This is a genomic window from Streptomyces wedmorensis (assembly GCF_000716445.1).
GTDB lineage: Bacteria > Actinomycetota > Actinomycetes > Streptomycetales > Streptomycetaceae > Streptomyces > Streptomyces wedmorensis.
Window position 1 is genome coordinate 1 of record NZ_JNWK01000068.1, and the last position, 41,037, is coordinate 41,037.

The window sequence follows — 41,037 nt, forward strand, 5'->3', positions numbered from 1 at the left end:
GCTGCGCGGCGACGGAGCCCCGCAGTGGAAGTCCGGCGCCGGCAACGTCTACGCCGACGAGGGCAACCACTGGGACGTGACCTTCTACAACTGCGGCGGTTGCTGACCTCCTCCCCGTCCGCCTGGTACACGTGTGCCAGGCCGGCAGCCTGCCCAGCCGACACGGCATTCCTGCTCGCCGTCGGACACACCTTTCGACGGCGGGCGGGCGCCGGCACCGGGGCGTCGGCGTGTCGCCGCATTCCCGCACCGAACACCCCGCGCCCCGGACCATCACGACCACTCACTCCAGCAGGAGGACCGTTGACCAGAGGACCCTCGCGCCGCGCCGCGCTCCTCGCGGCAGTCGGCAGTGCGCTCGCACTGCCCGCCATCGGCGCCGGAACCGCCCGTGCTTCCGGCCCCTCGCCGAAGAGCGACAAGAACCCCTTCGTGACCCACCCGCGCCAAAGCGGCGCGATCTACAGCTCCGCAGCCGCCCGCAACGCCCACGCCGAGCCCTTGAACGCCGCCGTCGAGTGCGCTGTGGGCCGAGGAGGCGGGAGCTGATGGCCACGTTCGTCACCCGCGCACAGTGGGGCGCCCGGGCGGCCCGGGAAGTCAGCGGCAACATCACCCCGGAGCAAGGCGGCGTGGTCGTCCACCACGTCGACGCCGTCAAGGTGGCGGAGTCCGACCACACCGACTGCGCGGCTCAGGTGCGGGGCATCCAGAACTTCCACATGGACACGAACGGTTGGTCCGACGTCGCCTACAGCCATCTGGCCTGCGTCCACGGCTTCCTCTTCGAGGGACGCGGCGAGAAGGTGCGCACCGCGGCCCAGGGCACCACACAGGGCAATGACGACTGGTACGCGGTCTGTGCGCTGACAGGGGGAACCAGCGGCGACTACGACGTGATCACACCGGGGCTGATCGACGCCATCCGGTACGGCATCACCCGCCTCCGCGTGTCGGGCGGCGCCGCGCCAGCCATCACGGGTCATCGCGACCACCATGCGACCGGCTGTCCGGGCGACCTGTACGCCCACGTCGTCAGTGGTGCGGTCAACCCCGGCGGCGGCCCTCTGCCCTACCCCGGCGTCAGCTTCCGCCAGCCCCCGAGCTTCGTGCACGCGAGCGTGGCGACCTGGCAGTTCCGCATGAACAGCGCCCACGGCTACTCCCTCACCGTGGACGGCCAGTACGGACAGGGCTCCGACGCGGCCTGCCGCAACTTCCAGTCACGCAAAGCGCTGACGGTGGACGGCGTCGTCGGGCCGGCCACCTGGAGCGCCGCGTTCGCCTGACCTCCCTCGTCAAATGTCAGGCCCACATCAGGAGGGATGTGGGCCTGACTGCTGCTTCGTGGCCCTGGACGCCCGTGAAACCGACGGACACCGGCCACTCGGGGTCGCCCACCACGTCCGCCTTCCCCTACGCCGCCCACGGTTCGAGGTCGGACTCCCGCCATGGCGGAGGAGGAGACGATCGGCAAGCAGTCTCGGCATGCCGACCGGCCAACGCCATCGCGATCAGGATGTCGATCGATCACGTAGCCCCCGCGCGGAGACCCGTCTGACCGCGGCGACGACCGTTCGGCAAGCTCCCAGGTCGGGTCCCGCCCAGTAACCCGATGGGGTGAATAGCCGTCAGGCAGCCATCCTCCATCACTTCTGACTTCGAAGCACACGTGCAGACCACAAGGGATGCGCGGCGCCCTGTTCTCGAGCGCCGACAGTCGAAGGAATGAGGAGTTGCCATGTCTCGTGCGTGGAAGAGTGCCGGCCTGACCCTGGTGACGGGCGCCGTCGTCGCCGGAGGAGCGTCGGTCGCGTCGGCCGACAGCTGGGCCGAGGGCGTGGCGGCCCACTCCCCCGGCGTGGGTTCCGGAAACCTGATCCAGGCCCCGGTCCACGTGCCAGTCAACGCGTGCGGCAACACGGTGACGGTGATCGGACTGCTCAACCCCTCGTTCGGAAACCTCTGCGTGAACCACTGAGGGGCATAGGGGTCGGCTGCCACTGAGCGGGGACCGTGGACGGATTCACACCGCTCGCGGTCCCTCTCGGCGAGCCGGGGGTCCGCCGCTCCGCCACCGTGGGCGCCGACCCGCGCTTCACCGGCGCCGGCGGTCTCTGGAGCTCCTCGGTCCAAGCGGCTGCCGAGGCCTTGGCCGGCGGGCGATCCCCTGACGGGCGGCGCACGCCCACCAGGCGATTCGGCCCGCTCCTCCTGGCCCTCTCGTGGTCCGGACTCCAGCGACTGTTCAGATTCCGTAATGGACGATACATTTACGGCCTGAAGTCCAGCATTCTGAAACAGAGACCGGACCGCGCGGCTCAGTCGGCTGTCCACAGCCCGCGGCGAGCTTCCGCCGGAGGAGGGAAACCCATGAGCCTCACTCTGGCCGATGAGATTCGTGGTCGGCTCGGAGAACTGAGCCCCGCGGAGCGGAAGGTCGCGCGGGTCCTGCTCGCGGGGTATCCCTCCGCGGTCTTCGAGACCGTCGCGACGATCGCGGAACGCGCCGGGGTTTCGGCGCCCACCGTGCTGAGGTGTGCCGCGCGCCTGGGGTACCGGGGCTTCCCCGATCTGCAGGCCGCCCTCCGTTCCGAGCTCGACGCGCGCAACGCCTCGCCGATCACCCTCTACACGGCCGCGGAAGACGCGGAGCAGGACGCGGCGACGTCCGCGGGGGGTTCCTCCGCGCCCTCTCTCGGGGAACGCGCGGGGCTCGTGCAGCAGGCGGTGTCTCGGACCTTCGAGGAGGTGGCGCCTCATGAGTTCGAGGACGCGGTGGGTCTCCTCGCCGACCCCAGGCGCAGGGTGCACCTCGCGGGCGGACGCTTCACGCACCTCCTGGCCGAGTACTTGGGCCTGCATCTGATGCAGTTCCGCGACCAGGTGAGCCTGGTGCCCCACAAGGACGTGGAGCGCACGTCGTTCCTCACGCAACTCGCGCGCCGGGACGTCACCGTGTTGTTCGACTACAGGCGCTACGAGACCGACAAGACCCTCATCGCGGAACTGGCACGGGAGCGGGGCGGCAAGGTCATCGTGTTCACCGACCCGTGGCTCTCCCCCGCCGCCGCCCACGCGGACGTCGTGCTCATCACCCAGGTCTCCTCCGACTCTCCGTACGACAGCCTGACGCCGTCGATGGCCATCGTCGAGTCCCTCGTCGCCGCCGTCCTCGATCGGATCGGCGGCGACGGCCACGAGCGGATGAAGGCCGCCGAGAGGGTCGCCCGTCGCACCGGCCTCCTGTGAGGCCGGGCCTCGGGGCCGACCCGTGCTGCCCACGGTGCGCAGGGAGGGTCAGTCGAGCGCCCCGTTCACGGTCGCCTTGGGAATCCCGATGTTCGGGACCTGGTACTTCATGAGGACCTTGCGGTAGGAGCCGTCGTCCATGAGGGACTGCAGGGCCGCCCGGATGGCTTCCTTGAGTCCGGGGCGGTCCTTCGACACGCCGATCCCCATGGGAGAGGCGCTGTACTCTCCGACGGCAGGGCGGCCGGTGACGGTGGAGAAGGTCTTGCCGTCGTCCGCCGTGGTGGCGACGTAGGCGGCCGTGACCTCGTCGAGGTAGTCGGCGATGACCTTTCCGCTGCGAAGGGCCAGTTGGGCCTCGGAGTCCTTCGAGAAGGCGAGGATCTCGATGGGCGCCAGGCCCTTCGCCTTGCAGAGCTCCTGACGCTGCTGGAGGAGCTTTTGGTGGTTGGTTCCGGTCTGAACCCCCACGGGCTTTCCGCACACATCGGTCACGACGGTGATGTGCTCGGGATTGCCCTTCCTGACCAGCCAGCCGGGGCCGGCGTTGAGGTAGTCGACGAAGTCCACGGACTTCTGCCTGGCCTTCTTGTCGGTCATGGCCGACATGACGGCGTCGAACTTACCGGCTTGGACGGCCGGCAGGATTCCGTCGAACTTCTGCGCTTCGAAGCGGAAGGTGACTCCGAGCCGGGCCCCGATCGCCTGGCCGAGGTCGTAGTCGATTCCGGTGATCCGGGTGCTCCCCTCCTCGGTGAACATCTCGAAGGGCGGGTAGGGGACGTCGGTGGCGACGCGGACGGTGCCGGAGGCACGGATGGCCTCGGGGAGCATCGCGTGGAGCTTGGGGTCCGGGCTGACGGTGAGGTCCGGGAGGACTGCGACGGGTCCTGCCGTCCGGGATCCGTCGCGGGCGGCCGGCGTATCGGACGGAGCCCCGCATCCGGAGGTGAGAATCGCCAGGGCGGCGACGGAGATGAGCGCGGTACGGGTACGCATGGTGAGGGAGCGGCCTTTCTCGGTGGTGACGGGAGGAGGGCGGCGCCCATCCGGTCCGGTGGGCGCGGCCGGGGCCGGCCGGATCGACGCGGCCGAGGGGATCGTGCGACGGGGCCCTGTACCGGGCGGTCTCCCCGACGTGTGGCCCGGTCGCATGCGGCCGGGCAGGGGAACGGCTGGGCAGGGGGGGCGGACGAGGCCTGCCCAGCCGTTCGGCTCACCGCTGGAGTGCGATGTCCACCTGCAGGGCGACGAGGGTCCGGGCGGTGGTGTCGTCGTCGGTGAAGGCGGCGAACCCTCGTGCCTTGGTGAGGGTGACCGTGAACCGCGGTCCGCTTTCGAAGGTCGTCGCCGTCGCGCTGTTCTGCGCCCGCGTCGAGGCGAGGGCCCGGGCGGTGGTCCGGAAGGAGTAGGGGCTGCCGTCCGGGTTCGAGGCGGAGTGGAAGACGTCGTCGTTGGCCGGCACGGGTGTCGTGTTGTCGGGGGTGAGGGGGTGCTTGACGGGGGCGATGCGCGGGGTCCAGGTGCGGGCGTCGTACCGGTCGCCGTCGGTGAGGTAGCTGTACCGGGCGCGGCGGAGGGTCCAGCCGTTCGCGGAGTCGTGGGCGCGGGCGTCGCGCAGGTCGAGGACGGCGACGCCGTTCGGGCCGAGGACGGTCATGTGCTCGCGGTCGGTGCCGGGTCGGTCGACGACCAGGGCCGTGTTCTCCTCCAGGGCGTAGACACGGTCGTGGCCGGTGTCGGCGGCGAGACGCAGGGCCCGGCCTTCGCGTCCGTAGGCGCTGGTGTGGGTGTCGACGAGGCCGGTCCGGAGGAAGCCGAAGCCTCCTCGGGGCAGGTACCCGAGGCGGGTCGGGTCGTCGAAGTAGCCGGGCGCGCTGCCGTCCCGCAGGGCTTCGTAGGATTCGCCGCCGCTGACCATGTCGGGGCCGGAGGCGATCTGGGCGCCGGCGGATGAGCCGGATATGACGGCGCCGTGGGCGAGTTTGGCACGGATGGCGGCGAGCACCTTGGAGTCCTTGTGCTCGTCGCCGCGGAGGAGGGTGGTGACGTAGCGGTACTGGTCTCCTCCTCCGAAGAAGAAGCCGGTCATGGACTCGACCTGGGCGACGACGGCGTCGGAGTCGGCGTTGGCCACATGGTCGATGTCGACGGGGATCCACTGCGCGTCGGCGGCTCCGTGCCTCTTGAACAGGTCGGCGTAGTAAGCGCCGTTGCAGGCGGAGTTGCTGCACAGGTCGGGGTCGCCGGCGTTCGGGTCCTGGCTCTGGGGCACGGAGGCGGCGGTGATGACGCCGATACGGGCCTGCGGGCCGCCGGCCCGCTTGATGATCTCCCCGTAGATCTGGGTGTTGCTCTCCTTGAGTGCCCCGCCGACCAGCACGAGGGAGCCCGTAGGGGTCCGGCCCTGTCGGGGTTCGGCGTGTGCGGCGGAAACGCCGGTGACGAGTGCGACGGCAAGGCTGCAGGCGAGGACGGTGCGGCGTGCGGGGCGGGGCGGGACGCGCATGGTGCCTCCGAGGTCGGGAGAGGGGGTGGTGGGACTCGTATGCCTGTCGGGCGGACCGAGCACGTGTCGGTCCGCCCGCTCGGCCGGCGCGGCGTGGAGGGAGACGGGGCGGCTCCGCAGCGCGCCGGCGTCGTTCAGGTGGTGCCGGCGTCGCCGAGGGAGGTGATCATGCCGGCGAGCATGGCGACACGGTGGGGCACGCTGGCGGTGTCGAGCCATTCCTGGGGAGTGTGGTCGGCGCCTCCGACGGGTCCCAGGCCGTCCAGGACGGGGACTCCGGTGCCGGCGATCAGATTGGCGTCTCCCACTCCGCCGGTCGCGGCGGCGCCCAGTGCGATGCCGGCCGCGCCGGCGGCCCGCTGGGCATGGACGAGCATCCGCCGGGAGGCTGCGGTGTCCTCCATGGGAGGGCAGAGGTCGAGCTGCTCGACCTCGACGGTGACGCCGGGGACGCCGGGGTGGTCAGCAGCCTCCTTGATGGCCCGGCGGACCCGTTCGATGTCGGCAGTCGTGGCGGCGCGGACTTCGATGCGAAGCTCCGCCTCGGGACAGACGATGTTGGCGCGGGTACCGGCCCGGACCACCCCGACGTTGACCGTCACGTCTCCCCAGTGCCCGTTGAGGGCTTGGAGCGCGACGGTGAGGTGGGCGGCGGCAAGGGCCGCATTCGCTCCCCGCTCGGGTTCGATCCCGGCGTGGGCCGCCCGTCCGGTGACAGTGAGGCGGAAGTCGGCGACTCCCTTGCGGGCGATGACGAGGTCGCCGTTCTCCCTGGCGCATTCGAGGCCGAGACCGTAGTGCATTCCCCTTGCCGTGTCCTCGATGAGCGCCCGGCTCGCGGGGGAGCCGATCTCCTCGTCGGGGGTGGCGAGGAAGACCAGTTCGTCGTAGGCGTCGACGCCGGACTCGCCGAGTATCTCCAGGGCGGTGAGACCCGCGAGCAGTCCTCCCTTGTCGTCGCTGACGCCGGGTCCGTATGCCACGGATCCGTCGACGCGGAAGGGGCGGGCCGTGGCAGTGCCGTCCTCGAAGACGGTGTCCATGTGGGCGGCGAGGAGAATCCTGCGGCCGCCTGCCGCCTCGGAGAGTCCGCCTCGCCTGCGGCCGATGAGCGCGTCACCGGTCCGGTGGCCGTCGGGTGCGGTCGGGAAGCGCACGCGCTGGACGTCGAAGCCGATCCGTTCGAGTCTGCGCTCGATCCAGTCGGCGACGCGGTTGACGCCGTCGGCGCTGTAGGAGCCCGAGTCGATGGAGACGAGTTGCTCGAGGTCGTGCAGGAAGCGGGGCCGGAGTGCCTGGGCCAGGTCGAGGAAGTGGTCGAGCTTCTCCTGCCGGCCGGCGGGGGCGCTCACAGGACCTTGGACAGGAAGGCGCGGGTGCGCTCCTGCTCCGGGTCGACGAGTACCCGCCGGGGGTCGCCGGCCTCGACGACGACTCCCTCGTCCATGAAGACGGCGGTGTCGCCGACTTCTCGGGCGAAGCCGATCTCGTGGGTGACGACGACCATGGTCATGCCGTCGGCGGCGAGCTGCCGCATGACGTCCAGGACGTCACCGACGAGCTCGGGGTCGAGGGCCGAGGTCGGCTCGTCGAAGAGCATCAGCTTGGGCTTCATGGCGAGGGCGCGGGCGATGGCCACGCGCTGCTGCTGTCCGCCGGACAGTTGGGCCGGGTAGTGCCCGGCGCGGTCGCCGAGCCCGACCTGCTCCAGGAGGGCGTGGGCCTGCTCGCGGGCCTCGGCGCGGGAGACGCCGGCGACCTTGACCGGGGCCTCCATGACGTTCTCGACGGCGGTCATGTGCGGGAAGAGGTTGAAGCGCTGGAAGACCATGCCGATGTCCCGGCGGCGGTCCGCGACCTCGCGCTCGCGCAGCTCGTGGAGCCTGTCGCCGTGCTGGCGGTAGCCGACGAGTTCGCCGTCGACGGTGAGCTTGCCGCCGTCGACCTTCTCCAGGTGGTTGATGCAGCGGAGGAAGGTCGACTTTCCCGATCCGGAGGGGCCGAGCAGGCAGCAGACCTGGCCGCGTTCGACCGTCAGGTCGATCCCCTGGAGGACCTCCAGCCTTCCGAAGTGTTTGCGGACGCCTTCGGCACGCACCATGGGAGTGCTCATCGGCTCTGCTCCTTGCTGTTCTTGCCGAGCCGCTCCACGGTCCCGCCGAGCAGACGACGGAAGGGCGAGACGTGACCGGCACGCGTGGTGCCGCGTCCGTAGTGCCGTTCCAGCCAGGCCTGGGGCACGCCGAGGAGGGTGACGAGGGCCAGGTACCAGATGCTGGCGACGACCAGCATGGGGATGACCTGGTAGTTCTGGGCGTACACGTCCTGGATGTTCGACATCAGGTCGTGGGCGGAGATGACCGACACCAGGGCGGTCATCTTCAGCATGTTGATGGTCTCGTTGCCCATGGGCGGGATGATCACGCGCATGGCCTGGGGCAGTACGATCCGGCGCATGGTGAGCGCGGGACGCATACCGAGCGAGTGCGCTGCCTCGGCCTGGCCGGGGTCGACGGACTGAATGCCGGCACGGACGATCTCGGAGGCGTACGCGGCCTCGTTGAGGCCGAGGGCGAGCAGGGCGGCGATCGCCGGTGTCAGCAGCGCGTTCGTCTCGGCCTGGAAGAACGTGATGTCGGTGAAGGGGACGCCGATCTTCACGTACTTGTAGAGGGCGGCGGCGTAGCCCCAGAAGATGATCTGGACGAGCAGCGGGGTGCCGCGGAAGACCCAGACGAAGGCGTTGGCGAGACCGTACAGCACCGGGCTGGACGAGAGCCGCATGACGGCGATCAGCGTGCCGAGCCCCAAGCCGAGGAGCATCGCGGCGGCGGTCAGCCAGAGCGTGGTGGCCAGGCCGTCGAAGATGAGGTCGGCGAAGAGGTAGTCGCCGACGATGTCCCAGCGCAGGTTGTCGTTCTTGGCGAGGGAGCCGACCAGACCGACGAGCGCCATCAGGGAGGCGATCGCCGCGACCCAGCGTCCGTAGTTGCGGACGGGGACGACTTCGAGTTCCTGCGCGCGCGTGGTGGTCGCGGACGGGCTCTTGGTGTCGATCATCTTCAGTCAACCGCCGCGTTCTTGGTGGCCTTGGGTATGGCGATCGACGCGACGCCGTACTTGTTGTAGATGTGGACGAGGTCGCCGTCGTCGATGAGGGCCTGGAGCGCCTTGAGGATCGCGTCCGTCAGCTCGGGGAGCTGCTTGCTGACGGCGATGCCGTTCGGCGAGGCGTTGTAACCCCCCGGGGCGGCGGGGTCCTCGGCGAGGTCGAAGGCCTTGCCGCCGTCCGCGGTCTTGGCCACCCACCCGGCGGCGGGCTTGGTCAGGACCTGGGCGATCACCTTGCCGGACCGCAGGGCGAGCTGGGCGTCGGAGTCCTTGGGGAAGGTCTGGATGTCGATCTTCCCCTTGCCCGCGGTGGAGCAGGCGGCCTGGTGGGACTTCAGGAGGTCGAGCTGGTTGGTCGCCGTCTGGACGGCGACCTTCTGCCCGCAGAGGTCGTCCAGGGTGGTCACCTTCGACGGGTTGCCCTCGGCGACCAGGATGCCGGAGCCGGACTGGGAGTAGTCGACGAAGTCGACGACCTTCTGCCGCTCCTTGTTGTCGGTGATGGCCGACAACGCGACGTCGAACTTGCCGGCCTGGATGGCGGGGACGATGCCGTCGAACTTCTGCGGCGTGAAGGTGAACCTCACCCCGAGCTTCGCTCCCAGGGCCTGGCCCAGGTCGTAGTCCAGCCCCGTCAGGGTGGGCTCGCCCTCCTTCACGAACATCTCGAACGGCGGGTACGGGACGTCGGTCGCGACGCGGACCTCACCCGCCTTCTTGATCTTCTCCGGGAGGAGATCGTGGAGCTTCTGGTCCTTGACGATCTCCGCGCCGGCGATGACGACCTTGCCGGGCGGGGCGGCGGCGTCCTCACCGCCGCAGGCGGTCAGGGACACGAGCACGGCGGCCGCGAGAGCGGCGGCCGCGGCGGGGCGTGCGATACGAGCGTTCATCGCGTGGAACCTCTCGGTGGTTTCCTGCCGACGGATTCTGGCCGTCAGGCACAGCGGAGAAATTACAGATCAACTCCTTTGCTGGCTAGATGTAAACCTCATTACGTTCACGTAACGCGCCTCCAGCTGGGGCGGTATGGGCAAAATGACTGTTTTGACGCCGAAATTTTCCCGCGAACAGGCAAACGAAGGTCGAAGTTGCCTTACATCTTCCGCTTCATTTCCATTACTTGTATGTTCCGCAACCAACGCCCTTGGACCGTGTGGGGCCACGGCGGACCGGATCGATTCCCCTCGCTTGGAGCGCAGATGCCACTCCGCTCACTCAGGTTCACTTCGACTGCGGTCGGACTCGCCGCGATCGCGACAGCGCTGGTGGTGCATCAGCCGGCGCACGCGGCGGCCGACAGGATCCGGCTCGGCAACACGGCCGATGCCGCCCGTGCGTCGTGGAACGGCCCGGCGTTCACGATGAACGGCGCCGGCGGTATCGTCGCCGACATCGGGAAGCAAGACTCCCGAGTGCGACGCCGTCACCGGGCTGGCCGGGGTCAACTCGTGTACGACGTGGACGCTCACGGCGGCGAACGACGGCAACAACAGCCAGGTCAACACCGATGTCCGCAACGCCGAGTTCGTCTACTTCGCGGGCGGCGACCAGTGCCGCTACGCCGCCTGGAAGGGAACGGCCCTGGAGGCCTCCGTGGAGTCGGTGGTGGCCAAGGGCGGAGGCTCCGGCGGGGGCAGCGCGGGCCATCACATCAACAGCCCGATCGTCTACGACGCGTGCAACGGCAGCGTCACCAGCGCAGAAGCCCTCGCCAACCCCTACGACCGATACATCAGCTTCACCACCGGCATGTTCGAGTGGGCCGACTACGGCGCGGTCGTCAACGACTCGCACTTCGTCACGCGCGACCGCATGGGTCGCACGATGTCGTTCCTCGCCCGTGCGGTGAAGGACGGTCTCGCCCCGGGCGGCGCCGCCTGGGGCGTCGGGGTGGAGGAGGGCGGCGGGTCGCTGTTCCTCGACCGCAACGGCACGGCGACCCAGTACGGCAAGGACGCGTACGTCGTCCTCGCCGACCACCAGCCGGAACAGGCCGTCGACAGGAAGCCGCTGACCTACTCGAACTTCAAGATCTGGCGCCTGACGCCCGGCTCGACCTTCGACTTCAAGAACCGCCCCACCTGCGGCTACTACCTCCGCAGCGTCACCAACGGCGTCGTCTACCCCAACCTCTACAACGGCACCCCGGTGACCGACTGCGGCAGCCAGGGCGGTGGTGCCACCGCTGCCGAGAGCGAGCCGAACGACACCCGCGACACGGCTGACGACGCCACCGCGCTGACGTCCCCGGCACCGCGACCGGGAACATGAAGTCGACCGGCGACCGGGACTACTTCACCCTGAACCTCTCCTCGGGCCGGACCGTCTCCGTGAACTGCGCCGTCCCCTCCGCCTACGACGCCGACCTGTACTGGCTCGACGCCAACGGCAGCACCCTGACCCGCTCCGTCAACGACGGAGCCGGCACCGACGAGTCCCTCTCCTTCACCAGAACCGGATCCGGCACAGGCACCTACTACCTCGACCTGGAGGCGTACAGCGGCTCCGGAACCGCCGCTTACAACTGCACCGTGACCAAGAGCTGACCGGTTCCCCCGCACCCCGTGGCCAGACCCGCATGTGGTCCGGCCACGGGTTTCCCGAACCGAGGACGCCCTCCGACCGCTTCGCGCGTGCGGCCGCAGTCTCAGACAGGCCGAACGAGCCGCTGCGGGTCGAGCAGCTCGGCTAGCCGCTCTTCGGGGAGCAGCCCGTCGCGGGCCGCGAGTTCCCGGACGGGCACACCCGTCTCCTGACACCGGCGGGCCAGAGCCGTGGCCTGCTGGTAGCCGATCACCGGGTTGAGAGCGGTGGCAAGTCCGGAACTGCCCTCCACGAGAAGCCGCAGGCGCTCCTCGTCCGCCTGGACGCCGGCCACACAGCGTTCGGCGAGGAGAGCGCACGCGGCGCTCAACCGATTGGCCGAGTTGAGCAGATGATGAACGATCAGGGGTTCGAAGGCATTCAGCTGGAGCTGCCCGGCCTGGGCCGCCGCGCACACCGCGGCGTCCGCCCCCATCACGTCGAAGCAGACCTGGTTGACCGCCTCGGGCATGACGGGGTTGACCTTGCCCGGCATGATGCTGGACCCGGCCTGCAACTCCGGCAGCCTGATCTCGCCCAGACCGGCCCGAGGGCCCGAAGCCAGGAGCCGGAGGTCGTTGCAGATCTTGGAGAGGCGGAGGGCGAACTGCCTCAGGGCACCGGAGAGCCGGATGAAGCCCCCGACCCCCTGCGTGCTCTCCACCAGGTCATGGGCGGCCCGGACCGGCGCCGCCGAGACGACGGCGAGGTGCCCGATGGCCAGGCGGGCGAACCCGGCGTCGGCGTTGAGACCGGTACCGATGGCCGTCCCTCCCAGGTTGACGTCCAGGAGACCATCCGCCGCGAGGCCGATGAGCTCGGCATCGTCGCGCACGGTGAGTGCGAACGCGTCGAACTCCCGGCCCAACGTCATGGGCACGGCGTCCTGCAACTGGGTGCGGCCGAGCTTGACGGTCTTGGCGAACGCCCCGCCTCGCTCGGCGAAGGCGTTACGCAACAGCGTCATGGCATCCAGCAGTCGTCCCGCAGCCGCATACAGGGCGAGCTTGGCCGCCGTGGGGTAGACGTCGTTGGTGCTCTGCGACCGGTTCACATCGTCGTTGGGGTGCAGGTGCTCGTATTCGCCGCGCCCGTGTCCCATGAGTTCCAGTGCCCGGTTGGCGATGACCTCGTTGGCGTTCATGTTCGCCGAGGTACCCGCACCGCCCTGAAGGACGTCCACGACGAACTGGTCGTGGAGGCGGCCCTCTCGGATCTCCCGGCACGCACGCACGATGGCCCGCCCCCGCTCCTCGGGAAGCGTCCCGAGGTCCAGGTGCGCCGACGCCGCCGCCGCCTTCACGTCGGCGAGAGCGACGACGAGCTCGGGATGCGACGAGAACGGTATCCCTGTGAGCGGGAAGTTCTCCAGTGCCCGGAGGGTGTGGATGCCCCAGTACACCTCGGCATCCACCTCCCGGGCACCGATCAGGTCATGCTCCTCGCGCTGCATACCGACCCCTTCACCTTGGCGAGCTGCTCTTCCTATCGACAAGTATCAGGTATTACAGATATGCACTTCAATGGTCGTTCGAAATTTTTATTACCGATCCGGCGGGGCTCGGGCCGCTCGCGCACCTCCGGCACGAGGAACGGCAAGTCCGCCACGCCGGGCAGCGACAGCCCGGACCGGCCCCCTCGGGCACTCGACGTCGCACGAGACCTCGCCGAGCGGCTTACGGCAGGTCGGCGTGTTCTGCTGCACCAGGTCCCGTGCAGCCGTTCGGCGCGTGAGCCCGTCAGCGGACCCGCCAACCCCCGCCCCGGTCACCGGCGAGCAGCGAGCCCCCGGCGGCAGCCCACCGGCCGCCTCCGCCCGTGAGCTTCGGCGCTGCAGGCACTCAGGTCGCCCAGGGCGCAAGCATGTCCTTCATCGCGTCCGCCATGGCGAATTGCAGCAACGGCCCGTAAGTGATCCGGCCGACGCCGAGACGGCGGAAGTGCTCGAGGTCGTGCTTGACGGGGTGGGCCGTGGTGTTCACCGGAATGGCGACAGCGCCGATCACAGTCGCGAGCAGGGCGTCGTTGTCCTGAATGCTCACCGGGTAGACGCTGTCGGCTCCCGCCTGCTCCATGGCCCGCAGCCTCTCGATCGCCTCGTCCAGCACGGCGGAGGCATCGTCGGCGTTCTGGAACACGTCGGTACGCCCGTTGACCCATACCGGGATTCCGGCGTCGTCGGCCGCCGAGCGGAGACCGGCGATGAAGTCGGCATGCTCCCGCGTGCCGCGCATGCGCCCACCCTCCGAGTGAACCGTGTCCTCGAGGTTGAGACCGACGCCACCGGCCTCGACGAGTCCGGCGATCAGATCTGCGGGCTGCTGTCCGTAACCCGCCTCCAGGTCCACCGACACGGGAACGTCGACCGAGACGGTGATCCTCCGGACAGCGTCGAGCACTTCTCCGAAAGTCTGCCCCTCATGGTCGTCAGCCCCGCGGGAGTCGGCGAGCGGATGGCTGCCGACGGTCAGCGCCGGAAACCCGGCGGCGACCGCCGTCCGCGCGGACCAGACATCCCAGACGGTGGGTAGCACGAGCGGCTTGTGGTCAGCGTGCATCTGCTTGAGGCGTTGAGCGCGCTCAACGGTCGTACGGAAGTCCATATCCGGACGCTACCCCCGCTTCGACACAAAACAGCACTGACAGGGCGCCGCCTCATCCGGGGAATTGCGGCACGCCTCCTCGCGGGAGGTCCGCCCTTCCGTCCACGGCGGGCTGCCCGGTCGCGCGAAGCCGGGCACTGCCCACCCGCCCGACCCGACACGCCCCAGCCGGCCTTGTCGTGATGGACGCCCCTCTCGACGCTCCACGGACGGCCGGGCCGCCTCCGCGCTTACGAGCTGGTGCGTGATAACGGCTGAGGCGTCGGTGCCGGCGGGTGGCATGATCCGGCTGTGGCGGTCATGCCTCTACGTCCTCCCCGTGTCCCACACCTGGACCCACGTTCCCGGGGTGACGCTCCTGGGCGACGCCGCCCGTCTGATGCCCCCATTGGGAGCGGGCGCGAACCTCGCCATGCCGGAGGGCGCCGAGCTCGCCGAGTCCATCGCCACCGGCAACGGAGAACCGGACCGAGTCGTCCGCGCCTTCGAGGAACGCATGTGGGCACGCGCCGGCAGGTGGGCGCAGATCACGGCAGCCGGACTGGAAGGCCTCGTGAGCCCCGACCCCGCCGAAGCCCTCGCCCTCTTCGAGCGAGTCCAGCGATCCTGACCAGCGACATCGCGGGACTCCCCCGCCGCTACCCCAGGTATCCCCTCACCCCGCGCTCGGGGGTACATCAGCAGCAAAGCGCAGGCAGGAGCGGGGGGAGGCCAAGAGCCGTATCACCTTCCGCCCGTCCTGTGGCTCAAGGCGGGGCGACAGCCGAGTCCCATGGCCGGGGTGCATCCAAGTCCGGTCCCCATGGGGAACGGATCTGTGACGTTGCCGACTCTCGGAGCGAGGTTCGAGCATCCCCGAGCCACAGCGAGGTATGCACCATGCACACGCATCTTCTGGAAGGGCCGGTACTCGCGGCCGGCGTCTGGCAGTCCGGACTGGCCCAGGTGCTTGGCGGGCTGGTCGTCGTGGCGGTACTGATCGGCGCCTTCGCGTTCGGGATTCGGGTCAAGAACAAGGAACTCCCGCCTCCCGATCCGGAATCGCAACCCCACCGGCCCGAATCCGATCAGCTGCCCGGTGAGATGACCGAATACCGCAAGCCCTCCGAGGTCCCTGTGACCGATGGGGAGCACCGCCTCATGCCTTACAACCTCAAGAACACGGGTGAGGCCGACGCTGAACCCCCGAGCGAAGAGAAGCGCAAGTGGCGCGGCATCTCCAGCGGCGGCTTCGGCAGTGGTGGGACAGGGCACGGCGACTGATCGAGCAGTGCGGGTCGGCCCTGCACGCCCAGGAGAGCGTCGCCAACGATGAGTGGCCCCATGGTCGTGTCAGGGAGAGAACGTTCGGACGTCATCGTCGTCGGGGCCGGTGCGGCCGGCCTGGCGTGTGCGGCGGACCTCGCCGCCTGCGGGGGTTGCTGTCAGGCTCCTGGAGGCGGACGAGTCACCCGATGGCCGCACGGGCACCGATCAGGTCGCGGGTTTCACGGTCGACCGCGGATTCCAGGTCTCCAACACGTCGTACCCGCAGGTCAAGAGGCGGCTTGACCTGAGACGACCGCGGCTTCGCCGGTTCAGCCCGACCGTTCTCGTGTCGACCGTGGGTGGGATCCGACGATTCACCGATCCCACGCGGGACCTCCGCCGCAGTGGTGACCTGCTGACCGGCCGGGCTGCTTCGCCGAGAGACCTGCTCGCTGTGGGAGTGCTGTCGGCCCGAGACATGCTGGAGCCGGCGGCACTGTTGCGTTCCCGGTCCGACACCACGACGCACATCGCTTTTCGGGGGACGGCCGGGCCCTGGTGTCGACCTCCGTGCTCGGAGAGTTCTCCCCCGAACGGGACGGGCAACTTCGAGAGGCTCTCGCCGAGGCGTACGGGACGGACACGCGTCGCTGGGAAACCGTCCATCAGGTCACGGCGCCCGACGCACTGCCGGCCGTGCCGCCGCCGCATCCACTGACCCGGACCACCCGCCTGGGTGCCGGCCGCTACGTGTGCGGCGACCATCGGACGACGGGGTCACCGCAGAGTGCCCTCGCCTCCGGTACCCGAGCCGCCCGAGAGGTCCTGGCCGATCTCGGTTGCGCTCCGGACAGGAGGTGAGCGCTTCCTCCGGCCGGGCGGAGGAGGCCCCTCGACCCGCCGTCGGTTCACGGCGGGCCGTCGTCGCGCTCGCGTTCTTGGCGCAGCAGCTCCGGTAGGTCGGTGAGCCGATCGAGCCCCCGTACCGCACGGGAGATGCGTGCGTTGTGCGCCAGTAGACGGCGGAGGCCGCCGTCGGCGTAGTGGGTCATGCCCACCACATTGGGGAGCATGACCCGGTCGTGGCCGTCGACGAAGCAGCCATGGAACCAGTCGGTCACCGCAGCTGGACCCCAGCCCCGCTGGAGGGCGTGGCTGCCGAGCACCATGAGGCGGGGGATGTGGTGCGTCCAACCGGTGTCCCTGACCTGGCGGATGACCGTCGACAGGCAACGTGCCGTCACGGCGTCGGCGTCCAGGTCGGTTCACCAGGAGGGCAGGGGAGCGTGGTGTCGCAGCGTGTTCGAAGCGCGGTAGTCCTCGCCGAAGTACCAGTAGAGATGCCAGACGTACTCCCGCCATCCAGCGACCTGTCTGACGAAACCCTCGACCGAGTTCAGAGGAGCGTCGCCGGCCCGCCAGGCGGCCTCAGCCTGTTCGACGCACTCGGCCGGATCCAGCAAGCCCAGATCGAGCGAGGACGACAGCGGACTGTGGCTCATGGTGGGGTCTGCGGCCAGCACGGCGTCCCCGTAGGCACCCGAAGTCCGCCAGCCGGTGTCCGATGAAACGCCGGAGTGCGGCGAGCGCCTCTCGACGGTCGGCGGGGAAGATGCGAGGCCCGTCGCGGCCGACGAACGACACGTCCCCGCTGCGTTCCCAGCGGTCCGGGTCGTGGCGGACCTCGGCGTCGATGTCGTCCTCACGCGCCCGGTACGGAGCGAGGGCTTTGAGCGTCGATGCTCCGCGTGGCGGAGGCTCTCGGTTGTCGTGGTCGAGGTTCCACGTGCCACCCGCGGGCCGGTCACCGTCCATCAGGACGGCATGGTCCTTGCGCACGTGCCGGTAGAAGGCCTCCAGCCACAGTCCTCGGCCTTCTCGTGACCGTGCCCAGGGGACGAACTGATCGCGTCCGACGAGGAAACCGCGCGGGGGCGGGATCGTGCTGATCGGACATGATGCGATGACTCCGGTGAACCGGGCGTCAGGCTTTGAGCGATCTTCTCTGCGCGCCGCGCTTCCGGATGCAGCGCCACGAGACCCGCTCGGGTGCTTCTTGCGCCTGCGTCGGCACGGCCCTCTTCGCCTCAGGACACGATCACGGGTGGGGCGGGGTCGTCCGAGCGGCGCGTCCCGTCGGCTCCGGCGTCGTGGAGCGCGGTCACCGCCGCGTAGTGCTCGGCCAGTGCGCGGGCCATGGCGGTGGACGAGTAGGTGGACCTGACGAGGCTTCGAGCGCGTGCGGCCATGGTCGTCGCCTGTTCGTCGTCGACCGCGAGCAGACGGGTGAGTCCCTCTCCGAGCGTCCGCGAGGTGGAGGTGTCGATGAGCAGGCCGTTGCGGCCGTCGGCCACGTAGTGCGGCACGCCGCCTCGCAGGGGGCCCGCCACGAGCAGCCCGGCTTCCATGGCTTCGAGCAGGGCGAGGCCGAATTCCTCCTTGGCGCTGGGGCACACGTACCGCGCGGTGACTCGCCTCGTGGGGTCGGCGAGGGCTCGTTCGAGCATGCGGACCTCCGCGTTGGGAAGGGCCGGAAGGAGCAGTAGTCGCCGCCGCGCTTCGGGAGAAGCTCGCAGCGCCTCTTCGATGCGTGCGCGCATCATGCGTTCGACGGGATCTCGGGAGTGCGGGCTGCCCCCGACGAGCACCAGGACGGCATGCCGGTGGCACCCCGAGGCGATCCATGACCGGACCAGGAGGTCCTGCTGCTTCACCGGGTGAAGCCGGCCCACGCTGAGCAGTACCGAGGAAGCGGCACCCCCGGCCGCAGAGTCCGGCTCGACGGCGGCGTCGATCGTCCGGAGGAGCACGCCACGCCGCCGGGCCCCGTGTGCGGGCGGTGAGTACGGCGGTATGCCCTCCGGCGGAGCGCTCGGAGCACCTCCGGCGTACCGGTCCACCAGCTGGGGGAAGTACCGCACGAGTTCCGCCGCTCCCCCGTCCCGTCCCGCGATTCCCACGACGCGGTCCGCCCGCTCCACCAGCCGGTCGGCGAGGAAGACGCGGTGCAGATCGTCCCGGAGGGCGTGCGGGTCGGCGGCGGGAACGTCGTACCGCTCGGTCATCTGGCGATGGGGGTCCGGCGTGGCGGTGAACACCAGGCGGGTCCCGGCCCTGCGCGCGGCTTCGGCGAGGGCGAGCGAGCCGTCGTCGGCGTAGCGGACGTGCAGGACGTCGACCGGTCTGCGCAGCGAGGTGAGAAGGACGGTCGCCCACCACGCCATCGCCTCCCGGTGCGTTCCCGCCTCCTCGGGGCGGATCTGGTGATCGCTGTCCACGGGGATCCTGAGAACCCAGTGCCTCCGACCCCGCCGGCGCAGGAGGAGCGGGTCGGCTTCCAACGCGGTGGTGTCGGCCGTCACGACCGTCAGTACGCCGCCGACGTCCCCGGTGTCCGCGAGGGCGTCCCCGAGGGAGCCGAGAAGGACGCCGAGTCCACCGCTCATCCCTTCGCCCGGGCGGTCGAGGTGTCCCATCAGCATGGACTGGGCGACGAAGAGGCCCGGCCGCAGGTCGGCCGTGTCCGGGCCGACCGGGGGTCCCTCCCCCAGCGCGGTCAGGAGTGCCCTCTCGTACGCGTCCGCTGCTTCGTGGACGTCCGGTATCCAGGAGCGCTCGCCCATCGAGGCGAGGAGACGCCAGGCGGCGTGCCGCACCCGACGTACGGATGCAGGCGCCGGGGCCGGAGCCGAACCCGACACCGGGGCGGTCCCCGACGCCGCCGCGACGAGCTCGGTCCGGGTGAGGGGCCGCAGACCAGCCGCGGCGGCGAGGTCCAGCATCTGCGGGACCGCCTCGGGTGCGCGACCGGCCCGGAGGGCGGTGCGCAGCGCGGTCTGCGACCTCATCGGCCCGTGGAGCCGGACGACGTCAGGCCAGGCGTCGAAGACCGCGGCCCGGGTGTGGCCACAGGCTTCGAGGAACCGGACGCACTCTTCCGGTGTGGGGACCTTCCCCAGCCGCAGCCGCCTCCTCAGCCCGGCCAGGGACAGGTCCTGGGGTGAGGCGAGCGTCGAGGGGCCGTGTGCCGGGCCGTCCCGGTGGTACTCGGCCCGTACGAGCTCCGCCAGGAGGTTCGGGGTGCTCGACCAGCCCGGAGAGCCGTCTACGGACCTTCCCCAGTGCCCGGCCCGCGCGGCCAGGAAGGGCTCGGGCAGAGTACGCGGGGAGCGCCGCGGTCGGTGTCCCGCGTGAGCCGTAACAGGGCGAGAGTGTTTCATCGCGGCTCCTCGTCGACAACGATCGGACTGCAGTTGTTCGCCACCGACCGGAGTCTCGGATGCATCGCCCGGGCACGGCGCGGACGTTCGTGATCGCGAAGGCCGGGCTACGGGGCGGACTGCGGGACGATGCCGGACCGGATCACGGTACGGGCCGCAGGCGCGATGGCGGCGCCGGTGCATCCGGCTCCGCGGCGGGAGACGAAATCGTCCCCATGGAGCCGTCACCCCCCAGAGGCCGCGGTCCGCGCGTGGTCGTCATCAGTCCTCCGTTCGTCTCGCACGCCCAGCCGCTCTCCGTGCTGGCCGGGGCTCTCGCCCGCACAGGCGCCGACGTCCTCTTCGCGTCCGGTCCGGACTTCGAGGGGTTCGCACAGCGCGCGGACGTGGCGTTCGTCCCCCTCACCGTCACTCGGAACGCGAACACCGGGGTGGCTCGGAGTACCCGTCAGGCGGTCGGGGAACGCGACCGCCTCGACGAGTTCCTCGATTCCACCCGGCGCGGAGCGGTCTCCGCACTCCTCACGCAATGCCGCCACCGCGGGCTGGACATGCTGCCGGACCCGGAGGGAACACTGGCACGGATCCGCGTCCTCGACGCCCGTCTGGCACCGGACTGGTACCTGGTCGACCAGCTGAGCTATCCGGTCACCTTGGCCCTGCACTGCCTGGGGCTGCGCTACGCCAGTTTCTGCCCCGGCCATCCCACCTATGTACCCGCCTCCGAGGAGGGGCTCTTCGGTGTGCCCTACGCGTGGCCGGAGGCGGTCCGCCCAACGGACGACGGTCTCAAGGAACTACGCCAGGCGGCACGCGCCGTCGACGCGGCATTCACCCGACGCTTCGCCGAGGTGGCGCGCCGCCATGCTCCGGCCGTCCGGCCTCCTGGCCGGGCCTTCGCTCTGGCCTCACCCCACGCGGTGCTGTTCAACTACCCGGACTTTCCTTGGTTGCCCGGGCGTCCGGAGAACGGCACGGCCTTCGTCTACGGAGGACACTGCGTGCCCGCCCACGAGTCCGGGTCGGGCAAGGAGTGGGAGGACGTGCTGCGACGGCTGAAGGAGACTCGGCGGCGTGTGGTGCTGATGGCCCTCGGTACGTTCCTCTCCGCCCGTGACGACGTGCTCGCGCTCCTGGTGCAGGGGCTACGGAGCCACGTCCCCGACGCGGCCGCGATCGTGGCTGCGGGCGACCGTGCGGCAGCCCTGTCACACCTGGCGGGACCCGATGTCCACATCGACGACTCGGTGCCTCAACGCCGGCTCCTGGGGAAGGTCGACGCGATCGTCCACCACGGCGGGAACAACTCCTTCACGGAGGCTCTGGCCTCCGGGACGCCGGCGCTCGTCCTGCCCTTCTCCAGCGATCAGTTCTCCATCGCCCACGACGCCGAGCGGGCCGGGATCGCGCGATGCGTCGACCCGTCGCGACTGGACGGCAGGACGGCGGGGTCTGCCCTTCGCCGCCTCCTCGATGAAACTCCCCCGGGTCTCCGACAGTGGTCTCACCGGGTCGGACAGCGCGGCCCTGACTGGATGGCGAGCAGACTCATGGGCGTGATGTCGTGAGACGACAGCGTCCGGACCAGCGCATGAGGGAGCCGCTGGTGGTGAGGGACCGGGGGCCCGCCCCTCGCTCACGGGATGGTGGAGCGGTCGATCAGCCTCTCTTCGATGCGCCCGCCCTCGCCGAGCAGCCCGGTCTGCTCGAAGGTGTGCTCCCGCATGAGCCCGGGCAGCGTTCGCCGGGAGAGCAGGTCGACCGCGAAGGGGAAGACCGGTCGTCCCACCTGGGCGAGCCGCAGCCACGGCGGCGCGTAGACGGAGGCGGAGCGCCGCTCGACGCCCCGCACGAGCCAGGCCGCGACCTGGCTCACCGGGTAGACGCGGCGGGCGGGGGCCGGCATGTGCCCCCGCAGCTCGCGCAGGACCGCGTGGCGGTCGACGTCCCGGATCATGTCGGTGTCGGTCCAGTGCAGGTACGCCACCCCCACCCCGACGCCGCGGTGTGACAGCTCGGCGCGGAGGGAGCGGGCGAAGGCCTCGGCACCCGCCTTGGAGGCGCAGTAGGCGCTCATCATGGGAGCAGCGCCGAAGGCGGCGGTCGAGGCGACCTGAAGGAAATAGCCCCGGGTGGCGAAGAGCCCGGGCAGGAAGGCACGCGCGGTGACCGCGCTGCCCACGAGGTTGACCTCCACGACGCGCCGCCAGAGGTCGGGGTCGGAGGACTCGAACGGACCGCCTTCCGCGACCCCGGCGTTGGCGATGACGACCGACGGCGGGCCGAGCGTCCGGCTCACCTCCGCGGCGGCCCCGCGCATCCCCGCTTCGTCAGTGACGTCGACCTCCACCACGTGGCTCTCGGCGTCGAGCGTCGCTGCGACTGCCAGGAGGGTGGCGTGATCACGTCCCAGCAGCGCCACCCTCGAACCGCGTGCAGCGAGCAGGCGGACCAGGGCGGCGCCCAGGCCACGGGCGGCGCCGGTGACGACCACGGTTCGTCCTTGCAACTCCCGGAAGCTGGTCACGGGTGTCTCCCTCTGTGTGGGTGGGGCAGAGCCTTCGTGGTGGGTCTCGCCCGGCGGGCTGCTGACGCTCTCGTCTCCCCGGGAGACCCTTCCGAGGAGCCGACTCCGGCTGCGGGCTGTGTGCTTGCGCTGTTCCCGCACCGCAACCGAGACCGCGAACGTCGGCCTTCGTCAGCGGTCAGACTCCTGGATCGGCGCCCCTGGGGAGTCCCTGCGGTGTGGTGCGGTCGGTTCGGGGCAGTACCGCTCCACCGGCGGCGCGGCGCTCCGCGAGCGATTCCGCGGCAGCCTGACGGGGGTGCCGACGGCGCCAGTAGGGGTTGTCGTGGGGCAGTTTGCCGGACACCCGTCCGTACATCCCGAACGTCAGGATGAGCAGCCCCATGACGAAGCTGAACATCACGTTGGTCATGCCGAAGTCCAGGAAGTTCGCCGGCCTGTCGAGTACGAACAGGTGATAGAAGCCGCTGATCAGGAACGTTCCTCCCACCACCACGTTCACGGTGGAGGCGACGTTTCCGCCCACGAGGGCACCGGTCAGCAGGGCGAGGCCCACCACCACCGAGATGACGCTCAAGGCAGTGTTCGTGGTCATCCCCGCGATGCGGTCGCCGGAGGTGTCGAACGAGCTGAGCGCGTCCGCGAAACCCAGACAGCCGAACACGAGCAGGATGCACCCGCACAGCGCCGCGCCCACGCGGTACACGGTGGCGAGGTGGTGATCCACGGGCAGTTCATCCTTCAATCGCACAGTCGCTCCCCGGATCGTCCCCGCTCGGATCTGCCCGGTCCCAGGACCCCAAGCGCGCGAACATCACTAGAAGCCTCATTTGCGAGACTTTCTCCATACTTCGGACAGGATCGGTTCTCGGATGCAGAGTCCTTCGATCGATCGACCCCTGACGGAGGTGATGCGCCCGGGCCCTCCCCATGCACCGCGTGGTCCAGCGCCACGCTGCGGGAGGGGGAGTCGGCACACATCGGGCGGATGTCATGGCAGTTCGGCGACGAGACAGGCGAGTGATCGCAGGCCCCTCCTGGTGTGGCTCTTGACCGTACCGAGGGGCAGACCGAGGCATCGCGCGATTTCGGGCTGGGTGAGTCCCACGTAGTAGGCGAGGAAGAGGATCTCGCGGCGTTCGGGCGGCAGGCAGGCCATGTGCCCGAAGAGGCCCAGACGGTCGACCGCACGCGCGCATGAGTCGGTGCTCTCCGGCGCGGGCCCTCGGCTCAGGCGACGCAAGCCCTCGTGACGGCGTACCAGCGCTCCCGAAGCGTCGGCGGCTTTGTGTGCGGTGATGCCGTACAGCCACGGGCCCAGGCCGCCGCGGAGCGGACAGTACCGGCCGGAGTGCGTCCATGCCTCGGCGAAAACCTGCTGCGCGACGTCCTCGGCGTCATGAAGATCGATGCAACGGCGTCGGGCCCACCCCAGAACACGGGGGTACCAGTCGGTGTAGACGGACTCGAAGGCCTCGCGCACGATGTCGCCGTGGGGCGGTGCGGCAGCGTTCTCGTCCGGGCAATGGACGCACGGGGGCAGGGGCGGTCTCTCGGACACCAGTCGTCTCCGGACATATCCGGGGAAAGGGACGGGGTCGCGATGCTGACGGCCGTAACGGGTCCCTCGGGACGAGGCCGCAGCAGAGAGGTGCCCACGCGCCCAGCGGAACACAGGGGCCCACCGGTCGCCATCCCACGCGGGCCGACCGGACGCTGTGTCCGCGGCAACGGCCTGGCGGTCGAGCCGTTTCCATGGGGTGGCTCCCCGGCCCCGTTCGCGAACCGGCGCCTTCCGAGCGGCGTGACGCGCTCCTGGCCGCTGGATTGTTCCACGGCCAACAGCCCGCCCGGGCCCCGCGCCTTGCCAGTAGCGCCATCCCGAGCCCGCGCTTGCCCGTGCGTCACGAGCGGGCAATCGGGTGATAAACGGAATCCAGGCATCCGCAGGGGGCTATGACCCCGTAGAGGTGTCAAGCATCCGATTCCTCCACCGGAGGTTCTCTTGCACACCCTCATCGGCCTGATCGTCGTCGCGGTGCTGATCGCCGGCTTCGTCCTCGGAGCGCACCTCCACGCGACAGAGACGCCACCGCCCCTCCCCCACGAACAACCACGCCGCCCGATCACCGACCGCCTGCCGGGAGCCGCCTTCGAGTTCCGCCGCCCCCTGCAAGTCCCCCGGAGCAACCAGAAGCAGCGGCTCCGGCCGTACCAGCTACGGGCACGAACCGAGCAGGTGCCCCCCGGACACGACTGACGCCAGACCACAGCGCGGTCGGCGAATCCGGTCTCAAGGCGGCCGGGCCGAATCTCGAGGGCCCCGACACCATCGCTCCGCGCTTCACGGCGCACTACGTCGAGCCAGGCTCCCAGCGCCGCTTGGGAGGCGCTGTAGTCGGCCGTCCCGGGCTGCGGACGCTCCGCCACCACGACGGTGACGGCGGCGATCACGGAACCGGGCTTCAGGACATCGAGCGCGGCGCGGAAGAACGCGGCCGGTGCCAGGTGGTCGACGGCCATGAGGTGCTCCGCGACCTCGTCACCGGCCTCTCCCGCCGTGCCGAAAACCACCGCCCCGAAGGCGACGACACGGCGTCCGGGCGTCCAGGCCTCGAGGACAGCCGACGAGCGGGTCACGGCCCTGGCGCACGACCCGGGGTCGTACGCATCGAGCAAGGCGGTCGGGACGCACGGGAGTGCCTGTGCGGCCGAGGCCGGACGACTCGGGTCACGTCCGGCGAGTGCCGCCCACGCGCCGCGGCCGACCAGCTCGGCGGTAATCACACCGCCCAGGGCCACCGTCGGCACCGGCCACGAGGACACGCGCGCCGTTCAGCTCCACAGTTCTCGCCCCCCGTGCCAGGTCCGGGCGTCACATCGGGTCGACGCGTACTTCGGCCCCCGGGGCCGCCCACGGATACGACCCGCCAGGGCCGACACGGCGAGTAGCGCTCGAAGGCTTCCTGGGGGATGGGGATCGCGGCGTCCTTCCCGGTCGGCGGCCATGCGGTCCGGCGCCTCGTGCCGTCCGGGTCGCCCTCGGCGCTGTCCGTGCACAGTGACGGTCCGGTGGCCGCCCCAGGGGTGCTTGTCCAGGATTGCCGCATCCGCGGGGCCTGCCGCCGCGGAAATGCCAGGGAAGAGGGTGATCGCGATGAGTCAGGTCCAGCGACAGCCCCGGCCGACCGAATCGGTCTGGGATTACCCCAGACCACCCTGTGTGGTTCCTGACGCGCGCCGGATCGTCGTGCGCCACGGGGGTGTCGTCCTCGCCGACTCCGGCCGGTGCCTACGCGTCCTGGAGACGAGTCACCCGCCGGTCTTCTACGTGCCCCGGGAGGACGTGCGCACGGACCTGCTGATCCGGTCAACCAGGGTCACGCGCTGCGAGTGGAAGGGCGTGGCTTGCTACTGGACCTTGGAGGTTCCCGGAATGACAGTCGAGGACGTGGCCTGGAGTTACGAGGAGCCCGAACCCGCTTATGCCGCGCTCGCCGGCCACGTGGCGGTCTATCCCGGGCGCGTCGACAGCTGCACCGTCGACGGGGAGCGGGTGCTGCCGCAGCCTGGTGACTTCTACGGAGGGTGGATCACCGGGGAGGTGGTCGGCCCCTTCAAGGGGCTCGCGGGCAGTGCCGGCTGGTGAGTCTGCGCGTGCGCGAGGCCTTCGGCGCTCCGAACCCCTGCGGGGAACTCAACGAGAACAAGATCCGGACCTTGGGAGACCACCATGTCCACGCCTCACATTCCCCCCGGCGAAACACCGCCCGCCGAAGGATCCACGGCGGAGGCGCACCAGGAACGCCCTGACGGCGGCCTGTGGGAACACCCCCGAGTCCTGCTCGGCGCCATCGTGCTGGGCGCTTTGATGGTGGCGGCCTTCTTCATCGCCCGGATGGCCGGCTTGTGAGCCACGTCCTCTCGCGCTACGGCGAGTGCATGACCTGAACCTTGCTCGTGCGGGGCGACCGGTGACCGGTGACCGGTGACCTCCGCGAAACGCGTACGGCTGGTCGGGGTCCCGGTGGAACGGCGGCCCTCGTGAGGTTGCGGCGCGACGGCCCGGCCCGATGGCCGGCGCCCATCACCCTCGTACACCCCTCGCCCGCAGCCGGATCAGCGAGGAGACGACCACATTGAGGCGGGCCATGACGACGAAACCAGAGAACGGCGGCGCGGCACCCCGGGGCGCGGAGCTCCGCACCGGCCGCGGCGCGTCGACGCGCACGAGCGGCCACGCGAGCCAACCGGGCTCGGTCCTGGTGCCCCCGGAAGGCTGGCGCGTGGCTCCTGACGGAGGCCGGGAGCGTCCCCTGCCGTGCCGGCACCTCGATGACGAGGATCCGTCCCCGGTACGGCCGGCCGTCACCGGCTGCGCCGAATGCCTGGCCGCAGGCCGCGACGACTGGGTACACCTCCGCGTCTGCCTGCGGTGCGGACACAACGGCTGCTGCGACAGCTCCCCCGGTGCCCACGCCCATCAGCACGCGTCCCGCACGGGGCACCCCATCGCGGTCGCGGCCGAGGAATCCTGGGCGTGGTGCTACGTCGACGAGCTCTTCCTGATACCGGCGTCCCCCACGACCGCAACGAAGCTCGGGGGCGGGGGCGGCTGAGGAGACGCCCCTGGCCGATGGACAAGCACGAGCACGTATGTCACGTGCGAAGGCCCTTATCGCGGCCCCGGCCGGGCGTCACGGGCGCCCGCGTCCTCGGTGGAGCAGCGTTGCCCCTTGTCCCTTGTACCTCGTCCCAAGTCCCGCGTCCCGGAACGCACTGACACAGGTGAGCGAGATGGATCAGGATGAATCACAAGGTTTCCCTTCACGCCTACCTCAGCTATTCCGACGCGTCGGCTGCTCTGGACTGGCTCGGTAAGGTCGGTTTTCAGGTCGTCTCACGGCAGGACGGATCCGACGGCTCGGTGATCCACAGTGAACTGCGCTGCGGCGACGCCGTCGTCATGGTCGCCTCCAGTGACGCCGCGTACGAGATCCCGAGCCTGCAGGGGGTCTCCACGGGCGCTGGTGTCTACCTCTGTGTGGAGGATCCCGACGCCTGCTACCGGCGTGCGGTCGAGGCGGGCGCCGCCACCGTGTTCGCTCCTCAAGAAACGGCCTGGGGCGCGCGGCGCGCCCGCGTCCTCGATCCCGAAGGACGTGAATGGACCTTCGGATCCTACGCACCGGGGCAGACACGGTGAGCCGCTCCCCGGACCGGACCGCGAGTGGCCCGGGCCCTCCGAGACATGCTGGAGGTGTGCTCCTGCCATCCCGTGTCGTCCCGCGGCTGCGCGAGCGAGCCGGCGATGCATTGCCGCATCGGGTCGCGGGGCCTTCCGCGCACGAGAAGCGGGCCCGAATCCACGGCGCCTCCGGGCCTCGCTGGTTCGGCCCGGACCGCCCGGTGCGGGTGGTGCACGCCGACGCGTCGACGTACGTGGGCGGCCTGTCCACGCTGCTGCTCCAGTCGCTCCACCCCGTGGCCATGGCCGCCGTCGCGGCCCACTCCGGGTTCAGGGGGACCCGTGGGGCCGGTTGCGGCGCACCAGCACGTTCCTCGCGGTGACCACGTTCGGTACGGCGGAGGACGCCGAACGCGCCGTGCTGAGGGTGCGGCACGTTCATGAGAGCGTCGTCGGCACCACACCGGACAGCGTGGCGTACCGCGCGTCCGATCCCCACCTGCTCGCCTGGGTGCACGCGGCCGAGGCCTACTGCTTCCTCAAGGCGCACCAACGCTACGGGCAGTACCCGCTGGATCCCGCGGGGCAGGACGGCTACGTGGCCGACATGGCGCGTGTCGCCCGGCGGCCGGGGGTGGAGCGTCCGCCGGAATCACGGGCCGAGCTCATGGTCTGCCTCGCCGGCTACCGCGCCGAACTGCGGTCCACCCCGGAGTCCCGCGCGACAGCCCGCTACCTCCTGGCGAGTCCTGCGTTGCCCAAGATCGCACTGCTCCCCTATGCCTTTCTCGCCGCCGCGGCGGTCGAGCTGCTGCCGCCTTGGGCCAGGATCTCGCTCGAACCTCCCTTGACCACACGCCTCCTGCTGCCGACGGCTCGGGGAGGGGGCCGCACGCTCACCGCTGCCATCCGCTGGGCGACACCGGACCTGCCACGCGAGGAAGCCCTGCCCGCGTCGCCCTCACGGTGACCGGGGGCACGGCCGGAGCGTGCCCCGGGTGACACGGCCGGAGCGTGCCCCGGGTGACACGGCCCTCGTCAGGTGGCGTGCACGAGCGGTGGCGAGTCGGTACGGGTAGCGCATGCCAGAGCGCTGGGCCACCAGGCGCGGGGACCGATGTCGATGACCAGCGCGGGTACCAGCAAGGAGCGGACGACCAGGGGGCGAGGAGGACTCCGAAGGCGACGATGAACGCGAGCTGGACCAGGAAGGCCGGCGGAATGACCGTCAACGTCGCGAAAGTGGCCGCGAGCACCACCCCGGCCGAGGTGATGACACCGCCGGTCGTGGTGAGCCCGCGCAGGATCCCCTGCCGCGTGCCGTGGGTGAGCGATTCCTCGCGCACGCGTGACATCAGAAAGATGTTGTAGTCGACGCCGAGGGCGACCAGGAAGACGAAGCCGTACAAGGGAACGGACGCGTCGGTGCCGCTGAAGCCGAGCAGGTTCTCGAACACGAGGGCCGATACGCCCAGCGTGGCGAAGGAGTTGAGGGCAACGGTGGCCACCAGCAGCAGGGGTACCAGCAACGAGCGCAGCAGCGGGGCCAGGACGAGCAGGATGATGCCGAGGACGACGGGCACGATGACGGCACGGTCCCGCTCCGAGGTCCGCTGAGTGTCGTACTGCTGAGCGGTGTAGCCGCCGACGGGGGCGTCGGCACCGGGAACGGCGTGCACCCGGTCGCGCAGCCGTCGCACGGTCTCCTTGGTCGCGTCGCTGTCGGCGGCCGCCGCGAGTGTCGCGTCGATGGGGACGCGGCCGTCGACGACGAGCGGCGCGCCGGTCCCCGTACGCCCCGCCGCGGTGACGGGTGCCGCGGACGCGACGCCTTCGGTGTCCACCGCCACCCGCGTCACCTCCTCCGTTTGGGCGGCGTCGGCGATGATCACCGTGGGGTTCCCCGACCCCCGGGGAAGTGACGCCCGAGGGTCTTCTGCGCGCTCACGGACGGAGCGTCGTTCACGAGGATCTCGTCGAGCGGCACGCCCTTGGAGGACAGGCCCGACGCGAAGGCGACGAGCACGAGGGCGGTGGAGACCCACACCCGCCGGGGCGAGCGGTCGATGAGTGCGGCGACGCGACGCCACACACGATGGCCTTCCGCCGTCGCGTCCGAGGGCATGGGGTTGGCAGGCCAGTAGGCGGCGCGGCCCAGCAGCACGAGAACGGCGGGAAGGAACGTCAATGTGCTCAGCACCGCGCAGACGATGCCGATGGTACCCACCGGGCCGAGCGCCCTGTTGTTCGTGAGATCACTGGCGAGAAGGGCGATCAGCCCGAGGGCCACGGTGGCCGCGCTGGCGACGACGGCTCCGGCGGACCGGCGCACCGCCGATACGGCCGCTTCCGCGCGATCGCCGCGGGCGGCGAGTTCCTCGCGGTAGCGGGCGGCAAGCAGCAGGGCGTAGTCGGTCGCGGCGCCGATGACGAGGATCGAGAGGATGCCCTGGACCTGGCCGTCGACCCGCACGATGTCGCGGTCGGCCAGCGCGTAGACCACCGCGCAGGCGAGACCGAGGGCGAAGACGGCGCTGATGATGATCACGAGGGGAAGCAGGACGCTGCGGTGGACCAGCAGCAGGATCGACAGGACGGCGCCCAGCGCCACGCCCAGGAGGAGTCCGTCGATCCCGGCGAAGGCGTCGGAGAGGTCCGCCCGGCCGGCGGCCGGTCCGGCGATCTCGACCCGCGCGTCAGGGACCGACCGGGCGGCCTCGCGGACGTCGTCGAGGACGACCGGTAGCTCCTCCCCCAGATCGGGGGCCAGGGGGACGACGGCCTGGAGTGCCTGGCCGTCCTCGGAGGGGAGCGCCGGCGAGGGGACGCCCTCGATCCCGGTACGGCCGGTCAGACCGGACATCGCGCGGGTCGCGGCCTCGCGCTGGGCAGTTGTCACCTGTCCGTCCTAGCCGGTCCACACGACGATCGCGGGTACCGGCTCCGACCGCTCGAACGCCCTACGGGCTTCGAGGACTTGGGTGGACTCGGCGCTGCGGGGCAGGAAGGCCGCCTGGTCGTTGGTGGCGACCTCGCCCAGCTTGCCCGCGTACGGCCCCAGCGTGCCGCCGACGCTCAGCCAGACCTCCAGCAGCGCGAGCGGGATGACTCAGCGTGCCTGGCGCGATGAGCTTCTCACTGTCAGCCTTTCAGGGCGCCATTCGAATGACTCGAAAACACGACGGGGGTACGGGACGACAGCCGGAGGCCCGGGGAGGCCTTCGGCTGTCGTCGTGGTCGCCTGCGGTGCCCCGCTTCCGTCACTTCGGCATGAGGACCGTGTCGACGATGTGGACGGTGGCGTTGGAGGTGGGCACGTCTCCGCAGACGATCTTCGCGGTGTCGTTGACCGTGTAGGCGTCGCCGGAACCCTGAGTCGTCAGCGTGCCGCCCTGCAGCGTCTTGAACGAGCCGTCGGCGAGGTCACTCTTGTCGACCGTCTCCCCCACCACGTGATAGGTCAGGATCTTGGTGAGGGCCGCCTTGTCCGCGAGGACCTTGTCCAGGTCCGCCTTCGGGATCTTGGCGAAGGCGTCGTTCGTCGGCGCGAAGACGGTGATGTCCTCGGCGTTGTTCAGCGTGTCGACCAGACCGGCGGCCTTGACGGCCGACACGAGCGTGGACAGCTCCGGGTTGTTCGACGCGGCGGTCGCGACCGGGTCGTCGGCCATGCCGTCGACACTGCCGGCGCCTTCCTGCGGGAGTGACGCGCAACCGGGGCCGAAGGGGCCGTCCGTGCCCTGGGCGAAGGCTTGCGGGGCGAGGACACCGAGCGAGACCGGCAGAACGACGACGGCGGCAGCGGCAACGACGCGGCGGGTGAGATGCGAGGTGTTCATGGTGCTTTGTCCTCCTGGGTCCGGCCCGGTGACAGGAACGGCCATGGGCGGAAATCGTCTTCACGAGGCATTCCATGCCGCACGCCCTGCCGGATGCGGCCGCGGCGCAACGAAATGGAATGCGTCCGGCGTCCGGTCTCGCGAGGAGTGGTCTCCCCTGATCCGCTCGTGATCCCGGGGCGCAGGTCGGGTGCGTGGCCGGTCCCGATGACGGAGCCCCCTCGTCGCCCGCCGTACGGACCTTCGGAGACTTTCACGGCCTCGCCGTCGCGTTGCGCCGTACGCACGGGGAGATCGGCAGGCTGGTGAACGGTTCGGCGGCCGCGCATGTGGGGGCATGGCTCGGATTCGGGCGCGTTCGGGTGAACCGGTCAGGTGTCTCGTCACAAGCGCAGCACATGGATTGTCGGACCAGTATGACAACAGCGCATCAGGCCTTCCCCCGTCAGAGTTCATCCCTCGCTGCGGCGTCCTCACCATTGCCACGGGGTCTGCCCGCACCGAGCGAGCGACGTCGGTTGCGTGAGCAGTGGGGTTTGTCGACCCGTCAGGTGGCCGCGGCGTTCGGTGTGACACCGGCTACGGTTCGCTCCTGGGAGGGGAGCGCTCGACACCCCGGGGCGGCCGCGAGGAGGCGTACCGGCGATTCCTTACGGGGGCTGGCCCAGCACGGCGCTCACAGCCCTGCTGGAGTACCGGCTCGTTCCCCGGGTCGGGGTCGGCGTCCGGCATGCGACACCGGCCGTGCCGTACATCCGCCGACCGCCGTAGGAACGGGTGCGCCTCCTCTCTCCGTGTCGCCGGCGCGTCCGGCTGGGGCCGGGGTGCTGCGGATGAGGAACGTCAGCCGCGGCGGGGCCGATCCCGTGTCGGCCGGGCGGATCCGGCGCCTACGGTTGCTGTGGGCCGCCGCCTGTGTGTGGTCCCTCGCCTGGTGGGTCATCCTCACCTGCCCGACGCCCCTGTAGCAGGCCCTGCGCGCGTCGCGAGCGGTTCACACGATGCCGGTGACGTTCACGCGCACTGCCTCGGGTGGGGCCGACGCGGCTTCCGCGGCCACTGCCCGTACGGCCCGGGCCGTACGGGCGGCCTGGTGCTGTGCCCGCACGACGACGTCGATGGGCAGCCCTGTCACCGTTCCGCCGGAACCCCAGGTGATGAGCACTGCGCCGCCGGGCGTCGCCGGATCGTGGACGGTGAGGGGAAGTGCGCCCGGGGCACGCAGGAGACTGCGCAGACCGGGGCGCAGGCACGCGACGCCCGGGACGGTCAGGACTGCCTCGGCCGCCGCTCGGGAGAGGGTCTGTGCCCGCCGGTCGTCCATTTGCTGGCCCCTGAGGGTGATCCGGCGGGTCGTGGAGGTCAATGACCGTGACGTCGAGCGCGGCGGTGGCCAGACCGAGGTGTTCTCGGGCGGCGTGGCTGAGGCTGTCGCGGACCGTGTCGGAAACGGCCTGCAGGTCGCGTCCGCGACGACCAAGCCGCTGTGGCCCCAACCGGCGGAGCGGGAGCACTGCCCGTACGACCGACAGCTTCGGCTCCGCCCCGCTCGTTGTACCGGTGTACCGGACGAACCATCGGCTGGAGAGCCCTATGGGGGCCGGGGCCGTGCGCCGAGCGCTGCGGTTCCGCCTCGAGACCGTCCTCGGCCGGTCCCTTGAGGTGACCTGACGGTCAGCGACGTCGCCATCCCCCGCGTCGTCCGGCGGGGCCGATCACTGCGACGCACGGTGCCGCCTCGTAGGCTGCCGCTATGACCGATAACATGCCTCCGACGCCCCGCGACGCCTTCGATCTGCTCATGGCCGGTAACGAGCGGTTCGTCGCCGGCATCCCCGAACACCCGAACCAGGACGCCACCCGCCGCACCGAGACCGCGCCGTCCCAGCAGCCGTTCGCCGTGCTGTTCGGCTGCTCCGACTCCCGGCTGGCCGCCGAGATCATCTTCGACCGGGGCCTGGGCGACCTGTTCGTGGTCCGCACCGCCGGGCACGTCACCGGGACCGAAGTCCTCGGCTCGATCGAGTTCGGCGTGAGCGTCCTGAACGCGCCGCTGGTCGTCGTCCTCGGCCACGACTCGTGCGGCGCGGTCGCGGCGGCCTGCTCCGCCCTGGAGAGCGGACAGACGCCCGGCGGCTTCGTCCGCGATGTCGTCGAACGGGTGACGCCGAGCGTGCTGGCCGCCCGCGCCGCCGGACGCGAGAGCGCCGAGGAAATCCTGGCCGAGCACATCGAGCACACCGTGGACCTGCTCCTGGAGCGCTCCCGTGTCCTGGCCGACGCGGTGGCCGCCGGACGAACCGCCGTGGTGGGACTGTCCTACCGCCTGGCCGACGGCAGCGCCCAGCTCGTCGCCACCCGCGGCCTCGACTCGGCGGTCCCCACCGCATCCTGACCGCGCCGGCCGGGGCGGTCAGGTGGAAGTGCGGGGCCCCGCGGCACGGCGAAGCCGGTTGGCGATCGCCAACCCCAGCCCCTCTTCTACCGGCAGGGACGCGACGATGAAGTCGCATCCCTGCTGGTCGAGCCGGCGCAAGAACCCGTACAAGCCGTGCGCGTAAGCGTCCAGCGAACTGGGCACGGCCACCACGGCGTGCGCCTTCACCGCGGCGCCGACGAGGTGCGGGGGGAGGAAGACGCCCACCTGGCGGCCCGCTTCCTGGGCCAGCTCGGCTTCGGCGACGACTTCGTCCGGATCGACAAGGACGACCCGCGCACGCGGCGCGTAGACGGAAGAACGGAAACGTTCACTCGCCCCCGCACGAGCAACGCCCTCTCGTCCATCCGGACCAGGTCCCTGGCCTCAGTGTTTTCACCGTTCGGGTGCCCGCCCGTAACTCGCGGGGCGCAGTCGCGTTCACCGGCCATGCAAAAGATCATCACCTGTGGCCTGCTGGCCGCCGCGGCGCTCTCCGCCGCCACACCGGCCTTCGCCGACAACGACAGCAACTTCGGCAGCGGGGTCAACGCCGCGAACAACTGGAACTTCACCGCAGCCGACGTCTGTATCCAGGAACTGGCCGTCGTCCCCGCCCTGAGCGACTGGACCGGCAACCACAAGAACAACTGCAGCAACGGCAACGTCATCGACCACGCCGCCGGCGCCCTGCCGCTCAGCCCCTGACCCCATCGCCCTTGAACAAAGCCCGCCCCGTCCAACCGGCGGGTCGGGGGACGGGACAGAGGACAGAATCCGCGGGTGGCCCCTCTTGTTCGGGACCGGTCAGCCAAGGGTCAGGCGCCTATGGCGCCGGCTCCTAGGCGACGACGGTCGTCAGGCAGCCCTCGGCAAGACCTGACAGGCCTCCCGCTCAGCCTCATCCGCAGCGAGGTCCCAGCGAAGCTTCGTGCTCACCAGGTCGCCGCGTAGGCACGGTGATAGGAGGCCTCCGACGGCAGCCACTCCGCTGGGTCCTTGTCGGCCTTGGACCTGTTCGACGCCGCAGTGACCGCGATCAGGGTGTCGGGGCTGCCCTGGTCGTTCGCGTACGCCTCACGCCGCGCTCCACGGAGCCTGCTCGGAGTCGTAGACCTCGGCGAGCGGAACGAAGGGGGCGGCTGCCTTCGGCAGGATGGTGCTGTCGGCCGCTACCGGCGTGGAGGCAGGCAGCAGGGGGAGGGTGGCGAGGAGAAGCACGGGCAGACCGTGTCGCATCGGATTGGTGGTCGCGTACGGCGTTCTGGTCGCCGCAGCGCGCCGGTCGGAAGACGCCTGCGGGCCGTACCGCCCAGGGGTGGTGGTTTTCACCAGAGAAACGATCACTGCACCCGCCAGGCTTCTGTGACTTCCTGATCACGGACGCGAGGTGGCGACCCGCCACTACGAGGGGCCGCAGCCTTCATCAGCCGTCGAGGTCAGGAGAGTCACCGCAGAAGCACCACTCCCCCACCCTTGAATGAGCAATGGTTGGGCACAGGGCGCAGTATGGGAGGAGAGCCCGCCCGGGAAGCCGTCGCACGTTGCACCGGGCGGGCGCCGTCGTGTGGGAGGTTCAGTCGGCTCGGCCCGCCTCGCGGACCGGGGTATGGGCGCCTGTGTGCGGGGCGGGGTTCCTCTCTGAAGGAGAAGACGGGTCCGTCCTGACGGTGGCCTCGCAGTTGTTGTCGTAGGTGCGGGTCCGGTCGAAGGCGCGGCCGCGGTAGGTGCGGCGGGCGGTCAGGGTGACGGGCGCGTGCTCGGCGGTGCAGCTGCTGTCGGGCTCGGCGCGCAGACGGTCGAAGTCGCCGCCGGCTTCGTCGAGTGCCGAATAGGCTTCCGCGCGGTAGGGGTGGGCGGGGCGGTCACCGGCGGGGCAGTCTCGCCGCCCACATGGGTGGCCGCATGGCACCAGGGGCAGGACCAGATCTCTTCTTTCCAGGCCGTTGGTGACACCGGCCATCGCCACATCGACCGCCCGCACACGTCACACTCCACAGGCGGAATCCTCACATGCCAGCACGGGCCCCCAGGCCGCCTGCATCGCGCCAGTTGCCAAGCGTCCTTGCCGAGACAAAAAGCTCTTTAAAAGAGTGTTTTGTCCTGACAGATACGTTTGATAGCGACCTGGGTAGTCGGCATGCTGGGGCGGTTGGGGCTTCTGTCGACTGCCGTGATGGCTGTGGCTGGCGACAACGGTTGGGGGTCCGTTTGGGCTCCTTCGCTCCTGTCTGATCCCAAAGCGCCCCCGCTCACCCCCGTTTGCGCCCTGTAGGCGAAGGGCCGTCGGCGGTACTACCGAAACATGCCTCGACAGCGGCCGTATCCGAGTGACCTGTCCGATGCCCGGTGGGAGTCGATGGAGCCCATTCTGTCGGCCTGGCGGGCCGACCGGAGGGGGAAGGGCCTGGGCATAGGCCGGCCGCCCGAGCACGACCTGCGGCGGATCATGGAAGCGGTCCTCTACGTCGACCGCACCGGCATCCTCTGGCGATACCTGCCGCACGACTTCCCGCCATGGGAAACGGTCTACGGCTACTTCGCCGCCTGGCAGAAGGACGGAGTCTTCGACCAGCTCAACGGGCTCCTCCGCCGTCTGGTCAGGGAGGCGGAGGGTCGCGACGGCGAGCCGAGTGCGTGCGTGCTGGACGCGCAGAGCATCAAGACTTCCGCGAACGTCCCCGCGGCCGGCCGGGGCATCGACGCGGGCAAGAAGATCGCGGGCCGCAAGCGCCATATCGGCGTCGACACCCTCGGTCTTCTCCTGGCCGTGCCGGTCACCGCCGCGAGCGTCTCCGACAACGCCGGCGGCATCCAGGTGCTCTCACAGATCTCGAAGGCCCACCCGCGTGTGACCAAGGCCTGGGCCGACAGCGGCTACCGAATCAAAGCCATCGAGCACGGAGCTCGCCTGGGCATCGACGTCGAAGTCGTCCATCGCGACCCGGCCGCGAAGGGCTTCAAGGTGATCCCACGGCGCTGGGTCGTCGAGCGGACCTTCGGCCGGCTCATGCACCACCGACACCTCACCCGCGACTACGAGACCCACCCACACCGGCCCGAAGCGATGATCAAGCTGGCAATGGTCGACCTCATAAGCCGCCGCCTCACGAGGGAATCCACCCTGAACTGGCGTGATTCCTGAACATTGACCGCGTCAATGGAACGGGTGGGACCGCTGGCTCGGACCGGGAGGGTCGAAGCTCACCCCGTTCTCGTCGAGTGCGTTGAAGACGGTCACGCGACCCGAATCGAAGGCGAAGCTGATGTCGACGTTTCCCTGAGCGACATCCCTGCCTGTCCATTCGAGCAGTTCGGCCCCCTTGAGGGGCAGCCCCAGCAGAGCGTGCAGTCCGGGGAAAGGTTCGGGGCGCCACTGCAGGTCGAAGCCAGGCCACCGGACTGGACGGGTGGGGTCGATCATGTTCCACGTGAGGGAGAGATCGCCGAGCTTTGATGGTTGATCTCGACCTGCTCGCCATCGAAGTCGAACAGCACCGGGCAGTCGCAGAACCACTCGTCACCCCTGAGGTCCCAGACCATCCAGACTCTCGTGAGCGTCCGGCCAGCAAGACCACGCAGACGATTTCCATGCTCCTGCACGACGTCACTACGGCCGTCCAACCATGCTGGCCGGTAGCCCGCGATGCCGAAATCGAGCATGACGCCATCCTGTCAGAAGTGCCCCTCCTCGGGTTAGAGCAGTCCCGAACGACGACCAACCCGTCAACTTCTCAAACACCCCTGCCGGGACAAAACGCTCTTTCAGGCCTGCTTGGGGGTGAGTGCCCGGCTGCCTGTGTCGACGCGATAGTTCTCGACCACCTCGGTAAGGCGTCTCACGACTTCCTGGGGGTCGCCTTCGGCGCTGACCTCCGGAACATCCAACTCCGTCACGCGCTCACCCGCCTGCGGCACGAGACTCGCCACCGGTGCGTCGGGAGGAGACGCCACGAGGGCGGAAATGAATCCCTGCTCGTCGTGTACAACGGAAACACGCATGCCGAATCCCTCCAGCGATCTCAAGTGCGGTCAGGCGGTGGTACGGGTGAGATAGGCGGTGTAGGACTTCACGGTTCCCTGCCCGCTGAGCCCGCTGTTCCTCACCTTCGCCCAGAGGTAGGACTGGACATTGCTGATGTCCCCGGAGCCGATGTCCTTCTTGCCAACCGAGACGTCGTCAAACGTCAGCCAGTAGAGGGTCTGCCGGAAGTCGGTGACCGGATGGGCGGACAGGGTGAAGGTGCCCTGGCTGAAGAACGGATCAGGGCCCCAGGTGAGCTCTCTCCGGTATCCAGGAGGCAGGTTCTGGACGAGGTAGTAGGAAAACGTCTGAGTGGCCATCACTTTCTCCTGAGTGTGGACGTCCGGATCTGCGTATGTCGCCGTTCCCAGAGTTCCGCCACCCCTGTTCCAGGCGCCGTTTACACCGCCGCCCGAGGCACTCGCGATCGAGCCCTATGTGCAGCCGAACCGCTGGCCGCGACGTTGACCTCCCCTTTTCTACGGTGATTCCAATGGCCCGGTACCGCAAGTCGATCCGACTGATGCGGCCCTGCACCAGCCGGAGAAGGGCATGAACCTGCTAGGGGTAGACCCCGGCAGGGAGGAGCTCCGCCTCGACCGCACGCCGCAGCTGCTCATCCGCGTCGGCACGAGTGCCCCTCTACCTGGCACGGGAAGCTCGGGAGAAGCCGGCCGCTTCTTGCATCGACCGGGCGGTGCAGTGCCAGCTGTCCGCGCACGACGAGGGTGAGCACTTCGGTCTCCTCACTGACGCCGGGGCGTACGGGACCGCGCTGTGGCTCCGCTGGCGCGGGCCGGACGAGACGGAACTCGTCGGGCTGCCGGATTGCCCGGTGGCCGCCCCGGACCCTGACGGTGAGGGCTGTTGTCTGTTCGCCGACCGCGTCAAGCAGCACACCTGGGAAGACGCCCTGGAGGAGGTCCCGTGCACGAGCTGATCGCGAGCCCGTGCACGACCCGGCGCCCCCGCTCGCCTCGCAACGAACGGTGCGGGGACTGCGGTGGCAGCGGCGCCGACTCGTCCGGCAAGACCTGCGGCACCTGTAACGGGCTTGGCCAGATCCACTGCCTCGCCGGCCGCCAGGAGTCCCGTGTGCTGTCCCGCTCCGGGATCCGGAAGGAGGGCCACCGATGGCCCACGCTCTGATCGCCTCCCCGTTCCTCGACGGACACCTTCTCCTCGAGCCGGGAACAAGGGCCGGCGCCCGAATCTCCGCCGACCACTTCGAGGGCCTGCGCCAGGCCGCCGCCGACAGTGCGTCGCTTCCCGCCTGGACTGTGCAGACCGCCGCCGAGGTGTGGGGCCTTGACCTGGGCGGCCGACCCGCGCAGGGCACGGTGCTGGTGCGCGAGCCGTCCCCGTACGGCTGCTGCCGGGTGTCCTGGGAGATCAACCTCGGCTGCAACTTCGGCTGCAAGCACTGCTACCTCGGTGAGCGCCCGTTCTCCGGCCTCCGCTGGGAGGACAAGGTGCGGCTGCTCGACATCATGCGCGAGGCCGGTGTCCTCTGGCTCCAGATCACCGGGGGTTGTTCGCGCGGACGCGGTGTCCCCCCGCAGGTCGTGTCGCTTCAGTCTCGGGTGGAGAGACCCGTCCGTGTCGCCGTGAGGACTCGCATCATGTCCCTTTCGAAGGCGGCGACGACCGTAGCAGGTGAGGAAGGTCACCTCGACTGCCAGCTGCTCGTCGGTCCCTCTTGGTGTCAGGGCTCGAGGAACGTCCGTGCCAGATCGTGCGCTGAGGGTTCGTCGCCCCTGGTGGGCGGCTGACGGGGTATCGGCTGGCGAAAGAGAACGCGTTGTCAGCGTCCTGCGCCGCTGAAACGGTGGGACCGCATACGCCAGAAACCCGCCGCGGTGACCGGTAAGTGCTGGTCGGTGGGTGCCCGAGTGTGGACTGGCCAGGTCACTCCGTCGCGGGCAGGCACTCGGCGAGCAGGTCGACGACGTCGTGCCAGGCTCGCTGCGCATGCCGTGGGTGGTATCCGACGCCGGGGAGCACGGTGTGGTCGACCGGCGGGTGGTGGAAGGCGTGCAAGGCGCCGCCGTAGACCACGAGGCGCCAGTCGACGCCCGCGGCCTGCATCTCGGCGGTGAATGCGTCCCGTTGCGCGGGCGGCATGATCGGGTCTTCCGACCCGACCCCGGCCCACACCGGGCAGCGGATGCGCGCCGCCTCGTCCGGTCGACCGATGGTCAGTCCGTTGACGGTCGCGATCGCGCGCAGGTTGACGCCGTCGCGCCCGAGTTCCAGCGCGATCGCGCCGCCGGTGCCGTAGCCGACGGCGGCGATCCGGTCGGGGTCGATCCGCGGTTCGGCGCGCAGCACATCGAGCGCCGCGTGGCCGATGCCCCGCATCCGGTCGGGGTCGGCGAGCAGCGGCATGCAACGGGCCAGCATCTCCTCGGGGTCGCCCAAATAGCGTCCGCCGTGGATGTCGAAGGCAAACGCCACGTACCCCAGTTCGGCGAGGGTGTCGGCCCGGCGGCGCTCGACGTCGCTGAGCCCCGTGCCCTCTGGTCCGAGCAGCACTGCGGGCCTGCGGTCGATACCGGGCGGGAGCGCAAGGTGCCCGATCATCGTCAGACCGTCGGCCAGGTACTCGACCGTGCGCGTGGTAATCGTCGTCATGAGACTGGACGGTAGTGATCGTCGGGCATGGTCGGGCCCGGGTTCACCGCTGGCTGAACTGCGCGGGTGTCCCTCTGGCCGCGCCAGAAACCGCTGAAGATACGGATGTTTCTCAGCTGTCGTGTCCGTTGTCGTGTCCGTGGGATGTCAGATGCAGGAGTCGACCGCCCCTGGTGCTGGCTGCCTCGGTAGCGGAGTGACCTCATTCCCTGCTCCGATCTGAGCACGCAGGCGCTCGATCTCTCGGTGTGGTGCGGCGATGCGAGAGAGTGCTCGCTGCTTGGGCTCAAGCAACTCGGAGATCTTCAGGTCGCGTTCGGCGACCCGCTCCTTGAGTTCACCCACGTCGGCTTTGAGCCGATCGATCTGCGCGGCCCGTGGATCGACGATCGCGCCGGCCTCTTCCAGGGCTTGCCAGGCGGCGGCTGAACTGCTTGGCGAGGTGCGGGTAGGGGCCGGGGCGGGAGGAGCCGTCCCGGTTCTTCTTCGGATAGAAGCCGGTGCAGGTGGTGGGGAGCACTTCGGGTCGTCGTTCTGCCGGACGGTCTCCCGGTAGCGGGCGAGGTGGCGCAGGGTGTCGTCGGCCCGGTCGATCGCGCCCATCAGCCGCGGCTCACCGTCGAGGTCGTCGTCGCGTGAGCGAATGCTAGGCCACGGGGGATCGATTCCCGTCAGATTCCCAATGCCCCCACGGCCCCTGACGGACGTGGGTAGCCTCTGCCGTAATCACCCGGCCAGAGCCTGAGACCGGCCGGGCCCACTCGAGGACAAGAGGAGTGAAGACCGATGTTGAGTGTGGAGACGGCTTTGAAGGAGGCGATGGCCTCGATCGATGGGAGCGTGGGAGCCGCACTGGTCGACTACACGAGCGGCATGGCGC

39 protein-coding genes and 8 pseudogenes are annotated in these 41,037 nt (G+C 70.0%); 21 read left to right on the forward strand and 26 right to left on the reverse strand.

The genetic code is table 11. The annotated features are described in order from the left end of the window. Positions 1-303 precede the first annotated feature (303 nt). The 4 genes from OO54_RS35275 (at position 304) to OO54_RS35290 (ending at position 3,252) form a co-directional block, all read left to right on the forward strand. Positions 304-549, forward strand: coding sequence for a hypothetical protein (locus tag OO54_RS35275; RefSeq protein ID WP_033210858.1), 246 nt, complete (start codon positions 304-306; stop codon positions 547-549). Further along, positions 549-1,289 carry a peptidoglycan recognition protein family protein gene (locus tag OO54_RS35280; RefSeq protein ID WP_033210861.1) on the forward strand — a complete coding sequence of 247 codons (741 nt, stop codon included), beginning with the start codon at positions 549-551 and terminating at the stop codon, positions 1,287-1,289. Before OO54_RS35275 ends, OO54_RS35280 begins: the two co-directional genes overlap by 1 nt. A gap of 452 nt (positions 1,290-1,741) precedes the next feature. Next, positions 1,742-1,981 carry a chaplin gene (locus OO54_RS35285; protein ID WP_033210864.1) on the forward strand — a complete coding sequence of 80 codons (240 nt, stop codon included), beginning with the start codon at positions 1,742-1,744 and terminating at the stop codon, positions 1,979-1,981. Between the two features lie 392 nt (positions 1,982-2,373). After that, on the forward strand, positions 2,374-3,252 hold the full coding sequence (locus OO54_RS35290; protein ID WP_033210867.1) for a MurR/RpiR family transcriptional regulator: 879 nt from the start codon (positions 2,374-2,376) through the stop codon (positions 3,250-3,252). Positions 3,253-3,300: 48 nt separating this feature from the next. Here the strand turns inward: OO54_RS35290 and OO54_RS35295 are convergent, their stop codons facing one another. The 6 genes from OO54_RS35295 to OO54_RS35320 all read right to left on the reverse strand — a co-directional run bounded on the left by OO54_RS35295 (position 3,301) and on the right by OO54_RS35320 (position 9,765). Then, a complete protein-coding gene (locus OO54_RS35295; protein ID WP_033210870.1) occupies positions 3,301-4,251 on the reverse strand; it encodes an ABC transporter substrate-binding protein in 951 nt (316 codons plus the stop codon). Positions 4,252-4,468: 217 nt separating this feature from the next. Continuing rightward, positions 4,469-5,761 (reverse strand): cyanophycinase, encoded by a 1,293-nt coding sequence (locus tag OO54_RS35300; RefSeq protein WP_033210873.1) that lies wholly within the window; start codon positions 5,759-5,761, stop codon positions 4,469-4,471. 134 nt (positions 5,762-5,895) lie between these two features. Then, the gene (locus OO54_RS35305) at positions 5,896-7,113 is read right to left on the reverse strand and encodes a M20/M25/M40 family metallo-hydrolase (protein WP_033210875.1); all 1,218 of its coding nucleotides are present in this window, start codon (positions 7,111-7,113) and stop codon (positions 5,896-5,898) included. Next, entirely contained in the window at positions 7,110-7,874 is a 765-nt protein-coding gene (locus OO54_RS35310) for an amino acid ABC transporter ATP-binding protein (RefSeq protein ID WP_399524581.1), read from the reverse strand. The genes OO54_RS35305 and OO54_RS35310 overlap by 4 nt, the downstream gene beginning before the upstream one ends. Then, on the reverse strand, positions 7,871-8,821 hold the full coding sequence (locus tag OO54_RS35315) for an amino acid ABC transporter permease (protein ID WP_033210878.1): 951 nt from the start codon (positions 8,819-8,821) through the stop codon (positions 7,871-7,873). Before OO54_RS35315 ends, OO54_RS35310 begins: the two co-directional genes overlap by 4 nt. 2 nt (positions 8,822-8,823) lie before the next feature. Continuing rightward, a complete protein-coding gene (locus OO54_RS35320) occupies positions 8,824-9,765 on the reverse strand; it encodes an ABC transporter substrate-binding protein (protein ID WP_051787561.1) in 942 nt (313 codons plus the stop codon). A gap of 703 nt (positions 9,766-10,468) precedes the next feature. Here OO54_RS35320 and OO54_RS46900 point away from each other — a divergent pair. Continuing rightward, complete coding sequence (locus OO54_RS46900; protein ID WP_051787563.1) at positions 10,469-11,146, forward strand: hypothetical protein; 678 nt, start codon at positions 10,469-10,471, stop codon at positions 11,144-11,146. Further along, complete coding sequence (locus OO54_RS46905) at positions 11,143-11,421, forward strand: pre-peptidase C-terminal domain-containing protein (protein ID WP_033210879.1); 279 nt, start codon at positions 11,143-11,145, stop codon at positions 11,419-11,421. The genes OO54_RS46900 and OO54_RS46905 overlap by 4 nt, the downstream gene beginning before the upstream one ends. A 101-nt stretch (positions 11,422-11,522) precedes the next feature. On the opposite strand, the gene OO54_RS35335 is transcribed toward OO54_RS46905, so the two are convergent. Together OO54_RS35335 and OO54_RS35340 are read right to left on the reverse strand one after the other, a co-directional pair. Further along, positions 11,523-12,911: an aspartate ammonia-lyase gene (locus tag OO54_RS35335; protein ID WP_033210882.1), complete on the reverse strand. Its 1,389-nt coding sequence runs from the start codon at positions 12,909-12,911 to the stop codon at positions 11,523-11,525. Between the two features lie 388 nt (positions 12,912-13,299). Continuing rightward, positions 13,300-14,061, reverse strand: coding sequence for an isocitrate lyase/PEP mutase family protein (locus tag OO54_RS35340; RefSeq protein ID WP_033210885.1), 762 nt, complete (start codon positions 14,059-14,061; stop codon positions 13,300-13,302). Positions 14,062-14,365: 304 nt separating this feature from the next. On the opposite strand from OO54_RS35340, the pseudogene OO54_RS35345 reads away from it, so the two are divergent. From OO54_RS35345 to OO54_RS47815, 3 genes and pseudogenes are all read left to right on the forward strand, one after another. Then, positions 14,366-14,671 (forward strand): annotated as a pseudogene (locus OO54_RS35345) (FAD-dependent monooxygenase); the annotation flags it as partial. 269 nt (positions 14,672-14,940) lie between these two features. Beyond that, a complete protein-coding gene (locus tag OO54_RS35350) occupies positions 14,941-15,324 on the forward strand; it encodes a DUF6479 family protein (protein ID WP_033210891.1) in 384 nt (127 codons plus the stop codon). A 60-nt stretch (positions 15,325-15,384) separates the two neighbouring features. Then, positions 15,385-16,170: pseudogene (locus tag OO54_RS47815) on the forward strand (FAD-dependent oxidoreductase). A 47-nt stretch (positions 16,171-16,217) separates the two neighbouring features. On the opposite strand, the pseudogene OO54_RS44290 reads toward OO54_RS47815, so the two are convergent. Further along, positions 16,218-17,277: pseudogene (locus OO54_RS44290) on the reverse strand (cryptochrome/photolyase family protein); the annotation flags it as partial. A 119-nt stretch (positions 17,278-17,396) separates the two neighbouring features. After that, complete coding sequence (locus OO54_RS35360; protein WP_051787571.1) at positions 17,397-19,529, reverse strand: glycosyltransferase family 4 protein; 2,133 nt, start codon at positions 19,527-19,529, stop codon at positions 17,397-17,399. 251 nt (positions 19,530-19,780) lie between these two features. On the opposite strand from OO54_RS35360, the gene OO54_RS35365 reads away from it, so the two are divergent. Further along, positions 19,781-21,097: a glycosyltransferase gene (locus OO54_RS35365; RefSeq protein ID WP_234439596.1), complete on the forward strand. Its 1,317-nt coding sequence runs from the start codon at positions 19,781-19,783 to the stop codon at positions 21,095-21,097. 68 nt (positions 21,098-21,165) lie between these two features. On the opposite strand, the gene OO54_RS35370 is transcribed toward OO54_RS35365, so the two are convergent. The 3 genes from OO54_RS35370 to OO54_RS46105 form a co-directional block, all read right to left on the reverse strand. Then, the gene (locus OO54_RS35370; RefSeq protein WP_033210894.1) at positions 21,166-22,056 is read right to left on the reverse strand and encodes an SDR family oxidoreductase; all 891 of its coding nucleotides are present in this window, start codon (positions 22,054-22,056) and stop codon (positions 21,166-21,168) included. Between the two features lie 178 nt (positions 22,057-22,234). Then, positions 22,235-22,807, reverse strand: a complete 573-nt coding sequence (locus OO54_RS35375) for a DUF4383 domain-containing protein (protein ID WP_033210897.1) — start codon at positions 22,805-22,807, stop codon at positions 22,235-22,237. Between the two features lie 240 nt (positions 22,808-23,047). Next, positions 23,048-23,617, reverse strand: coding sequence for an RNA polymerase sigma factor (locus OO54_RS46105; protein WP_157856562.1), 570 nt, complete (start codon positions 23,615-23,617; stop codon positions 23,048-23,050). 444 nt (positions 23,618-24,061) lie between these two features. Here OO54_RS46105 and OO54_RS35385 point away from each other — a divergent pair, with 444 nt between their 5' ends. Further along, entirely contained in the window at positions 24,062-24,316 is a 255-nt protein-coding gene (locus tag OO54_RS35385; protein ID WP_051787576.1) for a DUF6479 family protein, read from the forward strand. 26 nt (positions 24,317-24,342) lie between these two features. Here OO54_RS35385 and OO54_RS48905 read toward each other — a convergent pair. Further along, positions 24,343-24,882: pseudogene (locus tag OO54_RS48905) on the reverse strand (SDR family NAD(P)-dependent oxidoreductase); the annotation flags it as partial. 397 nt (positions 24,883-25,279) lie between these two features. Here OO54_RS48905 and OO54_RS35390 point away from each other — a divergent pair. From OO54_RS35390 to OO54_RS41950, 5 genes and pseudogenes are all read left to right on the forward strand, one after another. After that, entirely contained in the window at positions 25,280-25,705 is a 426-nt protein-coding gene (locus tag OO54_RS35390) for a DUF427 domain-containing protein (RefSeq protein WP_234439597.1), read from the forward strand. 84 nt (positions 25,706-25,789) lie between these two features. Then, positions 25,790-25,969 carry a DUF6480 family protein gene (locus tag OO54_RS35395; protein WP_033210899.1) on the forward strand — a complete coding sequence of 60 codons (180 nt, stop codon included), beginning with the start codon at positions 25,790-25,792 and terminating at the stop codon, positions 25,967-25,969. Between the two features lie 238 nt (positions 25,970-26,207). Further along, entirely contained in the window at positions 26,208-26,675 is a 468-nt protein-coding gene (locus OO54_RS48640) for a UBP-type zinc finger domain-containing protein (protein WP_078905514.1), read from the forward strand. A 188-nt stretch (positions 26,676-26,863) separates the two neighbouring features. Next, entirely contained in the window at positions 26,864-27,262 is a 399-nt protein-coding gene (locus tag OO54_RS35405) for a VOC family protein (protein ID WP_033210902.1), read from the forward strand. A 56-nt stretch (positions 27,263-27,318) separates the two neighbouring features. Continuing rightward, positions 27,319-28,214 (forward strand): annotated as a pseudogene (locus OO54_RS41950) (oxygenase MpaB family protein). Positions 28,215-28,282: 68 nt separating this feature from the next. Here OO54_RS41950 and OO54_RS41955 read toward each other — a convergent pair. The 3 genes and pseudogenes from OO54_RS41955 to OO54_RS35425 all read right to left on the reverse strand — a co-directional run bounded on the left by OO54_RS41955 (position 28,283) and on the right by OO54_RS35425 (position 32,407). Beyond that, positions 28,283-30,350: pseudogene (locus OO54_RS41955) on the reverse strand (MMPL family transporter). A gap of 154 nt (positions 30,351-30,504) precedes the next feature. Next, the gene (locus tag OO54_RS35420; protein WP_033210904.1) at positions 30,505-31,083 is read right to left on the reverse strand and encodes a fasciclin domain-containing protein; all 579 of its coding nucleotides are present in this window, start codon (positions 31,081-31,083) and stop codon (positions 30,505-30,507) included. A 994-nt stretch (positions 31,084-32,077) separates the two neighbouring features. After that, the gene (locus OO54_RS35425) at positions 32,078-32,407 is read right to left on the reverse strand and encodes a hypothetical protein (RefSeq protein WP_033210906.1); all 330 of its coding nucleotides are present in this window, start codon (positions 32,405-32,407) and stop codon (positions 32,078-32,080) included. 429 nt (positions 32,408-32,836) lie between these two features. Between OO54_RS35425 and OO54_RS35430 the strand changes: the two genes are divergently transcribed. Next, positions 32,837-33,478 (forward strand): carbonic anhydrase, encoded by a 642-nt coding sequence (locus OO54_RS35430; protein ID WP_033210909.1) that lies wholly within the window; start codon positions 32,837-32,839, stop codon positions 33,476-33,478. 18 nt (positions 33,479-33,496) lie between these two features. On the opposite strand, the pseudogene OO54_RS35435 reads toward OO54_RS35430, so the two are convergent. Beyond that, positions 33,497-33,817 (reverse strand): annotated as a pseudogene (locus OO54_RS35435) (Sua5 family C-terminal domain-containing protein); the annotation flags it as partial. 132 nt (positions 33,818-33,949) lie between these two features. Here OO54_RS35435 and OO54_RS35440 point away from each other — a divergent pair. After that, a complete protein-coding gene (locus OO54_RS35440; RefSeq protein WP_033210950.1) occupies positions 33,950-34,207 on the forward strand; it encodes a hypothetical protein in 258 nt (85 codons plus the stop codon). A gap of 133 nt (positions 34,208-34,340) precedes the next feature. On the opposite strand, the pseudogene OO54_RS44315 reads toward OO54_RS35440, so the two are convergent. Together OO54_RS44315 and OO54_RS42710 are read right to left on the reverse strand one after the other, a co-directional pair. Then, a pseudogene (locus OO54_RS44315) lies at positions 34,341-34,630 on the reverse strand (HNH endonuclease); the annotation flags it as partial. Positions 34,631-35,075: 445 nt separating this feature from the next. Then, positions 35,076-35,483, reverse strand: coding sequence for an SSI family serine proteinase inhibitor (locus OO54_RS42710; protein ID WP_051787578.1), 408 nt, complete (start codon positions 35,481-35,483; stop codon positions 35,076-35,078). Between the two features lie 321 nt (positions 35,484-35,804). Between OO54_RS42710 and OO54_RS35450 the strand changes: the two genes are divergently transcribed. Beyond that, positions 35,805-36,644 carry an IS5 family transposase gene (locus OO54_RS35450; RefSeq protein WP_033210911.1) on the forward strand — a complete coding sequence of 280 codons (840 nt, stop codon included), beginning with the start codon at positions 35,805-35,807 and terminating at the stop codon, positions 36,642-36,644. Between the two features lie 12 nt (positions 36,645-36,656). On the opposite strand, the gene OO54_RS47825 is transcribed toward OO54_RS35450, so the two are convergent. The 4 genes from OO54_RS47825 to OO54_RS35465 form a co-directional block, all read right to left on the reverse strand. After that, positions 36,657-36,923, reverse strand: coding sequence for a hypothetical protein (locus OO54_RS47825; protein ID WP_234439598.1), 267 nt, complete (start codon positions 36,921-36,923; stop codon positions 36,657-36,659). After that, positions 36,920-37,162: a hypothetical protein gene (locus tag OO54_RS47830; protein WP_234439599.1), complete on the reverse strand. Its 243-nt coding sequence runs from the start codon at positions 37,160-37,162 to the stop codon at positions 36,920-36,922. Before OO54_RS47830 ends, OO54_RS47825 begins: the two co-directional genes overlap by 4 nt. Positions 37,163-37,264: 102 nt before the next feature. Then, positions 37,265-37,501, reverse strand: a complete 237-nt coding sequence (locus OO54_RS35460; RefSeq protein WP_033210913.1) for a hypothetical protein — start codon at positions 37,499-37,501, stop codon at positions 37,265-37,267. A gap of 30 nt (positions 37,502-37,531) precedes the next feature. After that, a complete protein-coding gene (locus OO54_RS35465) occupies positions 37,532-37,843 on the reverse strand; it encodes a hypothetical protein (protein WP_033210916.1) in 312 nt (103 codons plus the stop codon). A 377-nt stretch (positions 37,844-38,220) separates the two neighbouring features. Between OO54_RS35465 and OO54_RS35470 the strand changes: the two genes are divergently transcribed. Continuing rightward, on the forward strand, positions 38,221-38,463 hold the full coding sequence (locus tag OO54_RS35470) for a hypothetical protein (protein WP_324611704.1): 243 nt from the start codon (positions 38,221-38,223) through the stop codon (positions 38,461-38,463). 193 nt (positions 38,464-38,656) lie between these two features. Then, entirely contained in the window at positions 38,657-39,295 is a 639-nt protein-coding gene (locus OO54_RS47835; RefSeq protein WP_234439600.1) for a radical SAM family protein, read from the forward strand. A 136-nt stretch (positions 39,296-39,431) separates the two neighbouring features. Here OO54_RS47835 and OO54_RS35485 read toward each other — a convergent pair whose 3' ends face one another. Beyond that, positions 39,432-40,157 (reverse strand): dienelactone hydrolase family protein, encoded by a 726-nt coding sequence (locus tag OO54_RS35485; protein ID WP_033210924.1) that lies wholly within the window; start codon positions 40,155-40,157, stop codon positions 39,432-39,434. Between the two features lie 147 nt (positions 40,158-40,304). Further along, a complete protein-coding gene (locus OO54_RS44320) occupies positions 40,305-40,760 on the reverse strand; it encodes a hypothetical protein (RefSeq protein WP_078905516.1) in 456 nt (151 codons plus the stop codon). Positions 40,761-41,037 lie beyond the last annotated feature (277 nt).

Bases quoted from the DNA above. Each gene is read 5' to 3' on its own strand.
- OO54_RS35280 (WP_033210861.1), top strand. From the start codon at position 549: ATGGCCACGTTCGTCACCCGCGCACAGTGGGGCGCCCGGGCGGCCCGG.
- OO54_RS35285 (WP_033210864.1), top strand. From the start codon at position 1,742: ATGTCTCGTGCGTGGAAGAGTGCCGGCCTGACCCTGGTGACGGGCGCC.
- OO54_RS35290 (WP_033210867.1), top strand. From the start codon at position 2,374: ATGAGCCTCACTCTGGCCGATGAGATTCGTGGTCGGCTCGGAGAACTG.
- OO54_RS35295 (WP_033210870.1), bottom strand. From the start codon at position 4,251: ATGCGTACCCGTACCGCGCTCATCTCCGTCGCCGCCCTGGCGATTCTC.
- OO54_RS35300 (WP_033210873.1), bottom strand. From the start codon at position 5,761: ATGCGCGTCCCGCCCCGCCCCGCACGCCGCACCGTCCTCGCCTGCAGC.
- OO54_RS35310 (WP_399524581.1), bottom strand. From the start codon at position 7,874: ATGAGCACTCCCATGGTGCGTGCCGAAGGCGTCCGCAAACACTTCGGA.
- OO54_RS35315 (WP_033210878.1), bottom strand. From the start codon at position 8,821: ATGATCGACACCAAGAGCCCGTCCGCGACCACCACGCGCGCGCAGGAA.
- OO54_RS35320 (WP_051787561.1), bottom strand. From the start codon at position 9,765: ATGAACGCTCGTATCGCACGCCCCGCCGCGGCCGCCGCTCTCGCGGCC.
- OO54_RS46905 (WP_033210879.1), top strand. From the start codon at position 11,143: ATGAAGTCGACCGGCGACCGGGACTACTTCACCCTGAACCTCTCCTCG.
- OO54_RS35335 (WP_033210882.1), bottom strand. From the start codon at position 12,911: ATGCAGCGCGAGGAGCATGACCTGATCGGTGCCCGGGAGGTGGATGCC.
- OO54_RS35340 (WP_033210885.1), bottom strand. From the start codon at position 14,061: ATGGACTTCCGTACGACCGTTGAGCGCGCTCAACGCCTCAAGCAGATG.
- OO54_RS35350 (WP_033210891.1), top strand. From the start codon at position 14,941: ATGCACACGCATCTTCTGGAAGGGCCGGTACTCGCGGCCGGCGTCTGG.
- OO54_RS35360 (WP_051787571.1), bottom strand. From the start codon at position 19,529: ATGAAACACTCTCGCCCTGTTACGGCTCACGCGGGACACCGACCGCGG.
- OO54_RS35395 (WP_033210899.1), top strand. From the start codon at position 25,790: ATGTCCACGCCTCACATTCCCCCCGGCGAAACACCGCCCGCCGAAGGA.
- OO54_RS48640 (WP_078905514.1), top strand. From the start codon at position 26,208: ATGACGACGAAACCAGAGAACGGCGGCGCGGCACCCCGGGGCGCGGAG.
- OO54_RS35405 (WP_033210902.1), top strand. From the start codon at position 26,864: ATGAATCACAAGGTTTCCCTTCACGCCTACCTCAGCTATTCCGACGCG.
- OO54_RS35420 (WP_033210904.1), bottom strand. From the start codon at position 31,083: ATGAACACCTCGCATCTCACCCGCCGCGTCGTTGCCGCTGCCGCCGTC.
- OO54_RS35425 (WP_033210906.1), bottom strand. From the start codon at position 32,407: ATGGACGACCGGCGGGCACAGACCCTCTCCCGAGCGGCGGCCGAGGCA.
- OO54_RS35430 (WP_033210909.1), top strand. From the start codon at position 32,837: ATGACCGATAACATGCCTCCGACGCCCCGCGACGCCTTCGATCTGCTC.
- OO54_RS35440 (WP_033210950.1), top strand. From the start codon at position 33,950: ATGCAAAAGATCATCACCTGTGGCCTGCTGGCCGCCGCGGCGCTCTCC.
- OO54_RS35450 (WP_033210911.1), top strand. From the start codon at position 35,805: ATGCCTCGACAGCGGCCGTATCCGAGTGACCTGTCCGATGCCCGGTGG.
- OO54_RS47825 (WP_234439598.1), bottom strand. From the start codon at position 36,923: ATGATCGACCCCACCCGTCCAGTCCGGTGGCCTGGCTTCGACCTGCAG.
- OO54_RS47830 (WP_234439599.1), bottom strand. From the start codon at position 37,162: ATGCTCGATTTCGGCATCGCGGGCTACCGGCCAGCATGGTTGGACGGC.
- OO54_RS35460 (WP_033210913.1), bottom strand. From the start codon at position 37,501: ATGCGTGTTTCCGTTGTACACGACGAGCAGGGATTCATTTCCGCCCTC.
- OO54_RS35465 (WP_033210916.1), bottom strand. From the start codon at position 37,843: ATGGCCACTCAGACGTTTTCCTACTACCTCGTCCAGAACCTGCCTCCT.
- OO54_RS47835 (WP_234439600.1), top strand. From the start codon at position 38,657: ATGGCCCACGCTCTGATCGCCTCCCCGTTCCTCGACGGACACCTTCTC.
- OO54_RS35485 (WP_033210924.1), bottom strand. From the start codon at position 40,157: ATGACGACGATTACCACGCGCACGGTCGAGTACCTGGCCGACGGTCTG.
- OO54_RS44320 (WP_078905516.1), bottom strand. From the start codon at position 40,760: ATGGGCGCGATCGACCGGGCCGACGACACCCTGCGCCACCTCGCCCGC.